Raw genomic sequence first — 56,125 nt, 5'->3', positions numbered from 1 at the left:
CGCCGTAGCTGAAGCCGCCCACGGCCACCAGGCCCTGCATGCCGGCCAGGTCGATGCGGCCCGACAGCAGGTCGGTCATGTGCACGTCCACGGCCTCGAAGCCCGAGGTGTCGAAGGCCCAGGCCATTTCCACCTGGCTGTTGCAGCCCTGCTCGCGCAGGATGGCCACGCGCGGACGCTTGCCGGTGGCGATGAAGGGCGCGGCCACGTCTTCCTGCGGGTCGAAGGCCACGCGCGGCGACAGGCCGGGATCGGTGGTGTCGTTCCAGACATCGAGCTCGGCCTGGGCGCAGGCCGGGTTGTCCCGGCGCGCCATGATGCGGTAGCTGACCTCGCTCCAGGCGCGGCCCAGTTCGGCGCGCGGCTGGCTCCAGATCTTCTTGCCGTCGCGGAAGAATTCGATCTCGTCGCTGGCGTTCAGCCCGCCGATGACATGCGAGTGCGCCGACAGGCCCGCGCCGCGCAGCACCTGCATGACGGCGTCGCGCTCCGAGGCCGGCACCTGGATGACGGCGCCGGCTTCCTCGGAGAACAGGGCCTTGAGCGTAAGCTCGTCGCGCTGGACGGCCACCTGTTCCGGACGGATCTTGTAGTCGCCCCAATCGGCCGACTGCGGATCGAAGGTCAGCATGTCGAGGTTGATCGACACGCCGGTGCGGCCGGCAAACGCCATTTCGGCCACGGTGGCGAACAGGCCGCCATCGGAGCGGTCGTGATACGCCAGGATGGTGCCGGCCTCGGCCAGGGTGCGGATGGTCACGAAGAAGGCGCGCAGATCCTGCGGCTGGTCGATATCGGGCACCGTCTCGCCGACCTGGTTGTAGACCTGCGCCAGGATGGAGCCCCCCATGCGGTGGCGTCCGCGGCCCAGGTCGATGAAGATCAGCACGCTGTCGCCGGCATCGCCGCGCAGCTGCGGCGTGAGGCTGGCGCGCACGTCGCCCACGGGCGAGAAGGCGGTCACGATGAGCGACACGGGCGCGACGACCTGGCGCGCCTGGCCATCCTCGGTCCAGGTGGTCTTCATGGACAGCGAGTCCTTGCCCACCGGAATCGACAGGCCCACGGCCTGGCACAGCTCGCTCACGGCCGAGACGGTGTCATACAGCGCCGCGTCCTGGCCTGGCACGCCGCAGGCGGCCATCCAGTTGGCCGACAGCTTGATGTCCTCCAGGCGCGCCACATCGGCCGAGACCAGGTTGGTGAGCGCCTCGGCCACGGCCATGCGGCCCGAGGCCGGCGCATCCAGCATGGCCAGCGGCGTGCGCTCGCCCATGGACATGGCTTCGCCGCGGAAGCCCTCGTAATCGGCCAGCGTCACGGCGGCGTCGGCCACCGGGATCTGCCACGGCCCGACCATCTGGTCGCGGCTGGACAGGCCGCCCACGGTGCGGTCGCCGATGGTGATGAGGAAACTCTTGTTGGCCACGGTGGGGTGGCGCAACACGCGATAGGCGGCTTCGGTCAGCTCGATGCCGGCCAGGTCCAGCGGCGCCGATACGCCCGGCAGGCGCTGCACATCGCGCGTCATGCGAGGCGGCTTGCCGAGGATCACGTCGATAGGCACATCGACCGGACGGACTTCGCCGGCGCCCTGCGCGCGCACGGTGTCCAGCCCGGGCAGGCCCTCGCCGTCGACCACGCGCAGCTGGCGCTCTTCGGTCGCCACGCCAACGACTGCATACGGACAGCGTTCGCGCTGGGCGATGGCCTCGAAGCGCGCCAGGTCCTGCGGCAGGATGGCCAGCACATAGCGCTCCTGCGATTCATTGCTCCAGATCTCGGCCGGCGACAGGCCGGACTCCTCCAGCGGCACGCGCTTGAGGTCGAAGATCGCGCCGCGGCCGGCGTCATTGACCAGTTCGGGGAAGGCATTGGACAGGCCGCCGGCGCCCACGTCGTGGATGGCCAGGATGGGATTGGCCTCGCCCTGCTGCCAGCAGCGGTCGATGACTTCCTGGGCGCGGCGCTCCAGCTCGGGGTTGCCGCGCTGCACGGAATCGAAATCCAGCTCGGCCGAGTTGCTGCCCACGCTCATGCTGGAGGCGGCGCCGCCGCCCATGCCGATGCGAAAGCCCGGCCCGCCCAGCTGCACCAGCAAGGCGCCCGGCGGCAGCGGATCCTTGTGCGTCAGGCCGGCGTCGATGCTGCCCAGGCCGCCCGCGATCATGATGGGCTTGTGATAGCCCCAGCGCGTGCCGCCGGCGGTCTGCTCGAAACTGCGGAAATAGCCCAGCAGATTGGGCCGGCCGAATTCATTGTTGAACGCCGCGCCGCCAATGGGCCCGTCGATCATGATGGACAGCGGCGAGGCGATGCGGTCCGGCAGGCCGTGATGATCGGCCTCCCAGGGCTGCAGCGCATCGTCAAAGCGCAGGTGCGAGACCGTGAAGCCGGTCAGGCCGGCCTTGGGCTTGGAGCCGCGCCCGGTGGCGCCCTCGTCGCGGATCTCGCCGCCGGCGCCGGTCGCCGCGCCCGGGAAGGGCGCGATGGCGGTCGGGTGGTTGTGCGTCTCTACCTTCATCAGCGTGTGCACGACGGTGTCGCGGCGCACATAGCGCGCGGCCTCGGCGCCCTGGCCGGCCACGCCCGGCACGCCGGCCTGGAAACGCTGCGCGGGGCCGCCTTCCATGATGGCCGCGTTGTCCGAATAGGCCACCACCGTGCCCTCGGGTTGGGCCTTGTGCGTGGCGCGGATCATGCCGAACAGCGTATTGGGCTGCGCCTGGCCGTCGATGACCCACTCGGCGTTGAAGATCTTGTGGCGGCAGTGCTCGCTGTTGGCCTGCGCGAACATCATCAGCTCCACGTCGGTGGGGTCGCGGTCCAGGTCGCCGAAAGCCTTGGCCAGGTAATCGATCTCGTCGTCGGACAGGGCCAGGCCCAGGCTTGTGTTGGCCGCTTCCAGCGCGGCGCGCCCCTCGGCCTTGACGGCCACGGTGCGCATGGGCTTGCCGGCCAGCGGCGTGAACAGCGCCTGGCCGTCGAAATCGCCCTGCACCACGGTCTCGGTCATGCGGTCATGCAGGCAGTCGGCCGCGCGCGCCAGCATGTCGGCGTCGAAGGACTTGCTGCCCAGCAGGCCGCGCTCGGGCGTGATGAAGTAGCGCACGCCGCGCTCGATGCGGTGCACGCTGTCCAGGCCACAGTTGTGCGCGATGTCGGTGGCCTTGCTCGCCCAGGGCGAAATCGTGCCCAGGCGCGGGATGACCAGCAGCGCCAGGCTCTTGGCGGCGGGCTCGCCGGCGACCGGCGTGCCGTAATCCAGCAGTTGGACGAGGTGGGCCTGCTGCTCGGCGGACAAGGCCTTGTCGGTTTGCACGAAATGTTCGTAGCGGGCGGATACGTCCGCCACCGGCAGACCGGCCTTTTTCAGTTGCGCGAGAAGCCGCTCACGGCGAAACGAGGACAGGACGGAGGAACCGGGCAGATGCTGGACAAGGGACACGATGCGGGCGCCGTAGGGAAGAAAGAGGAACAAAACGTGATTTTACCTGCTTGGCGGGGTAAACCCGGACCAAACCCCAAGGAAGCGGATTTCCCGCGCGAAGCGCCGGCCGGCCTCAGTTGTTACAAAATCATCCAAAAAGGCGGGCGCCCCCCTATTGCGACGCAGCATATTCCGCCGGGCCGGACCTCCCCATGACGCATGCCACCGCCGTTGCCGCGAGTTTCAGCCCCATGTAAGCCCAAATTGCTGCCGTGCAACATGTTGCAATCGCCCCGCACCACGGGAAAACACGAAGACATGCGACGATTTCCCGACGGTAGGATGCAGCCTCCCCCCACCTATCAGAGCTGTTCATCAGCCTTTGCCGCAGTTCGTGATGCAACGCCCCCAAGAAGAGCCGCTCGAACCGATCATCCCCACGGAAACCGATCCCCCGGTCAAAGTTCCTCTTGCCATCGAGGACTGGCTGGCCGTGATCCTGCTGGCCGCCCTGGCCCTGATCACCTTCGGCAATGTCGTGGTCCGCTACCTGACCGACCAGTCATTCGCCTGGACCGAGGAAATCTCCGTTTTCCTGCTGATCGTGCTGACCATGGCCGGCGGCAGCCTGGCCTTTGTGCGCAATCACCACATCCGTATCGAGATCATCGCCGATAACGGCACGCCACGACGCCAGCGCATCCTGGGCCTGATCGCCAACGTCTGCGTGCTGGCTTTCTTTGCCCTGCTTACCGTGCTGTCGACCCGCCTGGTCTACGACGAGTTCCGCTTCGAGGAAACCTCGCCCGCCATCGGCGTGCCAACTTGGTGGTACTCCATCTGGCTGCCCATTTTCTCGGCCGGCATCACCTTGCGCGTGCTGGGATCGCTGATCCGCCTGGCGCGCCGCCGACCGGAGGCCGGGGAATGATCGCCACGCTGCTGTTTCTCGTCTTCATCGGCCTGATGGTCATCGGCGTGCCCGTGGGCGTGGCGCTAGGCCTGGCCGGCACGGCCGCCATCGCGCTGTCCAATGCCGACGTCAGCTGGTTCGGCCTGCTGGCCGTGCCGCAGAACTTCTACGCCGGCCTGGCCAAGTATCCCCTGCTGGCCATCCCCATGTTCGTGCTGGTCGGCTCGATTTTCGACCGCTCGGGCGTGGCCAAGCGGCTGGTGGATTTCGCCACCGCCATCGTCGGGCGGGGCCCGGGCATGCTGCCCCTGATCTCGATCTTCGTGGCGATGTTCCTGGGCGGGATCTCCGGGTCGGGCCCGGCCTGCGCGGCCGCCGTGGGCGCGGTCATGATCGCCGCCATGTCGCGCGCCGGCTATCCCAAGCCGTATTCGGCCGCCGTGGTCGCGGCCGGCGCGGCCACCGACATCCTCATCCCGCCGTCGGTGGCCTTCATCATCTATTCGGTGCTGGTGCCCCAGGCTTCGGTGCCCGCGCTGTTCGCCGCCGGCATGGTGCCCGGCATCCTGGCCGGCTTCGCGCTCATCGTCCCGGCCGTGTGGATGGCGCGCAAACATGGCATGGGCCACCTGGAGGCCAAGCTGCCCCGGCCGCCCTTCTGGGCCAGCCTGCGCGAAGCGCTCTGGGGCCTGGCCGCGCCCGTCCTCATCCTGGGCGGCATGCGCATGGGCTGGTTCACGCCGACCGAAGCGGCCGTGGTCGCGGTCTTCTATGGCCTGTTCGTGGGCATGTGCGTGCACCGCACGATCAAGGTCCGCGATCTGTTTCCCATTCTGCGCGAGGCCGCCGAGCTGTCGGCGGTCATCATGATGGTGGTCACGCTGGCCGGCATCTTCGCCTGGGCCCTGTCCACCCTGAGCGTCATCGATCCCATCACCCATGCCATCGTCAATTCCGGCCTGGGCGAGTACGGCGTGCTGGCGCTCTTGATCGTGCTGCTGATGACGGTGGGCATGTTCCTGGACGGCATTTCCATCTTCCTGATCTTCGTGCCGCTGCTCATGCCCATCGCCAATGCCTACGGCTGGGACCCGGTATGGTTTGGCGTCATCCTGACCCTGAAGGTGGCGCTGGGGCAGTTCACGCCGCCGCTGGCCGTCAACCTCATGGTGTCCTGCCGCATCGCGCGCGTGCCCATGGAATCGACCGTGCCCTGGGTGCTGTGGCTGCTGGCCGGGATGATGGTCGTGCTGATCGCGGTGCTGGCCTATCCGCAACTGGCACTCTGGTTGCCGCATCGGCTGGGCTATTAGGCCCCGCCCCATAACAAAGCAAGCACAAACGGAGGAGACACCATGAAGCTATCCAGACTGTTCGGCGCGGCCCTGCTGGCTGCCACCACCCTGGCCCTGCCCCAGGCCCAGGCGCAGACCTACAAGCCGGAATACAAGCTGTCCATCGTGGTGGGCACCACCTTCCCCTGGGGCCAGGGCGCCGAGATCTGGGCCAACCTGGTGCGCGAACGCACCCAGGGCCGCATCAACATCAAGGTGTATCCGGGCACCTCGCTCGTGCAGGGCGACCAGACCCGCGAATTCACGGCCATCCGCCAGGGCGTGATCGACATGGCCGTGGGCTCGACCATCAACTGGTCGCCCCAGGTCAAGCAGCTCAACCTGTTCTCCCTGCCCTTCCTGATGCCGGACTACGCCGCCATCGACGCGCTGGTCCAAGGCGAGGTGGGCAAGGAGATGTTCAAGTACATCGACAAGGCGGGCGTCGTGCCGCTGGCCTGGGGTGAGAACGGCTACCGCCAGCTCTCAAACTCCAAGCGCGAGATCAAGACGCCGGCCGACATGAAGGGCATGAAGCTGCGCGTGGTGGGTTCGCCGCTGTACATCGACACCTTCACGGCCCTGGGCGCCAATCCCACCCAGATGAGCTGGGCCGACGCCCAGCCGGCGCTGGCCAGCGGCGCGGTGGATGGTCAGGAAAACCCCCTGTCGATTTATACCGGCTCCAAGCTCTACACTGTGGGCCAAAAATACCTGACGCTGTGGAACTACGTGGCCGACCCGCTCATCTACGTGGTCAACCGCGACGTCTGGAACTCATGGAGCGAAAAAGACCGCGAGATCGTGCGCCAGGCGGCGCTGGATTCGGCCAAGCAACAGATCGTCATCGCCCGCAAGGGCGTCACGCCCGAGGACCCCTCCCTGCTCAAGGAGATCGAGGGACATGGCGTGACGGTCACCAGCCTGGATGCCGGCCAGCACGCCGCTTTCGTGGCCGCCACCAAGGCCGTCTACGACAAGTGGAAAAAACAGATCGGCGAAGACCTCGTCAACATGGCCGAGAAGTCCATCGCCAACCGCAAGAAATAAGCAGCAGCCCAAGGGGGAAGCGGTGGCGCATGCCACCGACGCAAGGCAGGGGCGTCAATAATCCCTTCCAAACCACGGGCGCTGGCCACAAGCCAGCGCCCGTTTCTTTGCCGGTCCGGCCGCGGCCTTCAGTCCGGGTAGCGGACCTCCAGGATATCCAGCTCCTCCACCCCGCCCGGGGTGCGCAGGACCACGGTGTCGCCTTCGCGGGCCTTGATGAGGGCGCGCGCCACCGGCGAAATCCAGCTGATCTTGCCCGCCAGCGGCTCGGCCTCGTCCACGCCCACGATGGTCACCGTATGTTCTTCGCCGGCCTTGTCGGCATAGACCACGGTGGCGCCGAAGAAAACCTGGTCGCGGTTGGGTTGCTGCGAGGCATCGACCACCTCGGCGATATCCAGCCGCTTGGTCAAAAAGCGCATGCGCCGGTCGATTTCGCGCAGCCGCTTCTTGCCATAGAGATAATCGCCGTTCTCGGAACGGTCGCCATTGGACGCCGCCCAGGAGACGACCTGCACCACGCCGGGCCGCTCGACATTCATCAAGTGGGCCAGCTCGTCGCGCAGCCGCGCATAGCCCTCGGGCGTCATGTAGTTGCGCGTGCCCGCCGGCAATGCCTGCGCCTGCGGCACATCCTCGTCGTCGTCGCGATCGGATTCTTTGACAAAAGCCTTGTTCATGGCAAAACCACTGCGAATGAGGCGCCCGCCGGGCGCCAGGTCAGGAAGGGAGACTCAGAGCCAGTCGTGCCAGACCGGCTTCAGATCGTCCGGCAGGGGCGGCAGGCGGCCCAGGTCGGCCTTGCTTTCGCCCGCGCTGTGGAAGTCCGAACCGCGCGAGGCCAGGAAACCATAACGCCGGGCCACGCCCGCGTAGTGCACGGCCTCTTGCGCGGTATGGCTGCCGGTCACCACTTCGATACCTTCGCCGCCGAGCTGCAGAAACTCGTCGAACAGCGCCGCGAACTGCAAGGGCGTGTATTTGTAGCGGCCGGGATGCGCGATCACGGCGCGGCCGCCCGCCCCGCGTATCCAGCCCACGGCCTCGGCCAGGGTGGCCCATTGCATGGGTTCATGCCCCGGGCAGTCGTCGCCCAGGTATTTGTTGAACACGGTCTGCACATCGGGGCAATAGCCCGCCTCGACCAGATAGCGGGCAAAATGCGTGCGGCTGATGAGCTCGGGATTGCCGGCGAAGGGCAAGGCGCCCTCATAGGCGCCGGGCATGCCCAGGGCCGCCAGGCGCTCGCCTATCCGCAGCGCGCGGCCGGCGCGGCCGGCGCGCGTCTTGCGCAGGCCCTCGACCAGGGTGCGGTCCTTGTCGTCAAAGCACAGGCCCACGATATGCACCGTCTGCCCGGCCCAGGTGACCGAGATCTCCGCGCCCGTGAAATAGCGCAGCCCGACTTCGGCGGCCGCCGCGCGGGCCTCGTCCAGGCCGCCCACCTCGTCATGGTCGGTCAGGGCCCAGACGTCCACGCCATTGGCGCGGGCGCGGCGGGCCACCTCGGCCGGCGGCAACATGCCGTCGGACACCGTGGAATGGCAATGCAGGTCGATATTGAGGCGGGCGCTGTCCATGGGGCTATTGTAGGCCCGGCCGGACGGGCTGGAAAATACCGTCCGTCCCTGTTCTGTCAGCCCGCCTCCAGGAAGCGGGCGACGGGTTCGATCTGTTCGGGCGTCATGAGGGTGGGCGCATGCCCGACCCCGGCAAACACCCGCTCCTGCGTGCGCGGATTGCGCCGGCGCATCTCCTGCACGGTGGCCTCGGTCAACAGATCCGATTGCTCGCCGCGCAGCACCAGGATGGGACAATCCAGCCCTTCATAGGCATGCCAGAGCAAATGCTCGCCCGCCTCATAGGCCTGCGGGCTGGCCTGGGCGGCCAACGCCAGCGCGATATTGAGGTCGTAGCGCTTGATCCAGTGCTGGCCCTCGCGCACATAGCTGTGGTCGGCCAACTCGCTCCAGTGCGCCTCGCTATGCGGCCCGAACGTGGCGCAGGCCAGCTTGGTGGCCTGCACGGCCTCTGCAAAGGTGTTGAAAATCCCCGGCGTGCCGACGTTCTCGCAAATGCGGTCCAGCGCCGCGCGCTGCAGGCGCGGGCCCACATCGTTCAACACGATGCGGTCGAACCGCAGTTCTTGCGTCGCGGGCAAGGGCATGCCCGCATGGGCCTGCGTGGCGTGGGCCTGGCGCGCCATGCCCAGCGCGCCCGCCAGGCCCAGGCCGATCAGCCCGCCCATGGAGGTGCCCACCCAGGCCAGCGTCGCCGGCTGCAAGCGCGCCAGCAACGTCATCATGTCCGAAGCATATTGGGCAATGGTGTAGTGCATGGGGTTGCCCAGCCAATCCGATTGTCCGCGCCCCACGACATCCGGGCACACCACCCGGTAGCGCGTCGACAGACGCCGGGCCAGATGGTCGAAATCCCGCCCGTTGCGCGTCAAGCCATGCACGCACACCAGCACGCGCGCATTGTCAGGGTCGCCCCACTCCCAATAGGCCATGCGATGAAATCCTGCCGGACTGACGCAGGTGACGGAATCCAGACGCGGTTCTGACATGGCGGGGCCTGTGGACGAGAAACACATTGATGCCCATCTTACCCCCGCCCGGATGGCCTTGCCCAAAGACTGGTCACCACGCCGGAAATAATGCACAGCGCGGCAATGGCCAGCTCCAGCCCCGGCTGCTCGCCCAGCAACATCCGCGAACTGAGGATGCCCACCACCGGCACCAGCAGCAGGCCCAGTGAGGTCAGCCCCGACGGAATCGCGCGATTGACCGTGGTGAGCGCCCAGTAAGCCACCGCGATGGCGAACACCCCGCCATAAAGCAGCAGGCCAAAGTCGCGCGCGCCCAGCGAGAATCGCGGCGGGCCTTCCAGCGCCAGCGTGAGAGGCAAGAGCAGCAAGGTGGCCAGCAAGGCTTGCCAGAAAGTGAGCTCGAAAGGCGGCGTCAGCCAGCGGTGCGCCCGGATGTAGACGATGCTGCCGGCCCAGCACATGGCGCCCAGCAGGATCAGGACATTGCCGCGCCAGGCAGCGCTGTCGCGCCAATCGAAACCGGCCGGCTGGAACAACACCAGCAAGCCCGTCAAGGCCAGCGCCGCCCCCAGCCACTGGCCCCGGGCGGGCCGCTCGCGCAGCACCACGGCAGCCAACGGCAACACCCACAACGGCGTCGTATAGGCCAGCAGGACCGAACGGCCCGCGCTGACATGGTTCAAGCCCACGCTCACCAAGGCCGAGAACGCGGTCATGTGCAAGACGCCGACCGAAGCGATCACCGGCCAATCGCCGCGGCGCGGCCACACCAGCCGCCGGCGCGCCAGGCACAGCATGAACAGCGCCACCGTGCCCAGCGCCGAGCGCAGCAGGACGATCCACAAAGGCGGCAGGTCTTCGAGCAGCATTTTGCCGAAGGGCCAGTTCAGCCCCCAGCAGATGGCGACCAGCACAAGCAGGATGAGGGCGTGGCGTCGACTCATGGTTGCGGCGGGATAAGCAGATGCGTCCATTCTAGGAAGCGCGCGCCCGCCCCGGCCAGTCCAGGCCGGGATCGAATCATGGGGCCAGTCACGGCAGAAAACCGTTCCAGCGCTCCTGCCGCCAGCCTGTGACGCGCAACCGGGCGCCCGACTCCACCACCACCGCGCCATCGCGGTCGGTGCGCCAGACCCGGGCGCCGGCCCGCTCCCAGCGCCGCACGGCCGCCGGCGCCGGATGGCCAAAGCGGCTGAAGCGCCCGGCCTGGACAATGACGTGGCGAGCCTGGGCGGCGGCCACCAGCGCCGGACTGGAGGAGCCAGCCGAGCCATGGTGGGGCGCCAGCACCACGTCGACGGCGGGCAGCATGGGCGCCCAGTCCCTTTCCTGCGCGGCCGCCACATCGGCCGGCAGCAAGGCCCGGTGCGACCGTCCCTCGATCAGCAAGACGCAGCTGCGCGCGTTATTCCCCTTGGGCCAGAGCGCCCGCTCGCCCGAGGGATGCAGGAAGCGCAGGCGCACGCCGTCCATTTCCCAGCTCAGGCCGGCGCGGCACTCGTGCTGGCGCGCCGGCCTGGGCAAGACGGCGGGCAAGACCTCGCCATCGCGCTCGCGCAAACGCCGCTCGCGCGCCAGCCAGGCCGGCAAGGCGAAGGACGCCCAGGACTGCGCCACCGGCATGGCCGACAATACGCTGAGCAGGCCGCCGGCATGGTCCAGGTCGGCATGCGACACCACCAGGTGGTCCAGGCGGGTGATGCCGCGCGCCCGCAGATAAGGCAGCACCAGCCGCTCGCCCGCGTCCCAGGAGCGGTAGTGGCGCGGCCCGGTGTCATACAGCAGGACGTGGCGGGCGGTCTCCACCACGACCGCCGTGCCTTGCCCGACGTCCAGCGCGGTCAGGCGCCACCCGCCTTCGGCCGGACGCTCCGGACGCCAGGCCAGCATGGGCAGGACGCACAGCCATCCTACCCAGCGCGCCGGCCAGCCCCAGCCCTGCAGCGCCCAGGCCACGCCCGCCAGGGCCAACAGCAAGATCCATAAGGGAGATGCCGCCACCGGCAGCGTGGCCCAGGGCCATTGCGCCAGCCACGACAGCGCCCCCATCAGCCAGGCAAAGCCTTCGTGCGCCACCGCGCCCAGCCCGGCGGCCAGGCCATCTGCCAGTGCACCGGGCAGGCTGGCGAACAGGCCCGTGAGCAAGGCCAAGGGCGTCACCCACAGACTTACCCAGGGGATGGCCACCGCATTGGCCAGCGGCGACACCACCGACACTTCGCCCACCCAGAAGGCCAGCAGGGGCAGCAGGCCCAATGTCACCGCCATCTGAGTGCGGCAGAAATCCCAGGCCGCCGCCCGCAGGCGTTGGCCCCGGCTGCCTGACCGTGGCGTCAAGACCACTCGCATCAGGATCGCCACCGCGCCGAAAGACAGCCAGAAACCCGGCGTCATTACCGCCCAGGGGTCGAGCACCACGACGGCCATCGCGGCCAACAGCAAGATCGTTGCCGGTCCGAACGATAGGCGCGCCTGCAGCGCCCAGGCCACCACGGCCAACATGAAGAAGGTGCGGCGGGTCGGCACGCTCCAGCCCGCCAGCAGGCAATAACCAAGCGCCACGATCACCGCCGCCAACGCGGCCACACGCTGTGCCGCCCAGCGCTCGGCCACATGGCGCCCGCGCCACCGGATACGCGGCCAGACCCAGCGCGCCACCGCCGCGGCCAGTCCCGAGAGCATGGTCACATGCAAGCCGCTGATCGACACCAGATGCGTGATGCCCGTGCGATTGAAGACCCGCCAATCTTCGCGGCGCACCGACTGCTGGTCCCCCATGACCAGGGCCGTGATGACGCCCGCGTAGGGGCGTTCGCCCAGGACATCGGCCAGTCTGGCGCGCAGGCGGTGCCGCGCGCGCTCCAGCGCATGGCCTCGGGGCGGCGCCAACAAGCGAGGCTGGCCGCGCACCGATGCCGTGGCACCCACGCCTTCGGCGTGCAGGCGCCGCTCCCGATGCGGGCCATGTGGATTGGCCGGACCATAAGGCCGCCGCAGCACCAGCGCCATGCGCCAGCGTTGGCCTGGCACGAGCTCGGGCACCTTGCCGCCTGGAAGCGCCCGCCAGGTCACGCGCACCCGGGCGGGAATGCCTGAGGGCCGAGAAGCGTCCAACTGCGCCGTGAATGTCCGGCCGCCCGCATCGCCTTGCGCCAGGCTGGCCACGGTCAGCGGCAGGACGAAGATCTGGTTGTCATGCTCGCCGGCCAGCAGGCCGCTGTCCCAGGCGGCGCCACGCCACAGCGCGGCCAGGGCGGCCAAGAGCACCAGCCAGCCCATCCCCCCTTTGATCGCCAGGCGCCTACGCCACACCGCCGCCGCTCCAAGACACAAAGCCCGAGTCTGCGGCCGGCAAGCACCGGCCAAGGCCCTGTGTGTACCTCCGCGTGACTTCGTGGTGCTACCTGGCCGGCCCTGCGGCAACGGGCGCAGCCTTGGTCGGCGCCTTGGCCTAGAACTTCTGGTCGCGCAGCAGCTTGGCCAGTTCGGGCGCGGTCATGAGAGAGATGTCCTGCAGCTTGGCGTATTGCCAGGCCTTGTCGGAGACCTCGCCCAAGGCAATGAAGATGGCTTCGCGCGCACCGCGTTTCTCGCGCAATGACTGGAGCTCGCGCAGGGGTTCGACGCCCACGCTGGCGGCCTTCCAGCGCCGCGCGCTGACCACGGCCTCGTGCTCGTTCCTGCGCAGCGAGAAATCGGCGCCGGGCAATTGCAGGCGCTCGACCTGGCAGCCGTCGCGCGTAAAGCCGGCTTCGGCCGTGCGGGCGAACTCGGCCCAGGACATGCCAGCCACCGCTTCGGCCACGGCCAGCACGCGCGCCTGCGACGGCTGCTTCCATTGGCGGACGGCTGCCACGACGGAGATGGCGGCGAACGGCACGGCCACGAAAACGCCCATCACCGCGAGATCCTTGGGCAGGGCGGCAAAGCCGCCCACGCAAAACAGCAAGGCCACGCCGGCGCTCATCCACCACGGCGAACGCAGCAGCACGGCGAAGATCGAGTTCCGGGACATCTGGAGTTTCATGGCTGCGCCCTATCGGCCCGCGCGCAGCACGATGCGGGCATCGCCGCAAGTGACGACCTGGCCATCGCGGATCTTGGCGGTCTTGCGGGTCTCCACGACACCATCCACGCGCACCCGGCCCTCGGCCACCAGGGCCTTGCCCGCGCCTCCGCTGTCGGCCACGCCGGTCGCTTTCAGCAACTGGTTGATCTCGATATAGGAAGCGCCCTCGGCGAGCGTGAATTCGATGAGCGGCATGGGACAGACAGGAGGGAGGGGAAAGTGCGCCATGATACCCGAGCCTTCCCGCCCGGCCGCCGCGCGGTCAGCGGCGGGCGGCCAGGCGCGGCAGCACGCGGCGCGCGGTGGCCGTCGTGCGGCGCTCGACCTCCTCCAGCGGGCAGCCGCGCAGGGCAGCCAGCTCGGCGGCGATGCGGGGCAGCTGGCCGGGCGTGTTGCGCGACTCATGCAGCCAGGCTGGCGGGATATCCGGCGCATCGGTCTCCAGCACCAGGTGATCGAGGTCCAGCCCGGCGGCATGCCGCCGGATCTGCAAGGCGCGCGAGAAGGTCATCGCCCCGCCCATGCCCAGGGCAAAGCCCAGGTCGATGAACGCCTGGGCCTGCTGGGCGCTGCCATTGAAGGCGTGGGCGATGCCGCCGCGCTGGCCGCGCTGGCGGCGCAGGTATTTCAGCAGGATGTCTTGCGAGCGGCGCACATGCAGCAGCACGGGCAGGCCGAACTCGGCGGCCAGGGCCAGCTGGGCGGCATAGAAATGCTCCTGGCGCTCGCGCGGCGCGCCGCTGGCGATGGCGGGCACGAAGAAGTCCAGGCCGATCTCGCCGACGGCGACAAAGCGCGGATCCGGCAAGGCCGCTTCGACGGCCCGGCGCAAGGCGTCCAGGTCCTCGTCGCCGGCGCGCTCGACGTACAGCGGATGGATGCCCAGGGCATAGGCGCCGCCCTCGATGGCGTGTGCCAGCTCGCGCACGACGGCGAAGTTGGCGCGCTCGACGGCCGGGATGACAATGGCTCCCACCCCCGAGGCACAGGCCTGCCGCGCCACCGCCATGCGGTCGGCGTCGAATTCAGCGGCATCGAGATGGCAGTGCGTGTCGATCAGCATGGCAGGCAAGCCGCCCAGGATCAACCCGGCAGCAGGCGTCCGTTTTCCATATGGAGCTGGCGGTCGGCGCGGGCGGCCAGCTCGGGGTCGTGGGTGACGATGGCAAAAGCCGTGCCCGACTCGCGGTTGACCCGCGTGAGCAGCTCGAACATATTATGCGCCGTATGGCGGTCCAGGTTGCCGGTGGGCTCGTCGGCCAGCACGCAGGCCGGCCGTGTGACCAGGGCCCGCGCCAGCGCCACACGCTGCCGCTCGCCGCCCGACAATTGCCCGGGGTAATGGCCTTCGCGCGCGGCCAGCCCGACCTGGGCCAGCACCTCGCGCGCCTGGGCCCGGGCCTGCCCGCGATCGGCGCGGCGCACGATCAAGGGCATGGCGACATTGTCCAGCGCCGTGAACTCCGGCAGCAGGTGATGGAACTGGTAGACAAAGCCCAGGCTGCGATTGCGCAAGGCGCTCTTGCGGGATTCGGACAGGCCGTCGGCCGAGGTGCCGTCGACCACGACCGAGCCGCTGCTGGGCACATCCAGCAGGCCCAGGATGTGCAGCAGCGTGCTCTTGCCCGACCCCGAGGCGCCGACGATGGCGACCATCTCGCCCCGCGCCACGACCAGCGACACATCGTCCAGCACCTGGATGCGGGCCGGGCCTTCGTCATAGACCTTGGACAGGTGCTCGGCGCGCAGCGCCGGCTGGAGGGAATCAGTCATGGCGCAACACCTGGGCCGGTTGCAGGCGCGAGGCGCGCCAGCTCGGATAAAGCGTGGCCAGCAGGGACAGCACCAGCGAGGTCACGCCTATGGTGATGATGTCGCCGGCCTGCGGATCGGAAGGCAGCGCGCTGATGAAATAGATCTCGCGCGGCAGGAAGTGCACGCCCAGCATGCGCTCGATGAAGGGCACGATGATATGGACGTTGTAGGCGATGACAATGCCGCCGGCCACGCCCAGCAGCGTGCCGATCACGCCGATCAGCGCGCCCTGCACCAGGAAGATGCGCGCCACCTCGCGCGGCCCGGCGCCCAGCGTGCGCAGGATGGCGATGTCGGATTGCTTGTCCTTGACCGCCATGACCAGCGAGGACAGCAGGTTGAAGGCAGCCACCGCCACGATCAGCGCCAGGATGAGGAACATCATCCGCTTTTCGGTCTGCACCGCGGCAAACCAGGTACGGTTGTTGCGCGACCAGTCGCTGGCCATGACATAGGGCGGCAGCACCCGGGTCAATTCGGCGGCCACCTCGGGCGCGCGCTGCATATCGGCCACGCGCAGCCTCACGCCGGCCGTGCCGCTGTCCCGGAATACCTTGGCGGCGTCCTCGTCATCGACGAACACCAGGGAGGAGTCGTATTCGTAGTGACCGGAAGTGAAGGTGCCCACGACGGTGAACTGGCGCATGCGCGGCGCGAAGCCGGCCGGACTGATGGAGCCCTGGGGCGCCAGCATCAGCACGGTATCGCCCACCTTCACGCCCATGCTGTCCGCCAGGTCGCTGCCCAGCACCGCCCCGAAACCGCCGGCCACGAGGTCCGACAGCTTCCCGCTCACCATCTGCCGGGGCAGGTCGGAAACCTCGCCCTCCAGCGCCGGATCGATGCCGCGCACCTGCACGCCGTGCAGCGACTGCCCGCGCACCAGCATGGCGCCAGCGGCCACGAAGGGCGCGCCGCCCTTGACCTCGGCGTTCTTGCGGGCCGCATCGGCAAACTGCTGCCATTGCGCCAGGACGCGGTCGGGCAAGGCGCCCGGAATATAGAGCTCGATATGCGGCAGGACCGACAGCATGCGGTCGCGCACTTCCTTCTGGAAGCCGTTCATCACGGAAAGCACGACGATCAGCGCCGCCACGCCGAGCGCGATCCCCGCCATGGAGGAGGCCGCGATGAAGGAAATGAAGCGGTCCCGGCGCCCGCCGCGCCGGCCCAGACGGGCCAGGCCCGCATAGCGGGCGCCGATCCAGAGTTCGTAAGGTAATTTCAGCACCCGCGCATTATGGCATTAACCCGTGCGCCAAGGCACATCCCGGCATGCCCGGATGTGTCGGTCTGTTCGGGCGCCGGCCGGGACTACAATCCCGGCCATGCATATCGTGATTCCCGGCGCCTTGCCCGACCTCGCCGTGGCCAGCGAACTGGCCCGGCACCTGCCCGAACACGCCCCTGTCTTCAGCCGCTGGCTGGCGCTGGGCCGGGCCCGGCCGGCCGCCTTCGATCCCAGGAGCCAGGGCTGTACCGCCTATGAAGGCTGGCAGCTGCGCGCCGCCGGCTTCCAGCCCGATCCCGGCTTGCCCCTGGGGGCGGGCCTGGGCCCGCTGCTGGCTGGCGCCCGGACCGGAGACGAAGCCGTCTGGCTGGGCGAACTCGTCCATCTGGCCCTGGGCACGGATTCGGCCACCCTGCTGGATCCCGGGCTGATGGACCTGCGGCCCGAAGAAAGCGCCGCCCTGTTCGAGGCCATCGAGCCGCTGCTGGCCGATGGCGAATTCGGCATCCAGGCCATCAGCCCGCAACGCTGGCGGCTGCGCCTGCCGCCCGGCCTGTCGCCCCGGCCGGCCAGCCCGTTGGCGGTCGCCGGCGACCGGCTGCAGCATTGGTGGACCCAGGATGCCGCCAGCCGCCCCTGGCGCCGGCTGCTCAATGAAATCCAGATGGCCTGGTACGAGCATCCAGTCAACGAAGCCCGGGCGGCCCGGGGCGCCCCGCCGGTCAATGGCCTATGGCTCTATGGCGGCGCGCGGCCCTGGACGCCGGTGCCGCACGACGCCCAGGTCTACCCCGAGCTGGAGGCGCTGGCGCGCGCCGGCGACTGGGGCGGCTGGCTGCGCGCGCTGTCCGTGCTGGACAGCGAGCGCCTCAAACCGCTGGCCGATGCCGGCGGCCAAGCCCTGCGTCCGCTTGAATTGACGCTGCTGGGCCGCGACCGCAGCGTCGGACTCACTCTCCAACCCCGCCCGGGCCTGCTCAAATGGCTGCCCGTGCGCAAACACAATTGGAACGCCTGGTGGTCACACCCCGTCTAACCGTCCGCAACGCCGACCTGTCCGCCTGCCAGGCGCTGCAGAACGCCGGCATCCATCCCCTGCTCGCCCGGCTGTGGGCCGCGCGCGGCGTTACCGAACCCGGCCAGACCCAGATGGGCTGGCCCGCGCTGCTGCCGCCGGGCACGCTGACCCATTCGGCGCATGCCGCCGCCGTATTGGCCGACGCCATCCAGGCAGGCAAGCGCCTCCTGATCGTGGCCGATTACGACTGCGACGGCGCCACCGCCTGCGCCGTGGGCCTGCGGGCCCTGTGGGCCATGGGCGCCAATGTCGATTTCCTCGTGCCCAACCGCTTCGAGACCGGCTACGGCCTGTCCCCGGCCGTGGTCGACCTGGCCGTGGCGCATCGGGCCGGCAAGCCCGATCTCATCATCACGGTGGACAACGGCATCGCCAGCGTCGAGGGCGTGGCCGCGGCCAACGCGGCCGGCATCGGCGTGGTCATCACCGACCACCACCTGCCGGGCGACACGCTCCCCGACGCGCTGGCCATCGTCAATCCCAATCAGCCCGGCTGCGGTTTCCCGTCCAAGAACCTGGCCGGGGTGGGCGTGATCTTCTACATGATGCTGGCCCTGCGCGCCGAGCTGCGCCGCCGCGGCGTCTATCCGCCCGATGGCGGTCCGCGCCTGGATGCGCTGTCCGACCTGGTGGCGCTGGGCACGGTGGCCGACGTGGTCAAGCTGGACGCCAACAACCGCCTGCTGGTCACGCAGGGCCTGCAGCGCATGCGCGCCGGACGCATGCAAGCGGGCTTGCGGGCCCTGTTCGCCGTGGCCGGCCGCGAGCCGCGTTCGGCCAATGGCTTTGATCTGGGTTTCGCCCTGGGGCCGCGCATCAACGCGGCGGGCCGGCTGGCCGACATGAGCCTGGGCATCGCCTGCCTCACGACCGACGATGAAGACCAGGCCCTGGCCATGGCCCGCGAACTGGACAACATCAACCGCGAGCGCCGCGGCATCGAAGCCGAAATGCGCGAGCAGGCCATGGCCGCCATGCAGGCCCCCGAGGCCGTCGCCGGCGCCACGGTCTGCGTCTTCGACCCCTCCTGGCACCAGGGTGTGGTGGGCCTGGTGGCGTCGCGCCTGAAAGAAAAATTCTGGCGCCCCACCCTCGCCTTCGCGCCGGCCGGCGACGATGAGATCCGCGGCTCGGGCCGCTCCATCCCGGATGTCCACCTGCGCGATGCCCTGGACCTGGTATCCAAGCGCCATCCCGGGCTCATCCGCAAATTCGGCGGCCACGCCATGGCCGCCGGCCTGACCCTGGGCCGCGACGGCTTTGCCGCCTTCGCTCCGGCCTTTGATGCCGCCGTGCGCGAGCTCACCGGCCGCGACCGCTTCGAGCCCCTGATCGAAACGGACGGTTCGCTCGAAACCGGCTACGCCAACGCGGAGGTCGCCGGGCTGCTACAGCAGCAGGTCTGGGGCGCCGGCTTCTCGGCCCCGCTGTTCCTGGACGAATTCACCGTGCGCAACCAGCGCCTGGTGGGCGAAAAACACCTCAAGCTTTCGCTCGAGCGCGGCCAGCAGCGCTTTGACGCCATCTGGTTCGGGCATGACCAGAGCCTGCCCGAACGCATCCAGGCCGCCTATCGCCTGGAGCAGAACGTCTGGAACGGGCTGGTGTCGGTGCAATTGGTGATCGAATACGCCGGCGCGGCATGAAAACAGGGCCGGACTCCATAGTCCGGCCCAAGCACGCTAAAATGCCAGGTTTCGCATAAAAGTCATCAGGATCACTCATGGAAGCCGAACGTCAGAACCAGATCGCCGCCCGCCTTGCCGACTACGCGGAGCGCGAGCAGGCTCTACGGAGGTATCTTTGACTACGATGCCAAAGCCGAACGCCTGCAAGTTGTAAACGCCGAGCTGGAAGACCCCTCGGTCTGGAACGATCCCAAACACGCCCAGGACCTGGGCCGTGAAAAGAAATCGCTCGAAGACGTGGTCCAGACGCTGTCCGAGCTGGGCCAGGGCGTGGCCGACGCCCGGGAGCTATTCGAGCTGGCCGCCGCGGACGACGACGACGCGACGCTGGAATCCATCGAATCCGATGCCGACGGCTTCCAGGAAAAACTGGAAGGCCTGGAATTCCGCCGCATGTTCTCCAACCCGGCCGACCCGCTGAGCTGCTTCCTGGACATCCAGGCCGGCGCCGGCGGCACCGAAGCCCAGGATTGGGCCTCCATGCTGCTGCGCCAGTACCTCAAGTACGCCGAACGCAAAGGCTTCAAGGCCGAAGTGCTGGAAGAATCCGAAGGCGAAATCGCCGGCATCAAATCGGCCACGATCAAGATCGAGGGCGAATACGCCTTCGGCTATCTGCGCACCGAGACCGGCGTGCACCGCCTGGTGCGCAAGAGCCCCTTCGACTCCTCGGGCGGCCGCCATACCTCGTTTGCCAGCGTCTTCGTCTATCCCGAGGTCGACGAATCCTTCGAGGTCGAGGTCAACCCGGCGGACCTGCGCGTCGACACCTACCGCGCCAGCGGCGCGGGCGGCCAGCACATCAACAAGACCGACTCGGCGGTGCGCATCACGCACATGCCGACCGGCATCGTGGTGCAATGCCAGAACGACCGCTCCCAGCATCGCAACCGCGCCGAAGCCATGCAGATGCTCAAGTCCAAGCTGTATGAGCTCGAAATGCGCAAACGCATGGCCGAGCAGCAGAAACTCGAAGACTCCAAGACCGATGTGGGTTGGGGCCACCAGATCCGCTCCTACGTGCTGGACCAGAGCCGCATCAAGGATCTGCGCACCAACGTCGAGATCTCCAATACCCAGAAAGTCCTGGACGGCGACCTGGATCCCTTCATCCAGGCCAGCCTGAAGCAAGGCGTTTGATTCCCCGGGGGCATGGCCCCCGCCCCGCAGCCCACGGAAGCCCGCAACCATGACCGATACGTTTGCCATCCTGACCGGCGCCTCGCGCGGCCTGGGCGCCGCCCTGGCCCGCGGCCTGCTCAAACCGGGCACCCAACTGGTGACCCTGGCGCGCCGCAACGATCCCGAACTGGCCGCCCTGGCGCGCGAGCGCGGCGTGGCCCTGAAGGAAATCCAGGTCGATCTCTCCGACGCGGACGCCGCCGCGCGGGCCGCCCGGCAGCTGGCCATCCCGCGCGATGCCAGGCGCTACGTGCTCATCAACAACGCCGGCACCGTGCACCCGGTGGCCAACGCCAATGCCCTGGCCGACGCCGCGGCCATCGGCCAGGCCTTCACGCTCAACGTCACCGCCGTCATGCTGCTGACCGCCCGTTTCCTGCAGGCGGTCGACGGCCTGCAGGCCGAGCGGCGCATCATCAACATCTCCTCGGGCGCGGGCCGCAATCCCACCGCCGGCTGGGGCGTCTACTGCGCCACCAAGGCGGCCCTGGATATGTACAGCCGCGTCCTGAAGGCCGAGCACGGCCCGGCGGGCGTGCGCGTGGTGTCGCTTGCGCCCGGCATCGTCGATACCGGCATGCAGGCCGATATCCGGGCCAGCGATCCCGCCGCCTTCCCCGGCCTGGCCCGTTTCCAGGAATTCCATTCCACCGGCAAGCTGGCGGCCCCGGCCGATGTGGCCGCCAACATCCTCGCCTACCTGGATCGCGAAGACTTCGGCCAGACCGAAATCGACGACATCCGCAATTACCACTGACCCACCATGACTGATCACTCGCCCACCGCCCAGGATGAAAACCGCTTGATCGCCGAGCGGCGCGCCAAGCTGGCCAAACTGCGCGAAGCCGGCGTCGCGTATCCGAACGACTTCGTTCCGGATGCGCAAGCCGCCCGCCTGCACGACAAATACGACGACCAGGAGCCGCAAGCCCTGCTCGATGCCGCCGTGCAGGTCAAAGTGGCCGGGCGGATGATGCTCAAGCGCGTCATGGGCAAGGCGAGTTTCGCCACCCTGCAAGACGGCAGCGGCCGCATCCAGATCTACCTGGATCGCGGCACGCTGGGCGAAGAGGTCTATGCCGCCTTCAAGCAGTGGGACATCGGCGACATCATCGCGATCGAGGGCTCGGTCTTCAAGACCAACAAGGGCGAGCTCTCGGTGCACGCCGCCCGGGCGCGCCTGCTGTCGAAGTCGCTGCGCCCCCTGCCCGACAAATTCCACGGCCTGGCCGACCAGGAATTGCGCTATCGCCAGCGCTATGTCGACCTCATCATGACCGAGGCCACGCGCCGCACCTTCGAGGCGCGCAGCAAGGCCGTGGGCGGCATCCGCCAGGCCATGCTGGCCGCCGGCTTCCTGGAAGTCGAAACGCCGATGCTGCACCCGATCCCGGGCGGCGCGGCGGCCAAGCCCTTCGTGACGCATCACAACGCGCTGGACATGGAAATGTACCTGCGCATCGCTCCCGAGCTCTACCTCAAGCGCCTGATCGTCGGCGGCTTTGACCGCGTGTTCGAGATCAACCGCAATTTCCGCAATGAGGGGGTGAGCCCGCGCCACAACCCCGAGTTCACGATGATGGAGTTCTACGCGGCCTATGCGGATTACCGCTGGCTGATGGACTTCACCGAGTCGCTGATCCGCCAGGCCGCGATCGCCGCCACCGGCAGCGCCGTGCTGACCTACCAGGAGCGCGAACTCGATCTCTCCAAACCCTTTGACCGCCTGACCATCTGCGAGGCCATCCTCAAGTACGCTCCGCATTACACCCAGGCGCAGCTCGATGACGCCGCCTTCGTGCGCGCCGAACTGAAGAAGCTGGGCGCGGATGTCGACCACGCGCCCCTGGCCCGGGCCGGCCTGGGCGCGCTGCAGCTGGCGCTGTTCGAAGAAACGGCCGAGTCCCAGCTCTGGAACCCGACCTATATCGTCGACTACCCGGTCGAAGTCTCGCCGCTGGCCCGGGCTTCCGATAGCCGCGCGGGCATCACCGAGCGCTTCGAACTCTTCATCACCGGCCGCGAGATCGCCAACGGTTTCTCCGAGCTCAATGACCCCGAAGACCAGGCCGAGCGCTTCCGCGCCCAGGTCGAGGCCAAGGACGCGGGCGACGAAGAAGCCATGTATTACGACGCCGACTACATCCGCGCGCTCGAATACGGCATGCCGCCGACCGGCGGCTGCGGCATCGGCATCGACCGCCTGGTGATGCTGCTGACCGACAGCCCCAGCATCCGCGACGTGATCCTGTTCCCGCACTTGCGCCGCGAAGACTGAGGCCGCGCCACGATGCTTGCCAAGATCCTCTTGCTTGCAGGCCTCGTGGTGCTCGGGCTGTATGTCCTGCTGCCGCGCCGCCGCGCCCCCAGAGGGCCGGCCAGGCGCGGCTTTCTTTTTTGCTGCGGCGCCTGCGCCGTGCTGTTGGCCAGCGCCGTGCTCGCCTGCCTGCTCTGGATGAGCCGGGCGAGCCTGGCGGGCGCCGACGGCAAGCTCGACTTCCTGCTGCCGCTGGCCCTGGCGCAACTCATCCTGGCCGTGGCCTGCGGCCTGCTGGCCTACCGGCGCCGGCCGCGCTGACCCCTCAGGCCGGCGGCGGCCAGTCCCCGGCCTGCGCCAGCTCCGGCAAGGCCGCCTGCAGCATGGCCTGCACGAACTGCGCCGGCGACAGCCTGCCACGAGGCCGGTACCACTGCACCGTCAGGTTAAGCCCGCCCAACAGATAGCGTTTGATCACGCGCGCATCGCCGCGCAGCACGCCCGCGCCCACGGCCTGTTCGACCACGCGCTGCCACATGGACTCGTAGCGGTCGCTCAAGGCCTTGACGCCGGCGCGCGCCTGTGGCGACAGGCTGCGCCACTCATAGACCAGGGCATGCATGGCATCGCCGCCGGCGCCGGCCAGCATGCTCCACAGATGGACACGGAACAAGGCCGCCAAGCGGTCGCCGGGCGCCTCGTAGCGGCGCAGGGCCTGGCCGCCCTGCTCCAGCACCTCCTCGATACCGCGCGACATCACCTCCAGCAGGATCTCCTCCTTGCTGCGGAAATGATGAAACAGGCTGCCGGACTGCAAACCCACGGCGCTGGCCAGCTCGCGCACCGTGGTCCGCTCATAGCCGTGCTCGCGGAACATGCGCCCCGCCGTCTGGATCACCGCCTCGCGCCGGACCTCGCCCGCGCCCTGCGCCGTGGTTTTCATGCCGTCTCCCGATACAGGGCCTCGATCTCGGCCGCATAGGCCTGGTGGATGCTGGCGCGGCGCACCTTCATGGTGGCGGTGACTTCGCCGTCGTCGTGGTCCAGTTCCTTGACGAGCAAATGAAAGCGCTTGATCCGGGCCACCTGCGCCAGGTCCTTGTTGGCATGATCGACGGCCTGCTGCACCAGGTCGCGCACGCGCGGATGCTCGGCCAAGGAGCGGAAATGCGTATACGCGATACCGTTGATCTCGGCCCACTTGGCCACCGTGTCGAACTCGATCTGGATCAGCGCGCTCACGAAGCGCCGGCCATCGCCGATGGCAACGCACTCCTTGACATAGGGGCTGGCCTTGACCGCGGCCTCGATCTCGGTCGGGGTGAGATTCTTGCCGCCCGCGGTGATCATGATGTCCTTGAGACGATCCACGATGCGCACCTGGCCGTCCTCCACCGCGGCCACATCGCCGGTATGCAGCCAGCCGTCACGCACGGCCTGCGCCGTCGCCTCCTCGTTGCGGTAGTAGCCGCCGAACACCATGCCGCCCTGCAACAGCAGCTCGCCATGCTCGCCCACGCGGTAGCGCACGCCCAATATGGGTTCGCCCACCGTCCCCACCCGCACGGCCTGGCGGCGCTGGCCGAACACCATGCCGGTTGATTCCGTCAGGCCGTAGACCTCGACCAGGGGCACGCCCAGGCTGCGGAAATAGCGCAGCACTTCCTGTGGAATCGGCGCCGCGCCGGTCAGGGCCACCTTCACCCGCCGCAGGCCGATGAAGTTCTGCAGGGCGCGCAGGATCAGCCAGTAATAAAAGCCATAGGTCAGGCGTTCGCGCCAATTGCGCTGGCTACGGTCCTTGTGCAAGAAAGCCCCGCAAGCCGACAGGGCCCGCCGGTACAAGGCCTGCCGCAGGCGCCCGGTTTCCTGCATCTTGATCGAAATGGCCGCGTGCAGCTTCTCCCAGATGCGCGGCACGCCCAGGAATACGCTGGGCGCCACTTCGCGCAGGTCCTCCTGTACGGTGCGGATGGATTCGCCGAAGTTGACCTGCGCCCCCAGATAGATGGGCACGAAGGCCGACAGCATCTGTTCGGCCACGTGGCAAAGCGGCAGATAGGATAGATGCACGGTCTCGCTGTCCATCTCCAGCCTGTCGGCGATGCCCGGCGCCACCGCCCGCATATTGGCATAGCGGATCATGGCCCCCTTGGGCTTGCCCGTGGATCCGGAGGTATAGATCATCAGGCCGACCTCGTCCAGGCGCTGGCCGTCCAGCCGCGCCTGGACGTCGCGGCGCGCCGGATCGCCGGCCGCCGCGCCGCGGTCGATCAGTTCCTCGAACGGCAGGATGAGCTGCCTCACCTCGGGCGGATAATTGCGCAGGCCCTTGGTTTCGATCATGACAATGCCGCGCAACGCGGGCAGGCGGTCCTTGACCGCCAGCACCTTGTCGGCCTGCTCCTGGTCTTCGCAGATGGCCAGATCCACGCCGGCATGTTCCAGCACATAGCCCATCTCGCTGGCCGGGCTGGTCGGATAGACACCCACGCAGACCGCGCCCAGGACACCCGCGCCCATCTGCGCCAGCAGCCACTCCTGGCGGTTTTCCGACACGATGGCCACATGGGCCCCCGCGCCCAGGCCCAGGCTTTGCAGCCCCAGCGCGAGATCCAGGCTGCGCCGCCAATACCCCTCCCAGTCCAGCGCGCGCCAGATGCCGAACTCCTTTTGCCGCAAGGCCACCTTGCGCGGCTGGCGCTCGGCCTGCCGGCGCAGCATCTGCGGCAATGTCAGTTCCGGCCATTGCGCCGGGTCCAGCCCGTCCATGGCGTCTCCTATGAAAGCCAGCGCTTGCGCCGCTTGTAGTGCTTGAGTTCGCGGAAACCGCGCAGCTCGCCGCCGCCGCCCACGCCCAGATAGAACTCGCGCACATCCGCGTCGCCGGCCAGGCGTTCGGCCGTGCCGTCGATGACGATCTTGCCCGTCTCCATGATGTATCCATAATGGGACACGGCCAGAGCCACCGAGGCATTCTGTTCCACCAGCAGCATGGAGACCCCCTGCTCGGCGTTGATGCGCGAGATGATGGCGAAAATATCCTCGACCAGCATGGGCGACAGGCCCAGCGAAGGCTCGTCCAGCAGCATCAGGGCGGGCCGCGCGATCAGGGCGCGGCCGATGGCCAGCATCTGTTGTTCGCCGCCCGAAAGATAGCCGGCCAGGCCGCGCCTGCGCTCATACAAGCGCGGGAAATAGCCATAGACCAGATCGAAATCGGGCTTGCCCTCGACACGGCGCCCGGTCAGCGCATAGGTCGCGGCCACCAGGTTTTCTTCCACGGTCAGGTCCTCGAAGACGCGCCGCCCTTCCATCACATGCGCCAGGCCGTGGCGCACCAGGTCCTGGGGCGCCGCGCCCCGGGTATCGCGGCCCTGGAACTGGATCGCACCGCCCACCAGGGCGCCGTCTTCCAGCGCCAGCAGTCCCGAGATGGCCTTGAGCGCGGTGGACTTGCCCGCGCCGTTGCTGCCCAGCAGCGCCACGATACTGCCCTGCGGCACCGACAGCGACAGCCCGCGCAAGACCTGCACGGCCTTGTTGTAGACCACCTCGATATTGCGCAACTCCAGCACCGGGGCCGTCATGCACGCCTCACTTGAGCACGATCCAATCCGAGGCCGGCAGCATCTTCTTCTGCTTGAAATCGGCCTGGTAGATGCGTCCCACCGGTATGGAATTTCCCTTGATGGTGATGGGCACGCCGATCAGGCCGCCCGTGTCGAAGTCCTTGATGCCGTCCAGGGCCGCCTTCATGTTCGCCGCGGTAAGCGGCTTGCCCTCGGCCAGCGTGCGCCGCGCGGTCTCGGCAAACAGCATGCCGGCCAGATAACCCTGCATATAGCCGGTGCTCTGGTACTCGGGGCGCATGGCCCGTATGGCCTTGAGCGTGGGCGCGTCGGCCGCATCATCGTAGTAATAGCGATAGGGCATGACGCCCATGAAACCGTCGCCGTCCTCGCCCATCTGCATCACCGTGGAGTTGTCCATGGTCCAGAAGGTGCCCATATAGCGGGTCTTGAGCCCCATGCGCTTGCCCTGGCTGACGAACTCCGGGATGGGGGCCAGCACATAGCCATGGAAGATGGTGAAGTCCGGGTCGGCGCGCCGCAGCTTGATGACCTCGGTCGAGACGTCCACGCTGCCCGGCGGCGTCATGATCTCGGTGGCGACCTTCAGGCCCAGCTTCTCGGCCACGCCGCGCGAACTGGCGATGGGGTCGCGCCCGAACTCGGTGTCCGAATAGACAAAGGCCACCTTGGCCCCGGGCTTTTCCTTGGCGATGTAGCGCAGCAGGATGCCGAACATCTCGGTGTAGTCCGGGCCCAGCATGAACTGGTTGGGATACTTGGCCGGATCGTTCAGCTCGGTGGCGAAGGATGCGCCCGTCATGATCATGGTGCCGGCGCGGTTGAGCTCGGCATTGATGGTCTTGGAAAAACCCGTCGAGTCGCCGTAATAGAAATTGACCTTGTTCTGGCTGGTGATTTTCTTGAAGGCCGCCACCGAGGCATCCACCTTGTAGGCGGTATCCTCGGGCACATAGACCAGCTTGCGCCCCTGGATGCCTCCCTTCTCGTTGACCATCTTCACATAGTCCCCCAGGCCCGCATGTATCCCCTGCCCGGCAAAGGCGAACACCCCGCTCAGGGGGATGGAGCCCCCGATCACGATGTCATCGGCCGCCTGGGCCGACGCGATACCTGCCAACATGGCCACGGGCGCCAGCAACCGGGCCCATCCACCGCTACGGAACAGCTTCATGGTTTGTCTCCTGCTGGTTATTGCCTGTCGCCGTCGCGATCAGGTACGGAAAGGCCATAAATGGAAGAAGCGCCGCACACGGCGCCATATTTCGGCCAGGCCATGCGGCTCGAAAATCAGGAATCCCACGATCAGCAGGCCGAAGACGATGGTGCGCACGGGCGACAACAGCCGCAGCGCATCGCCGCCCACCGGCAGCCAGCCCACGATGAGCTTGAGCACCTCCGGCACCATGGTCATGAACAAGGCGCCCAGGATGGAGCCCAGTATCGTCCCCATGCCGCCGACGATGATGGCCGCCAGAAAGAAAATGGACATGATGAGCGGAAAGCTCTCCGGCGTGACCACGCGGAAGAAATAGGCCCACAGTCCGCCGGCCACGCCGGCATAGAAAGACGACAGGCCGAACGACAGCAGCTTGTAGCGCAGCAGGTCGATGCCCAGCACCTCGGCGGAAATATCACGGTCCCGGATGGCGATGAAGGCGCGCCCGATGCGGGTGCGGAACAGGTTGGCCGCGCCCAGCAGCATCAGCACCGTAAGGGGCACGATGAGCCAATAAATGCGGAAAGAGGTATCAAGGTCCCAGCCCAGGAAGCGCGCGGGCGCCACCTGCAGGCCGGCCGTGCCGCCCGTAAAGCCCAGGTTGGCGAACAGGAAATGCGTGATGAAGGAAGCCGCGATGGTCACGATCGCCAGATAGAGGCCTTTGACGCGCAAGGATGGAATCCCCACGATGACGCCGCCCACCATGGCGACCACGCCGGCGGCCGGCAGCGTCAGCCAGAACGGCAGGCCCCAGCGCGTCTGCAGGACGGCCACCGTATAGGCCCCCAGGCCCATGAAGGCCGCTTGCCCCAGGCTGACCAGGCCGGTATAGCCCGTCAGGATGTTCAAGCCCGTCGCGCTGGCGATATTGATCGCCACCAGGCAGGCCAGATAGAGCCAATAGGCGTTGGCCGCGAAGGGAAAGACGACCAGCGCGGCCGCCAGCAGGAGCAGCCACAAGCGCTGAGTCGCGGTGTCAAAGAGCGCCTGGTCGGCGGCATAGCTTTGCTTGGCGGTCGCTATACGCATGTCAGAGCCTCTCGATATCGCGCGTGCCGAACAGGCCGTATGGCCGGACCATAAGCGCAGCCACCAGCACCACGAACGTGGCCAGCAGTTTGTACTCCCCGCCCAGATAGGCCCCGGCCCATGCCTCGAGCAGGCCGATCAGCACGCCCGCCACCAGGGCGCCGGCCACGCTGTCCAGGCCGCCCACGATCACCACTACCAGCACCGACAGCCCGAAGGTGCCCATGGACGACGAAATCCCGCCTATCGATCCCACCACGATGCCAGCCACCGCCGCCAGCACGCCTGCCGCGGCCCAAGCCAGCGAGAACACCCGCGGCACGTTGATGCCCATGGCATAGGCCGCCCCCTGGTCCGAAGCCGTCGCCCGCAGGGCCACCCCGCCGCGCCAGAAGCGGAACAGGGCCAGCACGGCCAGCGACAACCCCACCGCCACCCAGAAACCGTAGAACACCTTGGAGGCCACGAACGCCTCTCCCAGCATGACCGGCGCACGCGGGAAGAACTCCGGCAGGCGCCGCTGGTCGGCCGTCCAGACCAGCTCCACCACGCCGACGGCGATCGAGGCCAGGCCGACGGTCACCATGAACACCGAGATGGGCGACTCCCCCAGCATGGGCCGGATGGCCAGGCGCTCCACCGCCGCGCCCAGCAGGCCGCTGGCCAGCAGCGCGGCGGCGATCGCCGCCCAGATCGGCCACTGCCAATCCGCGGCAAAGGCATAGAATAGATAGGCGCCCATCATCAAGAACTCGCCGATGGCGATATTGACCACCCGGGTCGCCTTGTAGACGATCACAAACGCCAGGGCGGCCAGCACGTACAGTCCGCCCGCGCCCAACCCGGCCAGGCTCACCTCGAAGAAGAACCAGCCGTCCATCAGGCCGCCCTCGCCAGCAGCCGGGCGCGCAGATCGGCCACGTCGCCGGCGCCCAGATACGCCTTGATCACATCGGGATGGGCCTGCACCTGGGCGGTGGAACCCTCGGCGATCACCTGCCCGAAATTGAGCACTACCACATGGTCCGAAAGGTCCATCACCATGCCCATGTCGTGTTCGACCATGAGCACGGTCAGGCCCCATTCGGCGCGCGCATCCAGGATGAAGCGCGCCATATCCTCGGTCTCTTCGCGGTTCATCCCCGCGACCGGCTCATCGAGCATCAGGATGCGCGGCTGCATGGCCAGGGCGCGCGCCAGCTCCACCCGCTTGCGCAATCCATACGAAAGCGCGGCCACCGGCGCGTGCCGGATATGATCGATCTCCAGGAAGTCAATGATGCGCTCCTCGATCTCGGCGCGCAGCGCCTCTTCTTCGCGGCGCGCCCGGCCCAGGTAGAACAAGGCATCGAAGACATTGGTGCGCAGGTGGGCATGGCGGCCCAGCTTGATGTTATCCAGCACCGTCATGCCGCGAAACAGCGCAATGTTCTGGAAGCTGCGCGCCAGGCCAAGGCGCGCGCGCTGGGGCGGCGCCAATCGCGTGATATCCCGGCCCTCAAAGCGTATCGAGCCCTGCGAGGGCCGATAGAAACCGGAAATAGTGTTGAACAGCGAGGTCTTGCCGGCGCCATTGGGACCGATGACAGCGGTGATCGTGCCGGGGCGGACCGTGAAACTCACGTCCGACAGCGCCTTGACCCCGCCAAAGGCGAGCGTCACCCCCTGAACCTGCAATAGCGGCTCTTCCACCTGCTGTCTCCTCGCTCTTCTTTTGCCCCGGGGGTCCCGTGGCAAGCAAGCGCCCCGCCGAGGCGGCGGGCGCCGCCGGAGAGGCTGGTTTGACTGCGAAGTGCTGCTGGCGGCGCTTACGGCAATGCACCGTGATGCGTTACGCTATGCCCGTCCCTGCAACCGAGCAAGTGCTTGGTTCGCAACATAGCATCGCGGTTTTCGAATCAAAACCGGGTACTTACCCGATACGGAGACAAGCATGACGACTGCTGCGCCGCAATACGGCACGCTGGAGCTGGCCCTGGACGGGCCCTGCGCCTGGCTGACGCTCAATCGCCCCGCCGCCCTCAATGCCATCGACGTGGCGATGGCGCGTGATCTGCGCGCGGCCGCCGACTGGCTGGCCGCGCAGGCCGCCCTGCGTGTGGTCGTGCTGCGCGGCGCGGGCAAGGCTTTTTGCGCCGGCGGCGATATCGGGATGTTCGAAGGGGCCGGGGCGCGCGCCACGCTGCAGGAACTCTTCGGCCCCTTGAACGCCTTCATCGCCCATATCGCGAGCATGCCCAAGATCTGGCTGGCCGATGTGCATGGCGTGGCCGCGGGCGCCGGGCTCTCGCTCGCCCTCGCCTGCGACCTGGCATGGGCCGTGCAGGACACCCGCCTGGCCACCGCCTACCTGAAGATCGGCGCCAGCCCCGATGCCGGCATGACCCACGCCCTCGTCCGCCTGGTGGGCCGCCGCCGCGCCATGGAACTGCTGCTGCGCACCGAACCGCTGGCCGCCCAAGAAGCGCGGGACTGGGGACTGCTCAATGAAGTGGTCGGCGCCGCCGAGCGCCAGGCACGGGTGGCCGCCTACGCGCAACACATCGCCGCGCTGGCGCCGCACAGCCTGGCCTCGGTCAAGGCCTTGCTGCGCCTTGCGGGCGACGCGGCGCTCGACACCCAGCTCAACAACGAAAGCGCCGCCTTCCTGGACATCGTCGACCGGGCGGATTTCGCCGAAGGCGTGCGGGCCCTCAAGGAAAAACGCGCCCCGCGGTTTCGCGGGGCCTAGCCGCCCGGGCTACATCGCCTGGCGCTTGCGTACGGCCTCGGCCCAGCGCCGAGCCACCGAGGGCGAGGTCGCGCAGGTGGCCGAGTCGGTCACCACGCGCACGGCACGCTCCAGCAACTGGATATCGGCCTCATGCTGGCGCGCCACATGCGGATCCTCGAAAAAGATCACGCGCTGGCATTGATGTTCCAGCACCAGCTCGGCGATCTGGGCATCGCCGCCCAGGGGCCCGCTCAGATAGCGCGTCACCCAGGGCTGGTCCTTGGGCCAGCCGCGCGACCAGGCCAGCTCATTGAGGCGCCCGCCCGTCGTGCCGGTCGCCACGCGCCGGGCGAACTGGGACAACACATCGAAATAGGTGTCGGCAAACGCCACCATTTCGTCCTTGAGCGCATCGTGGGCAATCATGGCCAGCGTCTGCCCATCGAAACGGAAAAGGCGGCCCAAGGCGGGATCGGGCGTCAGGCCAGCCAGCACGCGCTCGACCTCGATCCACTCGATGGCGCCGGCCAAGGTGGAAATAAAGGGCCGGCCATGCGTGATGCATTGCCGCTTGAGCGCCAGGGCCTCCGGGAAGATGGACGAGGGGTCCACCGGATCGATCAGGTAGATGGCGCCGTCGAACGGGGCCTGGCCGTCGCGGCCCTCCGTCACCCGGGCCACCAGCTTCATCAGCCCGCCTTCCCGGCCATACGGGTAGCGGATGAGCCCCCGATACCCTTGCAGCATGCCTTCGCGCACGATGGCATCGTGGGTGCGCCCCACGGTATGCAGCTCGATACCCATCTCGCGGATGGAGGCGCCGCTGGCGCGCAGCCAGCTGAACAGGGCTGCATCGGGCGTCTCGTGATGCAGGCGGTTGGCCGCCAGGCCAAAGCGTAGGGAAGGCACGGTCATGATGGCGACAAAATGAAGACTCAGGTTGGCATCATACCGCCCAAGCGCCGCCGTTCATCCGCCGAACATCCCGTCGGCCTTACAGCCTGAAACTTGCGAACGGTCTGGCGGCGGGACTAGGATAGGCCGACCCCGTCACGCGGAGCCCGCCATGAAACACCCTCTCCTGTATGCCGCTGCCCTGCTGGCCATGACAGCCGGTGCCCAGGCCCAGTTGCTCGACAGCGTCAAAGGCCAGCTGGGTTCGTCCACGCCCGGCCTGGGAGGCAATCTGTCCTCGCTGAGCGCCGGCAGCACCGGCAATGCCGCCGGCGTGCTGGAGTTCTGCATCAAGAACAACTACCTCGCCGGCGGCGAGGCCGCCGCCGTCAAGGACAAGCTCGTCGGCAAGCTGGGCGGCAACGCGGCCAAGCCCGAATCCGACCCCGGCTATGCCTCCGGCGTGCAAGGCATTCTCAAAGGCAAAGACGGCAAGTCCATGGACCTGAGCGGCTCGGGTCTCAAGCAGGAAATCACCAAAAAAGCCTGCGACCAGATCCTGCAGCAAGGCAAGTCGCTGCTCTAGACAAGAAAAAACCCCGCGAACGGGGTTTTCGTGATGGGCCGTGAGGGCTCACTCGGCCTCTTCGATCCAGGCCATCTGTATGGCCTCGAGGATTTTTTCGCCCGAGCGCGCCGGATCATCGGAAAAGCCAGGCAAGGCCAGCACCCATTCGCGCAGCTGCGTAAAGCGCACGGCCTTGGGATCCACATCCGGATGCGCCTCGACCAGCGCCTCGGCGATCTGGTAGGTATCGATCCACTTCATGTCAGTGGTCCTCCTTGGCGTGGTTGATGGTGTACTTGGGGATCTCGACGGTGAGATCCTCCTCGGCGATGATGGCCTGGCAAGACAAGCGCGAGATCGACGTCAGGCCCCAGGCCTTGTCCAGCAGGTCTTCCTCGCTATCGGTCGGGTCCTCCAGCGAAGAATAGCCTTGACGGACCACCACGTGGCAGGTCGTGCACGCACAGGACAGCTCGCAGGCATGTTCGATGTCGATATGGTTGTCCAGCAGCACACGGCAGATGGACACGCCAGTCGGCGCATTCTCGATCACCGCCCCTTCGGGGCACACATCGGGATGGGGCAATACGGTCAGTTTCGGCATGAGGTTTAAGCGAGTTCGTCCAATTTACGGCCGGCAAGCGCGGCACGGATGCTGCGATCCATGCGGCGGGCGGCGAAGTCCTCGGTGGCGTCGGACAGCGATTGCACGGCCTGGCGCAGGGCCTCGATATCCGTGCCGTCCTGGGCCGCCGCGGCGGCGGCCAGCGCCGCATCCACCCGCGCGCGTTCGGTGGCATCGAGCAGATCGCCATCGGCGCCGAGCGCGGCGGTCACGGACTCGACCAGTTGCCTGGCCTCGACCTGCTGCTCGCGCAGCATGCGCGCGCGGGCATCGTCGTCGGCGTGCGACACGCTTTCGGACAGCATGCGCGTGATTTCGTCATCGGAAAGCCCATACGAGGGCTTGACTGTCACCGACGCCTCGACGCCGGTGCTCTGCTCGCGGGCGCTCACGCTCAGCAGCCCATCGGCATCGACCTGGAAGGTCACGCGGATGCGCGCCGCGCCCGCCACCATGGGCGGTATGCCACGCAGCTCGAAGCGCGCCAGCGAACGGCAATCGGCCACCAGATCGCGCTCGCCCTGCACCACGTGCACGCTCATCGCGGTCTGGCCATCCTTGAAGGTGGTGAACTCCTGCGCGCGGGCAACCGGTATGGTGCTGTTGCGCGGAATGACGCGCTCGACCAGCCCGCCCATGGTCTCCAGGCCCAGCGACAGCGGCGTGACGTCCAGCAACAGCCAATCTTCGCCCGGCGCGCGGTTGCCGGCCAGCAGGTTGGCCTGCAGCGCCGCGCCCAGCGCCACGACCTGATCGGGATCCAGATTGGTCAGGGGCGGCGTGCCGAAGAAGGCAGCCACCGCCTGGCGCACGGCCGGCATGCGCGTGGCGCCGCCGACCAGCACCACACCCTTGACCTCGCCCAGCGCCAGCCCGGCATCGCGCAGGGCGCGGCGGGCGGCTTGCAGGGTGCGTTCGATCAACGGCGCGGCCAGTGTCTCGAAATGCGCGCGGCTCAGCGTGACGTCGAGCTTGCGCCCATCGTCCAGGCTCAGCGCGATCGTCGCCTGCCCGGCATCGGTCAGCGTCTCGCGCGCGGCGCGCGCGGCCACCAGCAGGCCGCGCCGGTCCGACAGCGAAAGGCCGTCCAGCCCTTGGCTGGACACCAGGTCGGCCACGATGGCGTGATCGAAATCATCGCCGCCCAGGGCCGTGTCGCCACCGGTGGCGATCACCTCGAAGACCCCCTTGGACAGGCGCAGGATAGACACATCGAAGGTGCCGCCACCCAGGTCATAGACCGCATAGACGCCCTCGGCGGCCTGGTCCAGCCCATAGGCAATGGCGGCGGCGGTCGGCTCATTGAGCAGGCGCAGCACGTTCAGGCCGGCCAGCTTGGCGGCATCGCGCGTGGCCTGGCGCTGGGCGTCGTCAAAATAGGCCGGCACCGTGATCACGGCGCCCACCAGGTCATCGCCAAGCACATCCTCGGCGCGCTGGCGCAGCGTGGCCAGAATCTGCGCCGACACCTCGACCGGGCTCACATCGCCATGCAGGGTGCGCAGGCGCACCATGCCGGGCGCATCGACGAAGTCATACGGCGCGCCGCTGTCACGCGCATCCTGCGCGGCACGACCCATGAAGCGCTTGACGGAGACAATGGTATTGGAGGGGTCGGAGGCCTGATGCGCCAAGGCGCCGCGGCCGATGGCGACACGGCCTTCGGGCAGATAGCGCACCGCCGACGGCAGCAAGGCGTGGCCGTCCGCATCGCACAGCACTTCGGCCACGCTGCTGCGCACCGCAGCCACCAGGGAGTTGGTCGTGCCCAGGTCGATGCCCACCGCCAGCCGCCGCTGGTGCGGCGCGGGCGATTCACCGGGTTCGGAAATCTGCAATAAAGCCATTTGTATACGTTGTCGCTGAAAGCGCCCGGCAGGGCCATCCTAGGAGTGGACGGCCGCCAGCTCCTGGGCCAGTTTCTCGATGAACATCCATTCGCGCACTTTCTGGCCCGCGGCCGGATAGTCTTTGCGCGTGTCGATCAGCTCGGCCAGCGTCGCGCGCATGGCTGCGCGCGCCTGCTCGAGCTCGGCGCCTAGGACTTGCCGCGCGTGCTCGTCATGGCGCGCGTCATCCAGCAGCTCGCGCCACTCCATCTGCTGCATCAGAAAGGCGGGCGCCATCGCGGTATTGCTTTCGGTCTGCAGGTCCACGCCGGCCGACTCGCACAGATAGCGCGCGCGCAGCAAGGGATCCCGCAATTGCCGATAGGCTTCGTTGGCGCGCGCCGCCCACTGCATGGCGACGCGGCGCTCGGGCGCGCTGGCGGTGGCGTAGCGGTCGGGATGCACACGGGCGGCCACGGCGCGCCAGGCGGTTTCCAGCGCCTGGCCGTCAAGCTCGAACTTCGCGGGCAAGCCGAACAGGCTGAAATAATCGTCCGCGGCCAAGACCTACACCGTAAACGACTCGCCGCAGCCGCAGGTCGCCTTCTCGTTGGGGTTGCGGAACTTGAAGCCTTCGTTGAGGCCTTCGCGCGCATAGTCCAGCTCGGTGCCGTCCAGGTAGGCCAGGCTCTTGGGATCCACGAAGACCTTCACACCGAAGCTCTCGAACACCACGTCCTCGGCCTGGGCGTCGTCGACATACTCCAGCTTGTAGGCCATGCCGGAGCAGCCGGTCGTGCGCACGCCCAGGCGCAGCCCGATACCCTTACCGCGCTTTTGCAGATAGCGGCCGACATGATTGGCCGCCTGTTGGGTCAGGGTGACGGCCATATCAGTCTGCCGCGACAGCCTCGGCCACGCCGTGCTTGGCCTTGTAGTCCTGCACCGCGGCCTTGATGGCGTCCTCGGCCAGGATGGAGCAGTGGATCTTGACCGGCGGCAGGGCCAGTTCTTCGGCGATCTGCGTATTGCGGATGGCCATGGCCTGATCCAGCGTCTTGCCTTTGACCCACTCGGTCACGAGCGAGCTCGAAGCAATGGCCGAGCCACAGCCGTAGGTCTTGAAGCGCGCGTCCTCGATGACGCCGGCCTCGTTGACCTTGATCTGCAGTTTCATGACGTCGCCACAGGCGGGCGCGCCGACCATGCCGGTGCCGACAGAATCGTCGCCCTTGTCGAAGGAGCCGACGTTGCGGGGATTTTCGTAGTGGTCCAGGACCTTATCGCTGTATGCCATGATGATTCTCCACGTATGTTGTATCGTGCGGCGCGTTCAGTGCGCGGCCCATTGCACGGTGTTCAGATCGATGCCTTCCTTGGCCATTTCCCAGAGCGGCGACATGTCGCGCAGCTTGCCGACACGGCTCTTGAGGAGTTCGACGGCGAAATCGACCTCTTGCTCGGTGGTGAAGCGGCCCAGGGTGAAACGGATCGAGCTGTGCGCCAGTTCGTCATTGCGGCCCAGCGCGCGCAACACATAGGAAGGCTCCAGGCTGGCCGACGTGCAGGCCGAGCCGCTGGAAACGGCCAGTTCCTTGATCGCCATGATCAGGGACTCGCCCTCGACATAGTTGAAGCTGATGTTCAGGTTGTGCGGCACGCGGTGTTCCATGCTGCCGTTCACGTAGACTTCTTCGATTTGCGACAGGCCCGCCAGCAGGCGGTCGCGCAGCATGCGCACACGCTCGTTTTCGGTGCCCATTTCTTCGCGCGCCAGTCGGAAGGCCTCGCCCATGCCCACGATCTGGTGAGTGGCCAGGGTACCCGAACGGAAGCCGCGCTCATGGCCGCCGCCATGCATCTGCGCCTCGATGCGCACCCGCGGCTTGCGGCGCACATACAGCGCGCCGATGCCCTTGGGGCCATACGTCTTGTGAGCCGAGAAGGACATCAGGTCGATCTTGAGCTTTTGCAGGTCGATCTCGACCTTGCCGGTGGCCTGGGCCGCGTCGACGTGAAAAATGATGCCTTTTTCGCGGCAGATTTCGCCGATGGTCTCGACATCCTGGATAACGCCGATCTCGTTGTTGACCATCATCACCGACACCAGCACGGTGTCCGGGCGCAGCGCGGCCTTGAAGACCTCCAGGTCCAGCAGGCCGTCATCCTTGACATCGAGATAGGTCACTTCGAAACCCTGGCGCTCCAGCTCGCGACAGGTGTCCAGGACCGCCTTGTGCTCGGTCTTGACGGTCACGATGTGCTTGCCGCGCTCGGCATAGAAGTTCGCGGCGCCCTTGATGGCGAGGTTGTCGGACTCGGTGGCGCCCGAGGTCCAGATGATCTCGCGCGGATCCGCGTTGACCAGCTTGGCCACTTCGGCGCGCGCGTTCTCGACCGCTTCTTCGGCTTCCCAGCCGAAGGCGTGGCTGCGCGATGCCGGGTTGCCGAAATTGTCGTAGAGCCAGGGGATCATCTTCTCGACCACGCGCGGGTCGACCGGCGTCGTGGCGGAGTAGTCCAGGTAGATGGGACGGTTGCTCATGAGTACAGTTCCTGATGCTTCTTAGACGGTGGCCGCGGCATTGGCGGCCGTGCCCGCGGCGGCGGCCGTCGCGGCATTGGCGCCCGCGCGGTTGACCCGCACCGAACAGCCTTGGGCTTGATTGTTGGCTTCCTGCAATTGGCGCACGCGCTGCTGGTCCACCAGATCCTGCAGGGAAACCGAATCCAGGTAATCGACCATCTTGCGGTTCAAGGTGGCCCACAGTTCATGGGTCATGCACTTGCCCGGCTTGCCGTCATTGCCGCTGGTGCAGTCCCGCTTGCCGCCACAGCTGGTGGCGTCCAGGGGCTCGTCGACCGCGAAAATGATGTCGGCCACCGTGACATTGCGCGCCAGGCGAGCCAGGGAATAGCCGCCTCCGGGACCGCGCACGCTGTCCACGAGTTCGTGGCGGCGCAGCTTGCCGAACAGCTGTTCCAGGTAGGAGAGGGAAATATTCTGGCGCTGGCTGATCGCCGCGAGAGTGACCGGACCGCTATGCTGCCGCATAGCCAGATCGATCATGGCAGTCACGGCGAAACGTCCTTTGGTGGTTAGCCGCATGATGGGTTTCCTGTGAATCCGTCGGGACCCGCCTGCCGGATACAGGCGGCAATCCCGGCTACGCACTCTGGCCTAATACCCGAGTAATTGCCTCAAGTATAGCAAATTCCCGAGTAATTTGCTAAGTATCTCAAGTTGAAAAAACCGCGCCGAAGCGCGGTTTTGGCATGGCGCCGCCCTCTTGGGCCTCAGGCCGCCTGGTACTGGGTCGCACGCTTGCGCACCAGCTCCAGCACGCCCTGACAGGCGTCCTCGAGATAGTCGAGCACCTTGCCGAAGCCTTCCGGACCGCCGTAATAGGGATCGGGCACCGTGGCTTCCTCGAAATCATTGGCAAAGCGCATCAGCAGCATCAGCTTGTGCTGGTAGGCCTTGGGGCATTGCTGCTGCAAGGCGGACAGGTTGTCCCAGTCCATCGCGAGGATCAGGTCGTACTCGCGGAAGTCTTCCGGCGTCACCTGGCGAGCCAGGCATTGGCTGATGTCATAGCCGCGCTTGCGGGCAGCAGCCACCGCCCGGGCATCCGGGGCCTCGCCGATGTGAAAAGCGTGAGTGCCGGCGGAATCGATCCGCACCACTTCACCCAAGCCAGCGTCGTTCACCAGGTGGCGAAAGACACCCTCTGCGCTCGGCGAGCGACAGATATTGCCCATGCAAACGAAAAGTACCTTGGTCATCATGGGAGCTAGTGTGCGGGAAAACCCGGAATTTAGCAAGCTTTTTTTGCGTTTTTATGATTTAGCGACCAATATCGTACAACTTTGTTTTTCACAATAAAAACAATATATTAGATGCAATTTTTAAAGTAATGGATGATGTTTTTTGGCGTCTTTTTGCTTATTTTTCAGCAATGTGCTTGACGCACTGCCGGATAAGCATATGCCGCGATGCAGCAGCGTGCGCGGCGCGGCGGCCGCGCACCCCGCGCCGCTAGCGCGCCCCGTCCAGCAACACCCGGTTCTTCAGGGCGGTCAGGGCGTCGCGCGCCGCCGCGGCCTGCTCGAACTCGAGGTTGCGGGCATGGTCCATCATCAGTTTTTCCAGGCGCTTGATCTCGCGCGCCATGGCCTTCTCGTCCGTCAGGGCCGCGGCCGGCACGGCGTCTTCCAGGGCATCGTGCGAGCCGGCCGGCGCCAGGACGCCGTCGATCATTTCGCGCACCGCCTTGCTCACCCCGCGGGCGGTGATGCCATGGTCCTGGTTGTGCTGCAGCTGCTTGGCGCGCCGCCGGCTGGTCTCGTCCATGGCCCGCCGCATGGAATCGGTGACATGGTCGGCATACAGGATGGCGTGCCCATGCAGGTTGCGCGCGGCGCGCCCTATGGTCTGGATCAGGCTGCGCTCCGAACGCAGGAAACCCTCCTTGTCGGCATCCAGGATGGCCACCAGCGAGACCTCGGGGATGTCCAGGCCTTCGCGCAGCAGGTTGATGCCCACCAGCACATCGAAGGTGCCCAGGCGCAGGTCGCGGATGATCTCCACCCGCTCCACGGTATCGATATCCGAGTGCAGATAGCGCACGCGCTCGCCATGTTCGGTCAGGAAGTCGGTCAGGTCCTCGGCCATGCGCTTGGTCAGTGTCGTCACCAGGACCCGCTCCTGGCGCGCCACCCGCTTGCGGATCTCGCCCAGCAGATCGTCGACCTGGGTGCGCGCCGGCCGGACCTCCACCTCGGGGTCCACCAGCCCGGTGGGGCGCACCACCTGCTCGACGACATTATCGGCATGCTGGCGCTCATACTCTGCCGGCGTGGCCGAGACGAACACGCATTGGCGCATGCGGGCCTCGAATTCCTCCAGCCGCAAGGGACGGTTATCGAGCGCCGAAGGCAGGCGGAAGCCGTACTGGACCAGGGTCTCCTTGCGCGCCCGGTCGCCACGGTACATGCCGCCCAGCTGGCCCATGGTCACATGGCTCTCGTCGATGAACATCAGCGCATCGGCGGGCAGATAATCGATCAGCGTGGGCGGCGGCTCGCCCGGCGCGGCGCCCGACAGGTGGCGCGAATAGTTTTCGATGCCCTTGCAGAAACCCAGTTCCTGCAGCATCTCGAGATCGAAACGGGTGCGCTGCTCCAGGCGCTGGGCCTCGACCAGCTTGCCGTCGCGCGTGAAGACGTCCAGCCGCTCGCGCAGCTCTTCCTTGATGGTCTCGATGGCCCGCAGCACCGTCTCGCGCGGCGTCACATAGTGCGAACCCGGATACACCGTGAAACGCGGCAGTTTCTGGCGCACCTTGCCGGTCAGCGGATCGAACAGCTCCAACGTCTCGACCTCGTCGTCGAACAGGGTCAGGCGCAGGGCCAGCTCCGGGCTTTCGGCCGGAAAGATATCGATGGTCTCGCCGCGCACGCGGAAGGTCCCGCGCGTGAAATCGGCGTCGTTGCGCGTGTACTGCATGGCCACCAGCCGGGCCAGCACCTCGCGGCGCGAGATGTGGTCGCCTGTGCGCAGGATGAGCACCATGGCGTGGTAATCGCCCGGATTGCCAATACCGTAGATGCAGGACACTGTCCCGACGATCACCGTATCGCGACGCTCCAGCAGGCTTTTGGTCGCCGACAGGCGCATCTGCTCGATATGCTCGTTGATCGAGGAGTCCTTCTCGATGAACAGGTCGCGCGTGGGCACGTAGGCCTCGGGCTGGTAGTAATCGTAGTAGGAGACGAAGTACTCCACCGCGTTCTTCGGAAAGAACTCGCGCATCTCCGCATAGAGCTGGGCGGCCAGCGTCTTGTTGGGCGCCAGCACCAGCGCCGGGCGCCCCAGCCGCGCGATCACATTGGCCATGGTGTAGGTCTTGCCCGAGCCCGTCACGCCCAAAAGCGTCTGGTACATCAGGCCATCGGCCACGCCCTGCGTCAGCCCCTCGATGGCCGCGGGCTGGTCCCCGGCCGGCGGATAGGGCTGGTACAGCTGAAACGGGCTACCGGGAAATTCCACGTATCCAGGGTCTGTCATGCTAGACTGTCCGAGGGTAAACCCCCCATTATCCACAGCACACGAATGTGCGTCCACCCATACTCTCCACTCCCATGAGCACCCTCTTCGCTTCCGTCGAACTCGCGCCCCGCGATCCCATCCTTGGCCTGAACGAACAGTACAACGCCGACACCCGTCCCGGTAAAGTGAACCTGGGCGTGGGCGTGTACTACGACGATGAGGGCCGCATCCCCCTGCTGGGCGCCGTTCGCAAGGCGGAAATCGCCCGCGTCGAGGCCGCCGCCGCGCGCGGCTACTTGCCCATCGAAGGCATCGCCGCCTACAACAAGGGCGCGCAGGCCCTGCTCCTGGGCAATGACTCCACCCTGGCCGCCGAAGGCCGCGTGCTCACCACCCAGACCCTGGGCGGCACCGGCGCGCTCAAAGTCGGCGCCGACTTCCTGAAGCAGCTGCTGCCCCAGTCCAAGGTCATGATCAGCGACCCCAGCTGGGAAAACCACCGCGCCCTGTTCGAGCGCGCCGGCTTCAAGGTCGAAAACTACCCCTACTACGACGCTTCCACCCGCGGCCTGAACTTCGACGGCATGCTGGCCGCCCTGAAGGCCGCCCCCGAGCAGACCATCGTCGTGCTGCACGCCTGCTGCCACAACCCGACCGGCGTGGATCCCACCCCCGAGCAATGGAAGCAGATCGCCGAAGTCGTCAAGGCCCGCAAGCTGGTGCCCTTCCTCGACATCGCCTACCAGGGCTTCGGCGAAGACCTGGACCAGGACGCTTCGGTGGTGCGCCTGTTCGCCGGCATGGACATGACCATGTTCATCAGCTCCTCGTTCTCGAAATCCTTCTCGCTCTACGGCGAGCGCGTGGGCGCCCTGACGGTCGTGGCCGGCGACAAGGACGAGGCCACGCGCGTGCTGAGCCAACTCAAGCGCGTCATCCGCACCAACTACTCCAATCCGCCCACCCATGGCGGCATCGTGGTCGCCAATGTGCTGAACACGCCCGAGCTGCTGGCCGAATGGAAGCAAGAACTGGCCGGCATGCGCGACCGCATCCGCCTGATGCGCAAGCAGCTGGTCGAGAAGATCAAGGCCCAGGGCGCCGCCCAGGACTTCAGCTTCGTGCTGCAGCAGCGCGGCATGTTCTCCTACTCGGGCCTGACCTCGGCCCAAGTGGACCGCCTGCGTGAAGAACACGGTGTATACGCCGTTGCCAGCGGCCGCATCTGCGTCGCGGCGCTCAACAGCCGCAACATCGACGTCGTGGCCGCCGCCATCGCCGCCGTGCTGAAGTAAACGCATCGCCGCCTGGCGACAAAAAAGGAGCCTGCGGGCTCCTTTTTTTTACGCGCCATTCTTCCGCGGCGGTGGGGCAGCTTGCTTTTTTTCGCTTCGTCCCCCAGAATCACGCTGTATATACATACAGTCCGCGGTTTAGACAAGCCCCGGGCCATCAATGGGATCAATACCATGGCCACCAAACTCACGGATCGCCAGCAGGAAATCCTGGACCTCATCCGGCAGACCGTCGCCCGCACGGGCTTTCCTCCCACGCGCGCCGAGATCGCCCAGGCCCTGGGCTTTCGTTCGCCCAATGCCGCTGAAGACCACCTGAAGGCCCTGGCCCGCAAGGGTGCCATCGAACTGACCGCCGGCGCCTCGCGCGGCATCCGCCTCAAGGGGCCGGAGCCCGCCGCGCCCAGCCAGGGCCTGCTGCCCCACCCCGCCCTGGCGCAGCTACTGCTGCCGCTGGTGGGCCGCGTGGCGGCCGGCAGCCCCATTCTCGCGGCCGAGCATGTCGAACGCGAAGTCGGCGTGGATCCCGGCCTGTTCGCCCAGGCGCCTGACTACCTGCTCAAGGTGCGCGGCATGAGCATGCGCGACGCCGGCATCCTCGAGGGCGACCTGCTCGCCGTCAAGAAATCCGCGGAGGCGCGCAACGGCCAGATCGTCGTCGCGCGCCTGGGCGACGACGTCACCGTCAAGCGCCTGCAACGCCAGGGCAGCCGCATCGAGCTCCTGCCCGAAAATCCCGAGTTTTCGCCCATCGTGGTCAGCCCCGAAGACGAGTTCGCGCTCGAAGGCATCGCCGTGGGCCTGATCCGCACCCACAGCCTGCATTGATCCGGCTTTCCGCCTAGATCGCTCCCGCCTCCCAAGCCACGCCCCGGGCCTGCCTTCGGAGGCTTTTATTTTGGGCGATAAAAAAACCCGCCATCGCGAGATGGCGGGTTTTTCAAGGCCAGCGTATCAGTGCTTGAGGACCGGATCGCCGGATTCCACGGGCTTGCTGACCATGGCTTCCTTGACGGGCTCTTCGTCGGCCAGGGGCTCGGGCTGACGCTCCAGCGCCAGCTCCAGCACCTTGTCGATCCAGCGCACCGGCACGATCTCCAGGAAGTTCTTCACGTTGTCAGGGATCTCGGCGAGATCCTTGACGTTCTCTTCCGGGATCAGCACCGTCTTGATGCCGCCGCGATGCGCCGCCAGGAGCTTTTCCTTCAGGCCGCCGATGGGCAGCACCTCGCCGCGCAGCGTGATCTCGCCCGTCATGGCCACATCGGCGCGCACCGGAATACGCGACAAAGCGGACACCATGGCCGTGGTGATCGCGATACCCGCCGACGGGCCGTCCTTGGGTGTGGCGCCCTCGGGCACGTGCACGTGCATATCGTGCTTCTCGAACACGCTGTCGGCAAAGCCCAGGCGGCGGGCACGCGAACGAACCACCGTGCGCGCGGCCTCGACCGATTCCTTCATGACATCGCCCAGCGAACCGGTGCGCTGGATATTGCCCTTGCCGGGCATATCCGCCACTTCGATGGTCAGCAAGTCGCCGCCCACCTCGGTCCAGGCCAAGCCCGTCACCTGGCCGATCTGGTTTTCTTTCTCGGCCATGCCGAAGGTGTAGCGGCGCACGCCCAGATAGTCATTCAGGTTCTCGGCATTGACCACGATCGGACCCTTCTCGGGCTCGCCCTTGTCCTTGGCCGTGAGCAACTGCTTGACCACCTTGCGGCAGATCTTGCCGACCTCGCGCTCCAGCGAGCGCACACCTGCCTCGCGGGTGTAGTAGCGAACGATGTCGCGCAGCGCGCTTTCTTCGACCGTCAGCTCGTTTTCCTTCAAGCCGTTGTTCTTCATCAGCTTGGGCAGGAGGTGGTCGCTGCCGATATGGATTTTCTCGTCTTCGGTGTAACCCGACAGGCGGATGACTTCCATACGGTCCAGCAGCGCCGGCGGAATGTTCAGCGTGTTGCTGGTCGCCACGAACATCACATCGGACAGGTCAAAGTCCACTTCGATGTAATGGTCCTGGAACGTGTGGTTCTGCTCCGGATCCAGCACCTCCAGCAGGGCCGAAGACGGGTCGCCGCGGAAGTCCATGCCGAGCTTGTCGATTTCATCGAGCAAGAACAGCGGATTGCGCACGCCCACCTTGGTCATGTTCTGCAGGATCTTGCCCGGCATGGAACCGATATAGGTGCGGCGGTGCCCACGGATCTCGGCCTCGTCGCGCACGCCGCCCAGCGCCATGCGCACGAACTTGCGGTTCGTGGCCTTGGCAATGGACTGGCCCAGCGAGGTCTTGCCCACGCCCGGAGGACCGACCAGGCACAGAATCGGCGCCTTGACCTTGTCCACGCGCTGCTGCACCGCGAGGTACTCGAGGATGCGCTCCTTGACCTTCTCCAGGCCATAGTGGTCGTCATCCAGCACCCGCTCGGCGTTGGCGATGGAATTGTTGATCTTGCTCTTTTTCTTCCAGGGAAGATTGATAAGCGTATCGATGTAGTTGCGCACCACCGTGGCTTCGGCGGACATGGGCGACATCAGCTTGAGCTTCTTGAGTTCGGCATCGGCCTTTTTGCGCGCCTCCTTGGGCATGTGCGCGGCGATGATTTTCTTCTCGAGCTCTTCGATGTCGGCGCCTTCCTCGCCCTCGCCCAACTCCTTCTGGATGGCCTTGACCTGCTCATTCAGGTAGTAGTCGCGCTGGCTTTTCTCCATCTGCTTCTTGACGCGGCCGCGGATACGCTTCTCGACCTGGAGAATGTCGATCTCGGTTTCCAGCTGCGCGAGCAGGCCTTCCAGGCGCTCGGCGGTGGGAACGATCTCCAGCATCTTCTGCTTCTGCTCGAGCTTGAGCGGCAGGTGCGCGGCGATCGTGTCGGCCAGGCGGCCGGCGTCGTCGATGCCCGCCAACGAGGTCAGGATCTCGGGCGGAATCTTCTTGTTGAGTTTTACATATTGCTCGAACTGGGCCACGATGGCGCGGCGCAGGGCCTCGGCCTCGGGACCGGCCGAAGCGTCGGGGGCGATCGGCGTGACCTGGCAGGTGAAGTGCGAATCGGCGTCCTGGACGCTATTGATGCGGGCGCGCTGGGTGCCCTCGACCAGCACCTTGACGGTGCCGTCGGGCAGCTTGAGCATCTGCAGGATGCTGGCCACGCAACCGATGTCATAAACGTCTTCCGGAGTGGGGTCATCCTTGCCGGCGGATTTCTGGGCCACCAGCATGATGCTCTTGCCCGCTTCCATGGCCACTTCCAGCGCACGGATCGAGCGCGGGCGCCCGACGAACAGCGGAATAACCATGTGCGGAAACACCACCACGTCGCGCAGGGGCAACAGGGGCAGGTCAATCGGATCTGAAGGCAGGGTCTGGCTTGCAGACATAGGGGGTTCCTCAGAGTGAATGAGAGGGACGCAAGGCTGCGTGGGCCGATGCGTCGGTTACGTCTGATATGGGAACAATAGCCCAAAAATCAAGATGCCGATCGCCGGTCGGCATCAAGATGCAAAAAAACCCGTCAAAGACGGGTTTTTTGCAGAATCCACGGCTCAGGCCGCCGCGTCTCGGACCTCGCCTTGCCCGGGCTTGTCGGACCCGGCACCCTCGTCGGCGTAGATCAGCAGAGGCTTGCCCCCGCCTTCGATGGCGTTGTCATCGAGCACGACACGGCTGACATTGCCCTGCGAGGGCAGGTCGTACATGGTGTCGAGCAAGGCCGATTCCAGGATGGACCGCAGGCCGCGGGCGCCCGTCTTACGCTTGAGCGCCTTGCGGGCGATCGCCGTCAGGGCATCCGGCCGGATGTCCAGCTCGGCGCCTTCCATCGCGAACAGCTTCTGGAACTGCTTGACCAGGGCGTTCTTGGGCTCGGTGAGAATCTGCACCAGGGCGGCCTCGTCGAGCTCGTCCAGGGTGGCCACCACCGGCAGGCGACCGACCAGCTCGGGGATGAGGCCGAACTTGATCAGGTCTTCCGGCTCGGCTTCGCCGAACAGCTCGCCCACGCCGCGCTCGGACTTGGCTCGCACCGACGCCGAAAAACCGATGCCGGATTTTTCGGTGCGGTCGCGGATGACTTTTTCCAGGCCGTCGAAAGCGCCGCCCACGATGAACAGGATGTTGGTCGTGTCGACCTGGACGAAATCCTGGTTGGGGTGCTTGCGCCCGCCTTGCGGCGGCACCGAGGCCACCGTGCCTTCGATCAGCTTCAGAAGCGCCTGCTGCACGCCCTCGCCCGAGACGTCGCGCGTGATCGACGGGTTGTCGGACTTGCGCGAAATCTTGTCGATCTCATCGATGTAGATAATGGCCCGCTGGGCTTTTTCGACATCGTAGTTGCAGTTCTGCAGCAGCTTCTGGATGATGTTCTCGACGTCCTCGCCCACGTAGCCGGCTTCGGTCAGCGTGGTGGCGTCGGCCATCACGAAGGGAACGTTGAGCATGCGCGCAAGCGTTTGCGCCAGCAGCGTCTTGCCCGAGCCGGTGGGCCCGATGAGCATGATGTTGCTCTTGGACAGCTCGACCTCGTCGCCCTTGATCTCGCCGTGGCGGATCCGCTTGTAGTGGTTGTAGACGGCCACGGCCAGCATGCGCTTGGGGCCCGTCTGGCCGATCACGTATTGGTCCAGGAAGGATTTGATCTCAACCGGGGTCGGCAGCTCGGAGCGAATTGCCGCGCGCGCGGTCGCCTGCGCTTCCTCGCGGATGATGTCATTGCACAGGTCTATGCACTCATCGCAGATGAATACCGACGGACCTGCGATCAGCTTGCGGACCTCGTGCTGGCTCTTGTTGCAGAAAGAGCAATGCAGCACTTTTGCGTCTGCCGATCCCTTTTTTTCAGGCATAAGTGTTTCTAGTCTCTGGTAGAGGATGCGCCCCCGGTTGCCAGGGGACGCATTCAACGCTTATCGGACGTGGCGGCAGGGCCTGCAAGCCAGGCGAAGACGGATCAAACGTCTTCGCGTCGGGCCAGAACCTTGTCTACCAGACCATACGATACCGCATCTTGAGCCGACATGAAGTTGTCACGCTCGGTGTCTATGGCGATGCGCTCGACCGGCTGGCCGGTATTCTCGGCCAGGATGCGGTTCAGGCGCTCGCGCAGATCCAGGATTTCCTTGGCCTGGATCTGGATGTCGCTGGCCTGGCCCTGGGCGCCGCCCGAGGGCTGGTGAATCATGATGCGGGAATTGGGCAGCGAAAAACGCTTGCCTTTCTTGCCCGCGGCCAGCAGGAACGCCCCCATGCTGGCCGCCAGCCCGGTGCACAGGGTGGACACATCGGGCTTGACGAACTGCATGGTGTCGTAAATGGCCATCCCCGCATACACCGACCCGCCGGGCGAGTTGATGTAGAAGGAAATGTCCTTGTCAGGATTCTCCGATTCCAGGAACAGCAGCTGGGCCACGACCAGGTTGGCCGTGGCGTCATTGACCGGCCCGACCAGGAAGATCAGGCGCTCGCGCAACAGGCGCGAGTAAATGTCGTAGGCGCGCTCGCCGCGGCCGGACTGCTCTATCACCATCGGGATATAGCCCAGCCCGGTGGGCGTCACCGACGCCCCGCCGTACATTGCCGCATAGAAATCGGTGAATCGCTGCATAGTTATGCCATCCCCATCAACTGATCGAAGGGAACCTTTTCATCGGTTACCTTGGCCTTTTCCAGCACGTAGGCCACCACGTTGTCCTCCAGCACGATCGCTTCGATTTCGGCGCGGCGCTGGCGGTCCGACAGATAGTAGCTGACAACCTGGGCCGGCTGCTCGTAGTTCTGGGCGAACTCTTCGATGCGGGCACGGACCTGCTCGGGCTTGGCTTGCAGCTGGGCTTGCTTGACCAGCTCCGACACCAGCAGGCCCAGGCGCACGCGGCGCTCGGACTCGGCGGCAAAGACTTCGGCCGGCATGGGCATGCTGTCGGCATTGGGCACGCCGCGCTGCTTGAGCTCTTCGCGGGCCTGGGCAATACGGCCTTGCACGTCGTTGTCCACCAGCGCCTTGGGCACGTCGAACTTGGCGGCTTCGACCAGGGAATCCATCACGCTGGTCTTGGTGCGGCCTTGCGAACGGACCTTGACCTCACGCTCGATGTTGCTGCGGATGTCGGCCTTGAGCTTTTCGACGTCGGCATCGGCCTGGCCCAGCGACTTGGCAAACTCGGCGTCGACGGCGGGCAGGACAGCCTCGGCCACTTCCTTGATGGTGATGGTGAACTCGGCGGTCTTGCCGGCGACTTCCTTGCCTTGGTAGTCCTCGGGGAAGCTCAGCGGGAAGACCTTGGTGTCGCCGGCCTTCAGGCCGCGGGCGGCGGCTTCGAACTCGGGCAGCATGCGGCCCTGGCCCAGGACGAAGGGGAAGTTCTCGGCCTTGCCGCCTTCGAAAGGCACGCCGTCGATGGTGCCGGCAAAGTCGAGGATGACGCGGTCATCATCCTGGGCCGCGCGGCCTTCGCGGACTTCGTAGGTGGCGCGCTGCTTGCGCAGGACGTCCAGCGTCTTGTTGACTTCAGCGTCGCTGACTTCGGTTTCGTAGCGGGTGACGGCCAGGGCGGAGAGGTCGGGCACGGCGACTTCGGGATAGACCTCGAAGGTGGCCGAGAAGGCCAGCGTGCCTTCGTCCACGCCTTCCGTCTTGGGCTCCAGCGAGGGGCTGCCGGCCACGCGCAGCTGGGCGCCTTCGACTGCCTGCTCAAAGGCACGGCCGACTTGGGAATTGATCACGTCGTAGCGGATGCTCGGACCATGGCTGCGCTCGAGCATGGCCATCGGCGCCTTGCCGGGACGGAAACCCGGCACCTTGGCGGTGCGGGCCACGCGCTTGAGCTGCGCCTGGACTTCCTTTTCCACGTCGGCCACCGAAATGGCCAGATCAACACGGCGCTCCAGGCCGGAGAGGGTTTCAACCACAGGCTGCATTAAAAGACCTATTTTCCGAGGGATGAGAAGAAATCGAACCAGGTAAACCGGCAATTTTACCGGAAAGTCGCCCAACAGCCTCAAACCCGTCCACGGCGCCCCGCTGATCCGGCCCCACGGCGCCCGGCGCCCCCCTCTGCCGCGGGCGGCATGCCATTGCTAGAATGCGTGCCGCCTGATTCAATCCCCCAAAAGGCTCGCAACAATGAACCCCGAACAACGCCCCTCGCTCGGCATCCTGCCCGCCCTCATCTTCAGCTCCCGCTGGCTGCAACTGCCCCTCTACCTTGGCCTGATCGTGGCCCAGGGCGTCTATGTCTTTCTCTTCCTGAAGGAACTGTGGCACCTGGTCTCGCACACCAACAGCTTCGGCGAGATGGACATCATGTTGCTCGTGCTGGGACTCATCGACGTGGTGATGATCTCCAACCTGCTGGTCATGGTCATTGTCGGCGGCTACGAGACCTTTGTGTCGCGCCTGCGCCTCGAAGGGCATCCCGACCAGCCCGAATGGCTGAGCCACGTCAACGCCAGCGTGCTCAAGGTCAAGCTGGCCATGGCCATCATCGGCATCTCGTCGATCCACCTGCTGCGCACCTTCATCGAGGCCGGCAGCCTGGGCTCGGCCAATACGCGCTTCACGGAGACTGGCGTCATGTGGCAAACCATCATCCACGTGGTGTTCATCCTGTCGGCCATCGGCATCGCCTACGTGGACCGGCTCACCAGCAACAACGAGCATTGAACATTGCGCAAATGAAATAAGCCCCGTCACCGGGGCTTATTTCATTATCAAGCTCATGCAATGATCTTGATGTTTTTCGCGCTAGGTCCTTTCGGGCCTTCGCCGATCTCAAAAGAAACGCGCTGATTTTCCTGCAGCGTTTTGTATCCTTCGCTGCGGATTTCGGAGTAATGAGCGAAGAGGTCCTTGCCACCATCGTCGGGCAGGATGAATCCGTAGCCCTTTTCAGCGTTGAACCACTTAACAATACCGGTTGCCATGAACTGTCCTTGAACCAAAGAGGCGATTGCTCGCGGGATGCCGGACGCCAAGGATGGGACGGGAAACACGCTTGCGACATAGGACCTGTACCGCGTCGCTTGACCTCGCCGGACCAGTGTAGGAGTGTTTTTATGCAACGGTCAAACCGAACGTAACATCCGGCAGTCTTGGAACAAAAGTTACGCCCGGAAACAACATCGGACCGGAGCGTGCATTCAGCACAACAACCCGGCCCGGATATTTATCGCCCCATTATTCATCCCGCAAATCCGCCATTGTCGAGAAAATACTGCTCTTCCGGCAGGGTGTCCCTGCCCAGGCTGGCATTTCGATGCGGGAAGCGGCCGAAGCGCGCAATAATATCCCGATGGATAACGGCATAGCGCAAAGTTTCTCCACCCAGCGGCGTCATTAATCGAACGCCCTCTTCCTGGGCCGCGATATTCTCGGCGTGCTCGTAAGGCAGATAAATGAAGGGCCGCAGTTCGGCGTCCACGGCCGCATCCAGCCCGCGCGCGACCGCCCGCCGCGCGATCGCCAGCGCCAGGCCGTCGGTGGCGAACATATGGCCCGTGCCGCGAAAGGCATTGCGCGGAAACTGGTCCAGCAGCACCAAAAGCGCCAGCACGCCCTCGGCGTCCTCCTGCCAGTGCGCCAGCTCGCCACGGGCGGCGGCGTAGTGCGCCTCCAGGAAACGCTCGCGGAACACCTGGTCAAAACCGGCATCGCGGGCGAACCAGCGCCGCGGGCCCGCCTCGCGCCAGAAGGCCACGACGTCGGCGGCCTGGCAGGATGGTGAAGAAGACATGTCTGACTCCTGGAGCAACGGCGGGGAGGACAGGGGTCCAGGCCTGCGCCAGGCCCGCCGCCGCGCCGGGCAACAAAAAAGCCCCTTTCGGGGCTCGGCTGTGGCCGGGATTCAGCGACTTATTAGATGATCTGAATCTTGGTAGCCTGGGGACCCTTGGGGCCCATCGCCGTGACGTAGCTCACGCGCTGGTTCTCTTCGAGGGTCTTGAAGCCATTGGACTGGATCTCGGAGAAATGTGCGAACAGATCCTTACCGCCCGACTCGGGGGTGATGAAGCCATAACCTTTCTCTGCGTTGAACCACTTAACGACGCCGGTTTCCATACTGTATTTCCTAAGATAGTGGGTGCGGACGCACCCGGAGCCACGATGCAATCAAGGAGGGGACAGCAGGACAATAACGGACGCCGAAAAAGGCACGGCACTGAACAGACTTCGCAACACTTGATCTCTCGTGCCGACACTATCGTCAGGTTCCTCTCCTAAGTCAAGATAATCCATAAAAAGGCGTCCCAAGAATGCAACAAATAGAAACTGCCGTTACGGCCTGCTTTATGTTCGCGCAAATATTTGCGTGCGTCTTATTTACTAATAATCAAGGGGATAGCCGAAAAACTGTGCTAAACGGGGCCGCTTGAGCGCTCAGTCGTCCACCGGCAGGCCCAGCAGGTCCAGCGCGGCCGCGAAGCAGTCCGCATCCGCGCAAAAGAACACCACCACATCGGCCGGATTGAGGTTCTCGAGCACCTCGTCGATCTGTTCCTGGGCGCCGTCCACGGTGTCGACGGACGCCGCGTGGATGGACGCGCCCTCGGCGAGGGCCTCGGGCGGGACGAAGTCCGCGATGGCATCCAGGTCCGGTTCGCCCAGCACGACATAGACGCCGAAGCTGGCGCCGTCCATCGTGGTCTCCAGGCTGAGGCCCGATTCGAATTCGCCGGTCTGGCGGCTGATGATTTCCATTGATGCTTCCTAGTTGGCCGAACCGCGCTTCAGGATTGCGCGCCCGGATTGCGGCGCCGGATGCGCCTGGTCAAGAGTGCGCATGCGCAGGCGATGACCAGGCAGAACAGACCCGAGGCCAGGCCCAGCGGCAAAGCCATGCCGTCTGTTTCCCGGACCTGCGCGAACGAGGCCACCACGGTCAGCACCAAGGCGGCGGCCAGGGCCACTCCGGACAGCGTGGCGCCCAGCGTCTTCAGGCAGCCGGCAAGCACACCGGCGCACAAGGCGAATGCGACGATGGCGGCCATGGACCAGAAAAGGCTCTCGTAGGGCATGCGGGGGCTCCGCGCGATTGCGACGCGCGCATTATAGGCGCCCGGCCCCCGCCCCCTAGAAGCGGTAGGAGTAGCCCAGCACCAGGGTCAGCTCGCGCGAGATATCCGATCCGTGCCCATAGCGCAGGTCGGCAAAAGCGCGATGCGGGCCCGAATCCAGGGCAATGCCGCCGCCCACCCGCCAGCGGTTGCCCGGCAAAGCGGCCTTGAAGGGCTCGCCGCCATAATCCACGGTGTCGTCATTGGACAACTGCGCGAGGTAGGACAGCGTCATATAGGGACGAAGATTGCCCCCGCCCGATAAGGCGAAATCCCGGCCGGCGCGCACCCCCAGACGGCCGATCACCGAATGCTGGCTGCTGTGCTCGTAGAGCAGCTGCGCCTGGGGCTCGACGAACCAGGCCTGGGGCAAGGCGAAGTGATAGCCGGTCTCGATGCTGCCCGTGAAGGCCGCATGCTTGTCGTCGGCATCGTAGGTCTTGTTGATCTCGGGAATCTCCACCTTGAAATCGAGATCCATGCGGCCGACGCGCGTGGCCAGGTCGACATACCAGCCCTCCGGCTCGAAATAGGTCAGATAGCTGCCGGCGTAGTAGTTCTTGATCTTGCCGTGCAGCGGGCCGCCGTCATGGACATCCGCCTTGCCCATCCCGACGTAGCCGCCGAGGAACAAGGAGCCATTTCCGAGCTTCCAGCCGTAATCGCCCCCCACCGAGCCATATTTGAGACGCTCTTTGAAAGCGGGCGTATCGGTGGTGTCGGCATGGTAATCGGTGCCGCCTAGACGGACCCAGAGGCCGCCATCGCGACCGTCACGCAGCTCCCACATGCGCTGCTGCAGGGTGCCCATTTGCGCATCGAGCAGCAGAATCCCCGCCGTCTGCGTCATCGCCACGGCTTGCCGTGTGCGCTCGGCGACCAGGGCCTTGATCTGGTTGATGGTTGCCGTCGGCAGGGCCTGGGCCTGGGGCGCCCTGTCGACCTCGAGATGGGCCGCCTTGATCGAGGGCTGGGCCCCCCATGCCGGGGCCTGCCCCAGCGCCATTGCCACACAAAGGTAAACGCCACGCCTGACAAACCGCCGCTGGGTCATGAAGCCGCTCCCTGGGTTGTTGAAACGGAGACGCTGGTCCTCACATGCTGCCCGGCGGTTATGGCAGCCTCACCGCCGGCCTTCTCTTGCCGTCAGAAGTCCGGACTGCCATCCGGACGTTTGATCGTATCTCGCTTCCATGCATCGTGACAGCGTTTTGTAAGCGTGTCTCCGGGGCCAATGGCAAGGCGGCCGGCGGCCGGGGCGTCCGCGAGACCTCAAGAACAATCCCATAGATAAAGATAATTTTCTTTATAAAGAAGTTATTCAAATCAAAAATGGAATAATCATTCCCATAGCCCAGGGTTTATCCCAGGCATTTGGCGGCGCACAATGCAGTCATTGGGAACACACAACGAACTTCGACGGAGAGGCCGCCGAGTCCGGATCCCAGATCCAAACGAATCGGAGGAATCATCATGAAGACCCTTGCTAGCGCTGTACTGGTATCCCTGGCCGCCCTGAGCGCCGGTGCCCAAGCATCTCAGAACATCGAACCCAACAACATCCCCTTCCAGGGCGTCTATAGCCAAAACGACAGCTCGGCCACGCGCGCCCAGGTCGCCGCGGACCTCCAACAAGCCAAGGCCGACGGCCAATACACTTTTGGCGAACTGGATTACCCGCCCGTGCAAGCTCGCGCCGTGTCGCTGAGCCGCGACCAGGTCAAGGCCGAGCTGGCCCAAGCCAAGGCCAGCGGCCAGTACAGCTTCGGCGAACTGGACTACCAGAACTGATGTTTTTGTAGCGAGCAGTACCGGACCTTCGGGTCCGCGGCAGGACGCCGGCGCAAGCCGGCGTCCTGCCTTTTTGACGTGGCGGCTAGAAGCGGTAGGCGTAGCCCACCATCACGGCGGTTTCCTGGGAGACATCCGGGCCATGGCCATAGCGCAGATCCGCATAAGCCCGATGGCCCCCCCGGTCGAAGGCGACACCCGCCCCTACACGCCAGCGCCCGTCAGGCAAGGCGGCCTCCACGCTTTGACCGCCATACTCGACCTCGTCATCCTGTGCCAATTGAGCCAGGTACGACAGCGTCAGGCACGGCTGCAACCTGCCGTCCTCGGATACTGACAGATCACGGCCCGCGCGCACGCCCAGCCGGCCCATGACCGAATGCTGGCTGCTGTGCTCATAGAGCAATTGCGCCTGGGGCTCGACGAACCAGTCATCGCGCAATGCAAAGTGATAGCCGGTTTCGATGCTGCCCGTAAAAGCCTGGTGCGTATCCTGGTTGTCGTAAGCCCGGCCGATCTCGGGCATATCCACCCGGATTTCCGATTCCAGGGATCCCACTTGAGAAGCCAGGTCGACATACCAGCCATCCTCTTCAAAGTAGGTGAGATAGCCGCCGACAAAGCGGCTCTTGAGCTTGCCGCTGACGCTCGCGCCATCGTCGATATCCGCCTGGCCTGTGCCGCCATAGAGCCCCAAGTACAAGGATCCGCGCCCCAGCCGCCAGCCGTAGTCGCCGCCCACCGCGCCATATCCCATGCGCGCCTTGAATGCGGCGGTATCGTCCGTGTCGGCATGCAGGCGGGTACCGCCCCCGGTGGCCCACAGCCCGCCCTTGCCTCCGTCACGCAAAGCCCCCATACGCTGCTGCACCCCCACCATTTGGGCATCGAGCAGCAGCAAGCCCGAGGTTTGCGATAGCGCGACGGCCTGCCGGGTACGCTGCCTGGCAAGCTCCCGGATAGCCTGCTCCCGGCTGGCCTGGACCGCCTTGAGCTGTGCCGCGGCGGCGGCGCGCGCCGATGCCGCGGCCGGCGGCGCGCCCCATGCTCTCCCAAGAAAGATCGTCATGGCAATGCAGCAAACATGTCGAATCGTTCTGGGGCGGATCATGAAGCATCTCCTGTACGTTGCGACGGGATGCCTTGATCCTATCGATGGACCAGGCCGAAGACCGTGACCAGCTTTTGCCGACGACGGCGTATCAACGTCATATCCCGTTTCCGGCGGATAGAAGCTGTCCCCCGCCAGCACGCAGCCAAGGCCGACCTCCCCTTCTGCCCATGCGCACCGCGCCGAACGTTTCGTAGCAACTGCGGGAGCCAGCCGTTCTGCAGGCTTGCCGGCCCCGACCGGATCCTGCCCTGATGCGTCCGCGGGAAGACGCCCGGGGACCATCGTCTTCTAACGCGGCGGTCAGGGCGCGCACGCTGGCGGCGCGCGTTGCGCGCCTTGATCGCCAACGGCCGGGCCGTGGGGCCTGAAGTTCAGCGGCGCGATCGAGCCGGGCGAGGTCATGCGGGCCGCTCAGGCATGCGAGGGCTTGACCATTCTTCACAGTCCCGGCCCGCCGCGGACATTGACAGGGCGGGGCCGGCGTCTCACCATGTGCTGCGCCCCCCTGCTTTGCCGGAAATCGGTTTGCTCGCACCTATTCCCCAAGGAGAAGACAATGCCTGCCCTTTCCAAACGTTGCGGCGCCGAATTTTTCGGCACGTTCTGGCTAGTCCTCGGCGGCTGCGGCAGCGCCGTGCTGGCCGCCGGTTTCCCCCACCTCGGCATCGGTTTTGCCGGCGTCGCACTGGCCTTCGGCCTGACTGTGCTGACCATGGCGTTTGCCGTCGGCCACATCTCGGGCGGGCAT

The 56,125-nt window shown here is 66.2% G+C and carries 56 protein-coding genes (2 of these 56 only partly in view); 16 read left to right on the top strand and 40 right to left on the bottom strand.

All coding sequences use genetic code 11. The features are described from left to right. A protein-coding gene (purL, locus tag AXA74_RS07750) for a phosphoribosylformylglycinamidine synthase (protein ID WP_032964469.1) crosses the window boundary here: on the bottom strand, positions 1–3,448 show its 5' portion. Its footprint begins 602 nt before the window's first position; 3,448 of the gene's 4,050 nt are visible here — the first part of the coding sequence; its start codon is at positions 3,446–3,448; its stop codon lies beyond the left edge, outside the window. A 379-nt stretch (positions 3,449–3,827) separates the two neighbouring features. Between purL and AXA74_RS07745 the strand changes: the two genes are divergently transcribed. The 3 genes from AXA74_RS07745 to AXA74_RS07735 are packed head-to-tail and all read left to right on the top strand — an operon-like array spanning position 3,828 to position 6,727. After that, a complete protein-coding gene (locus AXA74_RS07745) occupies positions 3,828–4,361 on the top strand; it encodes a TRAP transporter small permease (protein ID WP_029580564.1) in 534 nt (177 codons plus the stop codon). Continuing rightward, entirely contained in the window at positions 4,358–5,656 is a 1,299-nt protein-coding gene (locus tag AXA74_RS07740; protein WP_029580563.1) for a TRAP transporter large permease, read from the top strand. The genes AXA74_RS07745 and AXA74_RS07740 overlap by 4 nt, the downstream gene beginning before the upstream one ends. 42 nt (positions 5,657–5,698) lie before the next feature. Then, complete coding sequence (locus tag AXA74_RS07735) at positions 5,699–6,727, top strand: DctP family TRAP transporter solute-binding subunit (protein ID WP_029580562.1); 1,029 nt, start codon at positions 5,699–5,701, stop codon at positions 6,725–6,727. A gap of 128 nt (positions 6,728–6,855) precedes the next feature. On the opposite strand, the gene greB is transcribed toward AXA74_RS07735, so the two are convergent. From greB to AXA74_RS07685, 10 genes are all read right to left on the bottom strand, one after another. Continuing rightward, positions 6,856–7,407, bottom strand: coding sequence for a transcription elongation factor GreB (gene greB, locus AXA74_RS07730; protein ID WP_029580561.1), 552 nt, complete (start codon positions 7,405–7,407; stop codon positions 6,856–6,858). A 54-nt stretch (positions 7,408–7,461) separates the two neighbouring features. Next, positions 7,462–8,307: a 3',5'-nucleoside bisphosphate phosphatase gene (locus AXA74_RS07725; protein WP_029580560.1), complete on the bottom strand. Its 846-nt coding sequence runs from the start codon at positions 8,305–8,307 to the stop codon at positions 7,462–7,464. A 56-nt stretch (positions 8,308–8,363) separates the two neighbouring features. Next, entirely contained in the window at positions 8,364–9,296 is a 933-nt protein-coding gene (locus AXA74_RS07720; protein WP_029580559.1) for an alpha/beta fold hydrolase, read from the bottom strand. Positions 9,297–9,334: 38 nt separating this feature from the next. Beyond that, on the bottom strand, positions 9,335–10,222 hold the full coding sequence (locus AXA74_RS07715; RefSeq protein WP_223850525.1) for a DMT family transporter: 888 nt from the start codon (positions 10,220–10,222) through the stop codon (positions 9,335–9,337). Positions 10,223–10,310: 88 nt separating this feature from the next. Continuing rightward, positions 10,311–12,611: a DNA internalization-related competence protein ComEC/Rec2 gene (locus AXA74_RS07710; protein WP_080700324.1), complete on the bottom strand. Its 2,301-nt coding sequence runs from the start codon at positions 12,609–12,611 to the stop codon at positions 10,311–10,313. Between the two features lie 118 nt (positions 12,612–12,729). Beyond that, positions 12,730–13,305: a restriction endonuclease gene (locus AXA74_RS07705; protein ID WP_029580555.1), complete on the bottom strand. Its 576-nt coding sequence runs from the start codon at positions 13,303–13,305 to the stop codon at positions 12,730–12,732. Positions 13,306–13,314: 9 nt separating this feature from the next. Next, positions 13,315–13,542 carry an RNA-binding S4 domain-containing protein gene (locus AXA74_RS07700; protein ID WP_029580554.1) on the bottom strand — a complete coding sequence of 76 codons (228 nt, stop codon included), beginning with the start codon at positions 13,540–13,542 and terminating at the stop codon, positions 13,315–13,317. 67 nt (positions 13,543–13,609) lie between these two features. Then, positions 13,610–14,410: a TatD family hydrolase gene (locus tag AXA74_RS07695; RefSeq protein ID WP_029580553.1), complete on the bottom strand. Its 801-nt coding sequence runs from the start codon at positions 14,408–14,410 to the stop codon at positions 13,610–13,612. A gap of 20 nt (positions 14,411–14,430) precedes the next feature. After that, entirely contained in the window at positions 14,431–15,120 is a 690-nt protein-coding gene (gene lolD, locus AXA74_RS07690) for a lipoprotein-releasing ABC transporter ATP-binding protein LolD (RefSeq protein ID WP_029580552.1), read from the bottom strand. Further along, positions 15,113–16,345 (bottom strand): lipoprotein-releasing ABC transporter permease subunit, encoded by a 1,233-nt coding sequence (locus tag AXA74_RS07685; protein WP_029580551.1) that lies wholly within the window; start codon positions 16,343–16,345, stop codon positions 15,113–15,115. The genes lolD and AXA74_RS07685 overlap by 8 nt, the downstream gene beginning before the upstream one ends. 145 nt (positions 16,346–16,490) lie before the next feature. On the opposite strand from AXA74_RS07685, the gene AXA74_RS07680 reads away from it, so the two are divergent. The 6 genes from AXA74_RS07680 to AXA74_RS07655 all read left to right on the top strand — a co-directional run bounded on the left by AXA74_RS07680 (position 16,491) and on the right by AXA74_RS07655 (position 22,919). Beyond that, positions 16,491–17,429, top strand: coding sequence for a hypothetical protein (locus AXA74_RS07680; RefSeq protein ID WP_029580550.1), 939 nt, complete (start codon positions 16,491–16,493; stop codon positions 17,427–17,429). Further along, positions 17,411–19,117, top strand: a complete 1,707-nt coding sequence (gene recJ, locus AXA74_RS07675; protein ID WP_029580549.1) for a single-stranded-DNA-specific exonuclease RecJ — start codon at positions 17,411–17,413, stop codon at positions 19,115–19,117. The genes AXA74_RS07680 and recJ overlap by 19 nt, the downstream gene beginning before the upstream one ends. A 77-nt stretch (positions 19,118–19,194) precedes the next feature. Further along, positions 19,195–20,299 (top strand): peptide chain release factor 2 gene (gene prfB, locus AXA74_RS07670; RefSeq protein ID WP_126623568.1). Its coding sequence is split into 2 segments (ribosomal slippage): positions 19,195–19,275 and positions 19,277–20,299, totalling 1,104 coding nucleotides; the frame shifts between segments, so codons are not numbered across the junction. Positions 20,300–20,348: 49 nt separating this feature from the next. Continuing rightward, on the top strand, positions 20,349–21,098 hold the full coding sequence (locus tag AXA74_RS07665; protein WP_032978849.1) for an SDR family oxidoreductase: 750 nt from the start codon (positions 20,349–20,351) through the stop codon (positions 21,096–21,098). A gap of 6 nt (positions 21,099–21,104) precedes the next feature. Next, entirely contained in the window at positions 21,105–22,619 is a 1,515-nt protein-coding gene (gene lysS, locus AXA74_RS07660) for a lysine--tRNA ligase (protein ID WP_029580547.1), read from the top strand. 12 nt (positions 22,620–22,631) lie between these two features. After that, the gene (locus AXA74_RS07655) at positions 22,632–22,919 is read left to right on the top strand and encodes a hypothetical protein (protein ID WP_029580546.1); all 288 of its coding nucleotides are present in this window, start codon (positions 22,632–22,634) and stop codon (positions 22,917–22,919) included. A gap of 4 nt (positions 22,920–22,923) precedes the next feature. Here AXA74_RS07655 and AXA74_RS07650 read toward each other — a convergent pair whose 3' ends face one another. From AXA74_RS07650 to AXA74_RS07620, 7 genes are read right to left on the bottom strand one after another with little or no spacing between them, the layout of a single operon-like run. Beyond that, positions 22,924–23,541, bottom strand: a complete 618-nt coding sequence (locus tag AXA74_RS07650; RefSeq protein ID WP_029580545.1) for a TetR/AcrR family transcriptional regulator — start codon at positions 23,539–23,541, stop codon at positions 22,924–22,926. Further along, complete coding sequence (locus AXA74_RS07645; RefSeq protein WP_032978846.1) at positions 23,538–25,370, bottom strand: AMP-dependent synthetase/ligase; 1,833 nt, start codon at positions 25,368–25,370, stop codon at positions 23,538–23,540. The genes AXA74_RS07650 and AXA74_RS07645 overlap by 4 nt, the downstream gene beginning before the upstream one ends. 8 nt (positions 25,371–25,378) lie before the next feature. Beyond that, a complete protein-coding gene (locus AXA74_RS07640) occupies positions 25,379–26,188 on the bottom strand; it encodes an ABC transporter ATP-binding protein (RefSeq protein ID WP_032978843.1) in 810 nt (269 codons plus the stop codon). A gap of 7 nt (positions 26,189–26,195) precedes the next feature. Then, entirely contained in the window at positions 26,196–27,365 is a 1,170-nt protein-coding gene (locus tag AXA74_RS07635; RefSeq protein ID WP_032957480.1) for an ABC transporter substrate-binding protein, read from the bottom strand. 39 nt (positions 27,366–27,404) lie between these two features. Next, positions 27,405–28,442 (bottom strand): branched-chain amino acid ABC transporter permease, encoded by a 1,038-nt coding sequence (locus AXA74_RS07630; protein WP_029580542.1) that lies wholly within the window; start codon positions 28,440–28,442, stop codon positions 27,405–27,407. 1 nt (position 28,443) lies between these two features. Continuing rightward, positions 28,444–29,322, bottom strand: a complete 879-nt coding sequence (locus AXA74_RS07625) for a branched-chain amino acid ABC transporter permease (protein WP_029580541.1) — start codon at positions 29,320–29,322, stop codon at positions 28,444–28,446. Continuing rightward, positions 29,322–30,134, bottom strand: a complete 813-nt coding sequence (locus tag AXA74_RS07620) for an ABC transporter ATP-binding protein (protein WP_032957478.1) — start codon at positions 30,132–30,134, stop codon at positions 29,322–29,324. The genes AXA74_RS07625 and AXA74_RS07620 overlap by 1 nt, the downstream gene beginning before the upstream one ends. Before the next feature lie 241 nt (positions 30,135–30,375). On the opposite strand from AXA74_RS07620, the gene AXA74_RS07615 reads away from it, so the two are divergent. Then, complete coding sequence (locus tag AXA74_RS07615; RefSeq protein WP_029580539.1) at positions 30,376–31,173, top strand: enoyl-CoA hydratase/isomerase family protein; 798 nt, start codon at positions 30,376–30,378, stop codon at positions 31,171–31,173. 9 nt (positions 31,174–31,182) lie between these two features. On the opposite strand, the gene AXA74_RS07610 is transcribed toward AXA74_RS07615, so the two are convergent. After that, positions 31,183–32,070 (bottom strand): methylglyoxal synthase, encoded by an 888-nt coding sequence (locus tag AXA74_RS07610; RefSeq protein ID WP_032957476.1) that lies wholly within the window; start codon positions 32,068–32,070, stop codon positions 31,183–31,185. 151 nt (positions 32,071–32,221) lie between these two features. On the opposite strand from AXA74_RS07610, the gene AXA74_RS07605 reads away from it, so the two are divergent. Continuing rightward, a complete protein-coding gene (locus AXA74_RS07605; protein WP_029580537.1) occupies positions 32,222–32,635 on the top strand; it encodes a DUF2501 domain-containing protein in 414 nt (137 codons plus the stop codon). Positions 32,636–32,683: 48 nt separating this feature from the next. On the opposite strand, the gene iscX is transcribed toward AXA74_RS07605, so the two are convergent. The 10 genes from iscX to uvrB form a co-directional block, all read right to left on the bottom strand. Next, a complete protein-coding gene (iscX, locus tag AXA74_RS07600; RefSeq protein WP_029580536.1) occupies positions 32,684–32,878 on the bottom strand; it encodes a Fe-S cluster assembly protein IscX in 195 nt (64 codons plus the stop codon). 1 nt (position 32,879) lies between these two features. After that, a complete protein-coding gene (gene fdx, locus AXA74_RS07595) occupies positions 32,880–33,221 on the bottom strand; it encodes an ISC system 2Fe-2S type ferredoxin (protein WP_029580535.1) in 342 nt (113 codons plus the stop codon). Between the two features lie 5 nt (positions 33,222–33,226). After that, positions 33,227–35,089 carry a Fe-S protein assembly chaperone HscA gene (hscA, locus tag AXA74_RS07590; RefSeq protein ID WP_029580534.1) on the bottom strand — a complete coding sequence of 621 codons (1,863 nt, stop codon included), beginning with the start codon at positions 35,087–35,089 and terminating at the stop codon, positions 33,227–33,229. 39 nt (positions 35,090–35,128) lie between these two features. Beyond that, on the bottom strand, positions 35,129–35,635 hold the full coding sequence (gene hscB, locus AXA74_RS07585; RefSeq protein WP_032978840.1) for a Fe-S protein assembly co-chaperone HscB: 507 nt from the start codon (positions 35,633–35,635) through the stop codon (positions 35,129–35,131). 3 nt (positions 35,636–35,638) lie between these two features. Beyond that, positions 35,639–35,962, bottom strand: a complete 324-nt coding sequence (iscA, locus tag AXA74_RS07580; protein ID WP_029580532.1) for an iron-sulfur cluster assembly protein IscA — start codon at positions 35,960–35,962, stop codon at positions 35,639–35,641. Position 35,963: 1 nt separating this feature from the next. Then, complete coding sequence (gene iscU, locus AXA74_RS07575; protein ID WP_029580531.1) at positions 35,964–36,368, bottom strand: Fe-S cluster assembly scaffold IscU; 405 nt, start codon at positions 36,366–36,368, stop codon at positions 35,964–35,966. Positions 36,369–36,404: 36 nt separating this feature from the next. Continuing rightward, the gene (locus tag AXA74_RS07570; RefSeq protein WP_032955671.1) at positions 36,405–37,616 is read right to left on the bottom strand and encodes an IscS subfamily cysteine desulfurase; all 1,212 of its coding nucleotides are present in this window, start codon (positions 37,614–37,616) and stop codon (positions 36,405–36,407) included. Between the two features lie 21 nt (positions 37,617–37,637). Beyond that, positions 37,638–38,180: a Fe-S cluster assembly transcriptional regulator IscR gene (gene iscR / locus AXA74_RS07565; RefSeq protein WP_029580529.1), complete on the bottom strand. Its 543-nt coding sequence runs from the start codon at positions 38,178–38,180 to the stop codon at positions 37,638–37,640. A gap of 188 nt (positions 38,181–38,368) precedes the next feature. Continuing rightward, the gene (locus AXA74_RS07560) at positions 38,369–38,860 is read right to left on the bottom strand and encodes a low molecular weight protein-tyrosine-phosphatase (RefSeq protein ID WP_029580528.1); all 492 of its coding nucleotides are present in this window, start codon (positions 38,858–38,860) and stop codon (positions 38,369–38,371) included. Positions 38,861–39,110: 250 nt separating this feature from the next. Next, positions 39,111–41,141, bottom strand: coding sequence for an excinuclease ABC subunit UvrB (gene uvrB, locus AXA74_RS07555; protein ID WP_032955670.1), 2,031 nt, complete (start codon positions 41,139–41,141; stop codon positions 39,111–39,113). A 74-nt stretch (positions 41,142–41,215) separates the two neighbouring features. Between uvrB and AXA74_RS07550 the strand changes: the two genes are divergently transcribed. Together AXA74_RS07550 and lexA are read left to right on the top strand one after the other, a co-directional pair. Next, complete coding sequence (locus tag AXA74_RS07550; RefSeq protein ID WP_029580526.1) at positions 41,216–42,418, top strand: amino acid aminotransferase; 1,203 nt, start codon at positions 41,216–41,218, stop codon at positions 42,416–42,418. A gap of 174 nt (positions 42,419–42,592) precedes the next feature. Then, entirely contained in the window at positions 42,593–43,246 is a 654-nt protein-coding gene (lexA, locus tag AXA74_RS07545) for a transcriptional repressor LexA (protein ID WP_029580525.1), read from the top strand. A gap of 126 nt (positions 43,247–43,372) precedes the next feature. On the opposite strand, the gene lon is transcribed toward lexA, so the two are convergent. The 4 genes from lon to tig all read right to left on the bottom strand — a co-directional run bounded on the left by lon (position 43,373) and on the right by tig (position 49,337). Continuing rightward, complete coding sequence (lon, locus tag AXA74_RS07540) at positions 43,373–45,802, bottom strand: endopeptidase La (RefSeq protein ID WP_029580524.1); 2,430 nt, start codon at positions 45,800–45,802, stop codon at positions 43,373–43,375. Between the two features lie 165 nt (positions 45,803–45,967). After that, a complete protein-coding gene (gene clpX, locus AXA74_RS07535) occupies positions 45,968–47,266 on the bottom strand; it encodes an ATP-dependent Clp protease ATP-binding subunit ClpX (RefSeq protein WP_032955669.1) in 1,299 nt (432 codons plus the stop codon). A gap of 104 nt (positions 47,267–47,370) precedes the next feature. Beyond that, complete coding sequence (gene clpP, locus AXA74_RS07530) at positions 47,371–48,024, bottom strand: ATP-dependent Clp endopeptidase proteolytic subunit ClpP (protein ID WP_029580522.1); 654 nt, start codon at positions 48,022–48,024, stop codon at positions 47,371–47,373. Between the two features lie 2 nt (positions 48,025–48,026). Then, positions 48,027–49,337 (bottom strand): trigger factor, encoded by a 1,311-nt coding sequence (gene tig, locus AXA74_RS07525; RefSeq protein WP_029580521.1) that lies wholly within the window; start codon positions 49,335–49,337, stop codon positions 48,027–48,029. A 205-nt stretch (positions 49,338–49,542) separates the two neighbouring features. Between tig and AXA74_RS07520 the strand changes: the two genes are divergently transcribed. Next, positions 49,543–50,082: a TIGR00645 family protein gene (locus tag AXA74_RS07520; RefSeq protein WP_029580520.1), complete on the top strand. Its 540-nt coding sequence runs from the start codon at positions 49,543–49,545 to the stop codon at positions 50,080–50,082. 53 nt (positions 50,083–50,135) lie between these two features. Here the strand turns inward: AXA74_RS07520 and AXA74_RS23850 are convergent, their stop codons facing one another. The 6 genes from AXA74_RS23850 to AXA74_RS23845 form a co-directional block, all read right to left on the bottom strand. Continuing rightward, a complete protein-coding gene (locus AXA74_RS23850; protein WP_029580519.1) occupies positions 50,136–50,342 on the bottom strand; it encodes a cold-shock protein in 207 nt (68 codons plus the stop codon). Positions 50,343–50,599: 257 nt separating this feature from the next. Next, on the bottom strand, positions 50,600–51,151 hold the full coding sequence (locus AXA74_RS07515; RefSeq protein WP_032955668.1) for a DUF924 family protein: 552 nt from the start codon (positions 51,149–51,151) through the stop codon (positions 50,600–50,602). Positions 51,152–51,273: 122 nt separating this feature from the next. Then, entirely contained in the window at positions 51,274–51,477 is a 204-nt protein-coding gene (locus tag AXA74_RS07510) for a cold-shock protein (protein ID WP_005014599.1), read from the bottom strand. 318 nt (positions 51,478–51,795) lie between these two features. Continuing rightward, complete coding sequence (locus AXA74_RS07505) at positions 51,796–52,116, bottom strand: hypothetical protein (RefSeq protein ID WP_029580517.1); 321 nt, start codon at positions 52,114–52,116, stop codon at positions 51,796–51,798. A 29-nt stretch (positions 52,117–52,145) separates the two neighbouring features. After that, positions 52,146–52,433, bottom strand: coding sequence for a hypothetical protein (locus tag AXA74_RS07500; RefSeq protein WP_029580516.1), 288 nt, complete (start codon positions 52,431–52,433; stop codon positions 52,146–52,148). Between the two features lie 55 nt (positions 52,434–52,488). After that, positions 52,489–53,478, bottom strand: a complete 990-nt coding sequence (locus AXA74_RS23845; RefSeq protein WP_080700943.1) for an autotransporter outer membrane beta-barrel domain-containing protein — start codon at positions 53,476–53,478, stop codon at positions 52,489–52,491. 467 nt (positions 53,479–53,945) lie between these two features. On the opposite strand from AXA74_RS23845, the gene AXA74_RS07490 reads away from it, so the two are divergent. Continuing rightward, positions 53,946–54,263 carry a DUF4148 domain-containing protein gene (locus AXA74_RS07490; protein ID WP_029580514.1) on the top strand — a complete coding sequence of 106 codons (318 nt, stop codon included), beginning with the start codon at positions 53,946–53,948 and terminating at the stop codon, positions 54,261–54,263. Between the two features lie 85 nt (positions 54,264–54,348). Here AXA74_RS07490 and AXA74_RS23840 read toward each other — a convergent pair whose 3' ends face one another. Further along, complete coding sequence (locus AXA74_RS23840) at positions 54,349–55,332, bottom strand: autotransporter outer membrane beta-barrel domain-containing protein (RefSeq protein ID WP_162266982.1); 984 nt, start codon at positions 55,330–55,332, stop codon at positions 54,349–54,351. Between the two features lie 601 nt (positions 55,333–55,933). On the opposite strand from AXA74_RS23840, the gene aqpZ reads away from it, so the two are divergent. Beyond that, positions 55,934–56,125: the beginning of an aquaporin Z gene (gene aqpZ, locus AXA74_RS07480; protein ID WP_029580512.1), read on the top strand. The gene runs 510 nt beyond the window's last position; only the first 192 of its 702 coding nucleotides appear in the window; it begins with the start codon at positions 55,934–55,936; the stop codon falls past the right edge of the window.

The organism is Bordetella hinzii LMG 13501 (assembly GCF_001548475.1).
GTDB lineage: Bacteria > Pseudomonadota > Gammaproteobacteria > Burkholderiales > Burkholderiaceae_B > Bordetella > Bordetella hinzii.
This window is presented reverse-complemented; position numbering and strand designations above follow the sequence as displayed.

Excerpts from the sequence above, each read along its gene's own strand:
- uvrB (WP_032955670.1), bottom strand. The coding sequence starts at position 41,141 with ATGACAGACCCTGGATACGTGGAATTTCCCGGTAGCCCGTTTCAGCTG.
- hscA (WP_029580534.1), bottom strand. The coding sequence starts at position 35,089 with ATGGCTTTATTGCAGATTTCCGAACCCGGTGAATCGCCCGCGCCGCAC.
- lexA (WP_029580525.1), top strand. The coding sequence starts at position 42,593 with ATGGCCACCAAACTCACGGATCGCCAGCAGGAAATCCTGGACCTCATC.
- AXA74_RS07735 (WP_029580562.1), top strand. The coding sequence starts at position 5,699 with ATGAAGCTATCCAGACTGTTCGGCGCGGCCCTGCTGGCTGCCACCACC.
- AXA74_RS07505 (WP_029580517.1), bottom strand. The coding sequence starts at position 52,116 with ATGGAAATCATCAGCCGCCAGACCGGCGAATTCGAATCGGGCCTCAGC.
- AXA74_RS07635 (WP_032957480.1), bottom strand. The coding sequence starts at position 27,365 with ATGAAGCTGTTCCGTAGCGGTGGATGGGCCCGGTTGCTGGCGCCCGTG.
- AXA74_RS07695 (WP_029580553.1), bottom strand. The coding sequence starts at position 14,410 with ATGCTGATCGACACGCACTGCCATCTCGATGCCGCTGAATTCGACGCC.
- AXA74_RS07725 (WP_029580560.1), bottom strand. The coding sequence starts at position 8,307 with ATGGACAGCGCCCGCCTCAATATCGACCTGCATTGCCATTCCACGGTG.
- AXA74_RS07680 (WP_029580550.1), top strand. The coding sequence starts at position 16,491 with ATGCATATCGTGATTCCCGGCGCCTTGCCCGACCTCGCCGTGGCCAGC.
- AXA74_RS07720 (WP_029580559.1), bottom strand. The coding sequence starts at position 9,296 with ATGTCAGAACCGCGTCTGGATTCCGTCACCTGCGTCAGTCCGGCAGGA.
- AXA74_RS07515 (WP_032955668.1), bottom strand. The coding sequence starts at position 51,151 with ATGTCTTCTTCACCATCCTGCCAGGCCGCCGACGTCGTGGCCTTCTGG.
- AXA74_RS07615 (WP_029580539.1), top strand. The coding sequence starts at position 30,376 with ATGACGACTGCTGCGCCGCAATACGGCACGCTGGAGCTGGCCCTGGAC.
- iscX (WP_029580536.1), bottom strand. The coding sequence starts at position 32,878 with ATGAAGTGGATCGATACCTACCAGATCGCCGAGGCGCTGGTCGAGGCG.
- AXA74_RS07550 (WP_029580526.1), top strand. The coding sequence starts at position 41,216 with ATGAGCACCCTCTTCGCTTCCGTCGAACTCGCGCCCCGCGATCCCATC.
- AXA74_RS07705 (WP_029580555.1), bottom strand. The coding sequence starts at position 13,305 with ATGAAACTCCAGATGTCCCGGAACTCGATCTTCGCCGTGCTGCTGCGT.
- lysS (WP_029580547.1), top strand. The coding sequence starts at position 21,105 with ATGACTGATCACTCGCCCACCGCCCAGGATGAAAACCGCTTGATCGCC.
- AXA74_RS07745 (WP_029580564.1), top strand. The coding sequence starts at position 3,828 with ATGCAACGCCCCCAAGAAGAGCCGCTCGAACCGATCATCCCCACGGAA.
- AXA74_RS07655 (WP_029580546.1), top strand. The coding sequence starts at position 22,632 with ATGCTTGCCAAGATCCTCTTGCTTGCAGGCCTCGTGGTGCTCGGGCTG.
- lon (WP_029580524.1), bottom strand. The coding sequence starts at position 45,802 with ATGTCTGCAAGCCAGACCCTGCCTTCAGATCCGATTGACCTGCCCCTG.
- greB (WP_029580561.1), bottom strand. The coding sequence starts at position 7,407 with ATGAACAAGGCTTTTGTCAAAGAATCCGATCGCGACGACGACGAGGAT.
- AXA74_RS23845 (WP_080700943.1), bottom strand. The coding sequence starts at position 53,478 with ATGGCGCTGGGGCAGGCCCCGGCATGGGGGGCCCAGCCCTCGATCAAG.
- AXA74_RS07605 (WP_029580537.1), top strand. The coding sequence starts at position 32,222 with ATGAAACACCCTCTCCTGTATGCCGCTGCCCTGCTGGCCATGACAGCC.
- AXA74_RS07560 (WP_029580528.1), bottom strand. The coding sequence starts at position 38,860 with ATGATGACCAAGGTACTTTTCGTTTGCATGGGCAATATCTGTCGCTCG.
- AXA74_RS07490 (WP_029580514.1), top strand. The coding sequence starts at position 53,946 with ATGAAGACCCTTGCTAGCGCTGTACTGGTATCCCTGGCCGCCCTGAGC.
- AXA74_RS07650 (WP_029580545.1), bottom strand. The coding sequence starts at position 23,541 with ATGAAAACCACGGCGCAGGGCGCGGGCGAGGTCCGGCGCGAGGCGGTG.
- AXA74_RS07520 (WP_029580520.1), top strand. The coding sequence starts at position 49,543 with ATGAACCCCGAACAACGCCCCTCGCTCGGCATCCTGCCCGCCCTCATC.
- clpP (WP_029580522.1), bottom strand. The coding sequence starts at position 48,024 with ATGCAGCGATTCACCGATTTCTATGCGGCAATGTACGGCGGGGCGTCG.
- AXA74_RS07625 (WP_029580541.1), bottom strand. The coding sequence starts at position 29,322 with ATGGACGGCTGGTTCTTCTTCGAGGTGAGCCTGGCCGGGTTGGGCGCG.
- AXA74_RS07510 (WP_005014599.1), bottom strand. The coding sequence starts at position 51,477 with ATGGAAACCGGCGTCGTTAAGTGGTTCAACGCAGAGAAAGGTTATGGC.
- AXA74_RS07665 (WP_032978849.1), top strand. The coding sequence starts at position 20,349 with ATGACCGATACGTTTGCCATCCTGACCGGCGCCTCGCGCGGCCTGGGC.
- fdx (WP_029580535.1), bottom strand. The coding sequence starts at position 33,221 with ATGCCGAAACTGACCGTATTGCCCCATCCCGATGTGTGCCCCGAAGGG.
- AXA74_RS07640 (WP_032978843.1), bottom strand. The coding sequence starts at position 26,188 with ATGACGGCCCCGGTGCTGGAGTTGCGCAATATCGAGGTGGTCTACAAC.
- iscU (WP_029580531.1), bottom strand. The coding sequence starts at position 36,368 with ATGGCATACAGCGATAAGGTCCTGGACCACTACGAAAATCCCCGCAAC.
- AXA74_RS23850 (WP_029580519.1), bottom strand. The coding sequence starts at position 50,342 with ATGGCAACCGGTATTGTTAAGTGGTTCAACGCTGAAAAGGGCTACGGA.
- AXA74_RS07630 (WP_029580542.1), bottom strand. The coding sequence starts at position 28,442 with ATGCGTATAGCGACCGCCAAGCAAAGCTATGCCGCCGACCAGGCGCTC.
- tig (WP_029580521.1), bottom strand. The coding sequence starts at position 49,337 with ATGCAGCCTGTGGTTGAAACCCTCTCCGGCCTGGAGCGCCGTGTTGAT.
- AXA74_RS07500 (WP_029580516.1), bottom strand. The coding sequence starts at position 52,433 with ATGCCCTACGAGAGCCTTTTCTGGTCCATGGCCGCCATCGTCGCATTC.
- lolD (WP_029580552.1), bottom strand. The coding sequence starts at position 15,120 with ATGACTGATTCCCTCCAGCCGGCGCTGCGCGCCGAGCACCTGTCCAAG.
- AXA74_RS07715 (WP_223850525.1), bottom strand. The coding sequence starts at position 10,222 with ATGAGTCGACGCCACGCCCTCATCCTGCTTGTGCTGGTCGCCATCTGC.
- AXA74_RS07740 (WP_029580563.1), top strand. The coding sequence starts at position 4,358 with ATGATCGCCACGCTGCTGTTTCTCGTCTTCATCGGCCTGATGGTCATC.
- AXA74_RS23840 (WP_162266982.1), bottom strand. The coding sequence starts at position 55,332 with ATGACGATCTTTCTTGGGAGAGCATGGGGCGCGCCGCCGGCCGCGGCA.
- iscA (WP_029580532.1), bottom strand. The coding sequence starts at position 35,962 with ATGGCCGTCACCCTGACCCAACAGGCGGCCAATCATGTCGGCCGCTAT.
- clpX (WP_032955669.1), bottom strand. The coding sequence starts at position 47,266 with ATGCCTGAAAAAAAGGGATCGGCAGACGCAAAAGTGCTGCATTGCTCT.
- AXA74_RS07645 (WP_032978846.1), bottom strand. The coding sequence starts at position 25,370 with ATGGACGGGCTGGACCCGGCGCAATGGCCGGAACTGACATTGCCGCAG.
- AXA74_RS07610 (WP_032957476.1), bottom strand. The coding sequence starts at position 32,070 with ATGACCGTGCCTTCCCTACGCTTTGGCCTGGCGGCCAACCGCCTGCAT.
- AXA74_RS07700 (WP_029580554.1), bottom strand. The coding sequence starts at position 13,542 with ATGCCGCTCATCGAATTCACGCTCGCCGAGGGCGCTTCCTATATCGAG.
- AXA74_RS07570 (WP_032955671.1), bottom strand. The coding sequence starts at position 37,616 with ATGAGCAACCGTCCCATCTACCTGGACTACTCCGCCACGACGCCGGTC.
- iscR (WP_029580529.1), bottom strand. The coding sequence starts at position 38,180 with ATGCGGCTAACCACCAAAGGACGTTTCGCCGTGACTGCCATGATCGAT.